General features: G+C 42.9%; 34 protein-coding genes and 2 pseudogenes. 14 read left to right on the forward strand and 22 right to left on the reverse strand.

What is annotated here, in order from left to right; translation table 11 throughout:
- Nucleotides 1-312: 312 nt before the first annotated feature.
- Both yjjG and yddG read left to right on the forward strand, forming a co-directional pair.
- Nucleotides 313-987, forward strand: a complete 675-nt coding sequence (gene yjjG / locus ACED53_RS14465) for a pyrimidine 5'-nucleotidase (protein WP_017101728.1) — start codon at nucleotides 313-315, stop codon at nucleotides 985-987.
- 172 nt (nucleotides 988-1,159) lie between these two features.
- On the forward strand, nucleotides 1,160-2,086 hold the full coding sequence (yddG, locus tag ACED53_RS14470; protein ID WP_017101727.1) for an aromatic amino acid DMT transporter YddG: 927 nt from the start codon (nucleotides 1,160-1,162) through the stop codon (nucleotides 2,084-2,086).
- 18 nt (nucleotides 2,087-2,104) lie between these two features.
- On the opposite strand, the gene ACED53_RS14475 is transcribed toward yddG, so the two are convergent.
- Complete coding sequence (locus ACED53_RS14475) at nucleotides 2,105-3,001, reverse strand: cation diffusion facilitator family transporter (protein ID WP_017101726.1); 897 nt, start codon at nucleotides 2,999-3,001, stop codon at nucleotides 2,105-2,107.
- Nucleotides 3,002-3,361: 360 nt separating this feature from the next.
- On the opposite strand from ACED53_RS14475, the gene ACED53_RS14480 reads away from it, so the two are divergent.
- On the forward strand, nucleotides 3,362-3,712 hold the full coding sequence (locus tag ACED53_RS14480; protein WP_012600401.1) for a hypothetical protein: 351 nt from the start codon (nucleotides 3,362-3,364) through the stop codon (nucleotides 3,710-3,712).
- A 61-nt stretch (nucleotides 3,713-3,773) separates the two neighbouring features.
- Here the strand turns inward: ACED53_RS14480 and ACED53_RS14485 are convergent, their stop codons facing one another.
- On the reverse strand, nucleotides 3,774-4,652 hold the full coding sequence (locus ACED53_RS14485; RefSeq protein ID WP_009845583.1) for a LysR family transcriptional regulator: 879 nt from the start codon (nucleotides 4,650-4,652) through the stop codon (nucleotides 3,774-3,776).
- A 161-nt stretch (nucleotides 4,653-4,813) separates the two neighbouring features.
- Here ACED53_RS14485 and ACED53_RS14490 point away from each other — a divergent pair, with 161 nt between their 5' ends.
- The 3 genes from ACED53_RS14490 to ACED53_RS14500 all read left to right on the forward strand — a co-directional run bounded on the left by ACED53_RS14490 (nucleotide 4,814) and on the right by ACED53_RS14500 (nucleotide 8,391).
- Nucleotides 4,814-5,413, forward strand: a complete 600-nt coding sequence (locus tag ACED53_RS14490) for a class I SAM-dependent methyltransferase (RefSeq protein WP_029225585.1) — start codon at nucleotides 4,814-4,816, stop codon at nucleotides 5,411-5,413.
- A gap of 448 nt (nucleotides 5,414-5,861) precedes the next feature.
- Entirely contained in the window at nucleotides 5,862-7,427 is a 1,566-nt protein-coding gene (locus ACED53_RS14495) for a YjjI family glycine radical enzyme (RefSeq protein WP_017101723.1), read from the forward strand.
- A gap of 49 nt (nucleotides 7,428-7,476) precedes the next feature.
- Nucleotides 7,477-8,391: a YjjW family glycine radical enzyme activase gene (locus tag ACED53_RS14500; RefSeq protein ID WP_017101722.1), complete on the forward strand. Its 915-nt coding sequence runs from the start codon at nucleotides 7,477-7,479 to the stop codon at nucleotides 8,389-8,391.
- Nucleotides 8,392-8,456: 65 nt separating this feature from the next.
- Here ACED53_RS14500 and ACED53_RS14505 read toward each other — a convergent pair whose 3' ends face one another.
- The 5 genes from ACED53_RS14505 to yccS all read right to left on the reverse strand — a co-directional run bounded on the left by ACED53_RS14505 (nucleotide 8,457) and on the right by yccS (nucleotide 13,991).
- On the reverse strand, nucleotides 8,457-9,368 hold the full coding sequence (locus tag ACED53_RS14505; RefSeq protein WP_009845579.1) for a LysR family transcriptional regulator: 912 nt from the start codon (nucleotides 9,366-9,368) through the stop codon (nucleotides 8,457-8,459).
- Nucleotides 9,369-9,421: 53 nt separating this feature from the next.
- Nucleotides 9,422-10,681 (reverse strand): hydroxymethylglutaryl-CoA reductase, encoded by a 1,260-nt coding sequence (locus ACED53_RS14510; protein WP_029225584.1) that lies wholly within the window; start codon nucleotides 10,679-10,681, stop codon nucleotides 9,422-9,424.
- 167 nt (nucleotides 10,682-10,848) lie between these two features.
- Nucleotides 10,849-11,169: a hypothetical protein gene (locus tag ACED53_RS14515; RefSeq protein ID WP_017101720.1), complete on the reverse strand. Its 321-nt coding sequence runs from the start codon at nucleotides 11,167-11,169 to the stop codon at nucleotides 10,849-10,851.
- A 121-nt stretch (nucleotides 11,170-11,290) separates the two neighbouring features.
- A complete protein-coding gene (locus tag ACED53_RS14520; protein ID WP_017101719.1) occupies nucleotides 11,291-11,452 on the reverse strand; it encodes a hypothetical protein in 162 nt (53 codons plus the stop codon).
- 352 nt (nucleotides 11,453-11,804) lie between these two features.
- Nucleotides 11,805-13,991 (reverse strand): YccS family putative transporter, encoded by a 2,187-nt coding sequence (gene yccS / locus ACED53_RS14525; protein WP_017101718.1) that lies wholly within the window; start codon nucleotides 13,989-13,991, stop codon nucleotides 11,805-11,807.
- Between the two features lie 177 nt (nucleotides 13,992-14,168).
- Here yccS and helD point away from each other — a divergent pair, with 177 nt between their 5' ends.
- Together helD and ACED53_RS14535 are read left to right on the forward strand one after the other, a co-directional pair.
- Nucleotides 14,169-16,244, forward strand: coding sequence for a DNA helicase IV (helD, locus tag ACED53_RS14530; protein WP_017101717.1), 2,076 nt, complete (start codon nucleotides 14,169-14,171; stop codon nucleotides 16,242-16,244).
- Nucleotides 16,245-16,331: 87 nt separating this feature from the next.
- The gene (locus ACED53_RS14535; RefSeq protein WP_017101716.1) at nucleotides 16,332-16,682 is read left to right on the forward strand and encodes a VOC family protein; all 351 of its coding nucleotides are present in this window, start codon (nucleotides 16,332-16,334) and stop codon (nucleotides 16,680-16,682) included.
- A 186-nt stretch (nucleotides 16,683-16,868) separates the two neighbouring features.
- Here ACED53_RS14535 and tkt read toward each other — a convergent pair whose 3' ends face one another.
- Together tkt and tal are read right to left on the reverse strand one after the other, a co-directional pair.
- Nucleotides 16,869-18,860 (reverse strand): transketolase, encoded by a 1,992-nt coding sequence (gene tkt, locus ACED53_RS14540; RefSeq protein WP_029225583.1) that lies wholly within the window; start codon nucleotides 18,858-18,860, stop codon nucleotides 16,869-16,871.
- Between the two features lie 90 nt (nucleotides 18,861-18,950).
- On the reverse strand, nucleotides 18,951-19,901 hold the full coding sequence (tal, locus tag ACED53_RS14545; protein ID WP_029223051.1) for a transaldolase: 951 nt from the start codon (nucleotides 19,899-19,901) through the stop codon (nucleotides 18,951-18,953).
- A 459-nt stretch (nucleotides 19,902-20,360) separates the two neighbouring features.
- Here tal and ACED53_RS14550 point away from each other — a divergent pair, with 459 nt between their 5' ends.
- Entirely contained in the window at nucleotides 20,361-21,359 is a 999-nt protein-coding gene (locus tag ACED53_RS14550; protein ID WP_017101714.1) for a sugar-binding transcriptional regulator, read from the forward strand.
- Nucleotides 21,360-21,405: 46 nt separating this feature from the next.
- On the opposite strand, the gene ACED53_RS14555 is transcribed toward ACED53_RS14550, so the two are convergent.
- The 7 genes from ACED53_RS14555 to moeA form a co-directional block, all read right to left on the reverse strand.
- The gene (locus ACED53_RS14555; protein WP_029225582.1) at nucleotides 21,406-23,709 is read right to left on the reverse strand and encodes a bifunctional diguanylate cyclase/phosphodiesterase; all 2,304 of its coding nucleotides are present in this window, start codon (nucleotides 23,707-23,709) and stop codon (nucleotides 21,406-21,408) included.
- 435 nt (nucleotides 23,710-24,144) lie between these two features.
- Entirely contained in the window at nucleotides 24,145-24,993 is an 849-nt protein-coding gene (locus ACED53_RS14560) for a sulfurtransferase (protein WP_032499412.1), read from the reverse strand.
- A 35-nt stretch (nucleotides 24,994-25,028) separates the two neighbouring features.
- On the reverse strand, nucleotides 25,029-25,343 hold the full coding sequence (locus tag ACED53_RS14565) for a hypothetical protein (protein WP_017101711.1): 315 nt from the start codon (nucleotides 25,341-25,343) through the stop codon (nucleotides 25,029-25,031).
- A gap of 227 nt (nucleotides 25,344-25,570) precedes the next feature.
- The gene (locus ACED53_RS14570) at nucleotides 25,571-26,311 is read right to left on the reverse strand and encodes a hypothetical protein (protein ID WP_371715268.1); all 741 of its coding nucleotides are present in this window, start codon (nucleotides 26,309-26,311) and stop codon (nucleotides 25,571-25,573) included.
- 10 nt (nucleotides 26,312-26,321) lie between these two features.
- On the reverse strand, nucleotides 26,322-28,457 hold the full coding sequence (locus tag ACED53_RS14575; RefSeq protein ID WP_017101709.1) for an LruC domain-containing protein: 2,136 nt from the start codon (nucleotides 28,455-28,457) through the stop codon (nucleotides 26,322-26,324).
- A 255-nt stretch (nucleotides 28,458-28,712) separates the two neighbouring features.
- Nucleotides 28,713-29,462 carry a molybdopterin-synthase adenylyltransferase MoeB gene (moeB, locus tag ACED53_RS14580; protein WP_017101708.1) on the reverse strand — a complete coding sequence of 250 codons (750 nt, stop codon included), beginning with the start codon at nucleotides 29,460-29,462 and terminating at the stop codon, nucleotides 28,713-28,715.
- 12 nt (nucleotides 29,463-29,474) lie between these two features.
- Nucleotides 29,475-30,710 (reverse strand): molybdopterin molybdotransferase MoeA, encoded by a 1,236-nt coding sequence (gene moeA, locus ACED53_RS14585; RefSeq protein WP_012600434.1) that lies wholly within the window; start codon nucleotides 30,708-30,710, stop codon nucleotides 29,475-29,477.
- A 216-nt stretch (nucleotides 30,711-30,926) separates the two neighbouring features.
- Between moeA and folE the strand changes: the two genes are divergently transcribed.
- Nucleotides 30,927-31,580, forward strand: coding sequence for a GTP cyclohydrolase I FolE (gene folE / locus ACED53_RS14590; RefSeq protein ID WP_004731548.1), 654 nt, complete (start codon nucleotides 30,927-30,929; stop codon nucleotides 31,578-31,580).
- A 65-nt stretch (nucleotides 31,581-31,645) separates the two neighbouring features.
- Here folE and ACED53_RS14595 read toward each other — a convergent pair whose 3' ends face one another.
- The 3 genes from ACED53_RS14595 to ACED53_RS14605 form a co-directional block, all read right to left on the reverse strand.
- Nucleotides 31,646-33,118, reverse strand: coding sequence for a C69 family dipeptidase (locus tag ACED53_RS14595; RefSeq protein ID WP_029225581.1), 1,473 nt, complete (start codon nucleotides 33,116-33,118; stop codon nucleotides 31,646-31,648).
- Nucleotides 33,119-33,843: 725 nt separating this feature from the next.
- Entirely contained in the window at nucleotides 33,844-34,425 is a 582-nt protein-coding gene (locus ACED53_RS14600; RefSeq protein ID WP_017101706.1) for a hypothetical protein, read from the reverse strand.
- Entirely contained in the window at nucleotides 34,418-34,957 is a 540-nt protein-coding gene (locus tag ACED53_RS14605) for a YaeQ family protein (protein WP_017101705.1), read from the reverse strand. The genes ACED53_RS14600 and ACED53_RS14605 overlap by 8 nt, the downstream gene beginning before the upstream one ends.
- Nucleotides 34,958-35,503: 546 nt before the next feature.
- On the opposite strand from ACED53_RS14605, the pseudogene ACED53_RS14610 reads away from it, so the two are divergent.
- The 4 genes and pseudogenes from ACED53_RS14610 to ACED53_RS14625 form a co-directional block, all read left to right on the forward strand.
- Nucleotides 35,504-35,995, forward strand: a pseudogene (locus tag ACED53_RS14610) (helix-turn-helix transcriptional regulator); the annotation flags it as partial.
- Nucleotides 35,996-36,222: 227 nt separating this feature from the next.
- Nucleotides 36,223-38,307, forward strand: a complete 2,085-nt coding sequence (locus tag ACED53_RS14615; protein ID WP_017100125.1) for a hypothetical protein — start codon at nucleotides 36,223-36,225, stop codon at nucleotides 38,305-38,307.
- Between the two features lie 218 nt (nucleotides 38,308-38,525).
- A complete protein-coding gene (locus tag ACED53_RS14620) occupies nucleotides 38,526-39,356 on the forward strand; it encodes a hypothetical protein (RefSeq protein ID WP_017100124.1) in 831 nt (276 codons plus the stop codon).
- A 109-nt stretch (nucleotides 39,357-39,465) separates the two neighbouring features.
- Nucleotides 39,466-40,896: a hypothetical protein gene (locus ACED53_RS14625; protein ID WP_017100123.1), complete on the forward strand. Its 1,431-nt coding sequence runs from the start codon at nucleotides 39,466-39,468 to the stop codon at nucleotides 40,894-40,896.
- 200 nt (nucleotides 40,897-41,096) lie between these two features.
- Here ACED53_RS14625 and ACED53_RS14630 read toward each other — a convergent pair.
- The 3 genes and pseudogenes from ACED53_RS14630 to ACED53_RS14640 form a co-directional block, all read right to left on the reverse strand.
- Nucleotides 41,097-41,714 (reverse strand): annotated as a pseudogene (locus tag ACED53_RS14630) (site-specific integrase); the annotation flags it as partial.
- Nucleotides 41,715-41,799: 85 nt separating this feature from the next.
- Nucleotides 41,800-42,009 (reverse strand): cold-shock protein, encoded by a 210-nt coding sequence (locus ACED53_RS14635; RefSeq protein WP_004731543.1) that lies wholly within the window; start codon nucleotides 42,007-42,009, stop codon nucleotides 41,800-41,802.
- Nucleotides 42,010-42,429: 420 nt separating this feature from the next.
- Nucleotides 42,430-43,542 carry a PQQ-dependent sugar dehydrogenase gene (locus ACED53_RS14640; protein WP_017101704.1) on the reverse strand — a complete coding sequence of 371 codons (1,113 nt, stop codon included), beginning with the start codon at nucleotides 43,540-43,542 and terminating at the stop codon, nucleotides 42,430-42,432.
- Nucleotides 43,543-43,959: the final 417 nt, after the last annotated feature.

The raw sequence follows: 43,959 nt of genomic DNA on the forward strand, positions 1-43,959 counted from the left end.
CCGCATCTTAACTTTTATTACCAAAATCACTTTGTAAATACGTGGATTCCATATAAGGAATGGGGTGAGCATGACGGATGACGGTAAGAAGTGCTTCATGGTACCTCCCGGTACTTAAGTGTATTTCTTGTATGGTATTGGTTTAATATGTGGCAAAATTTGCGATACATCATGACTTGTTGCTTGTTTTCTATAAATTCTTAGAACTATATTCAGGCTCACAAAAATGATAGTAGAATGCACATCTGGCCTTTGAGGCAATGAGAAAATAAATACAAGCACTGCTCAACCGCGCGAACTATAGGAAATAAAATGAAGTACGATTGGATATTCTTTGATGCAGATGAAACCTTGTTCCACTTTGATGCTTTTCAAGGAATGAAGCTGATGTTCTCCCGTTTTGGCGTGGACTTTAGCGAACAGGATTATTCAGTTTATCAAGAGGTTAATTTGCCGTTATGGGTAGATTACCAAGATGGCCGTATTACGGCGGCACAACTGAAGCACGCGCGTTTTGAAAGCTGGGCAGCAAAATTAGAGACAACAACGGCAGCACTAAACAGTGCCTTTTTAGCCGCAATGGCAGACATCTGTTCTCTGCTTCCTGGTGCAAAAGAGTTGATGGAGTCGTTAAAAGGCAAAGTGAACATGGGTATCATCACTAATGGTTTCACAGAGCTGCAGTCAATCCGTTTGGAACGAACAGGAATGACAGACTACTTTGACCATGTGATCATTTCTGAGGAAGTCGGTGTCGCTAAACCAGACGCGGAAATTTTTGAGCATGCACACAAGCTGATTGGATTGCCATCAAAGCAAAGAGTATTGATGGTCGGGGACAACCCGCACTCTGATATTTTAGGTGGCTTGGATTTTGGTATTGAGACCTGTTGGTTGAACAGCCAAGAGAAAGCGACGCCAGCAGGAATTAACCCTCATTATCAGGTTAAGTCTCTGGCTGACCTGCAAGCACTTTTGTTGGCATAACTGCTAACTGCTAATTGCTTTTAGATTTTTGAGTAAATGATTGATAGCCGAGTACAGTTATGTGCTCGGCTACTTATTTTTACTTACTGCAACTTATCGATAGTGGTGTTTAAGCCTACCTTTGCTTAAGCTCGCTTTGATTACCTAATTACAATAAAAAGAAGGAAGAGGCGTGCTGAAATCTCATCGCCATAGCTGCTACGGCATTGCTGCCATTTTACTTTGGAGCTGCTTAATTGCATTGTCTCGTAGTGTGTCAGAACAACTGGGCCCAATTGGTGGTGCAGCCAGTCTTTATACAGTGAGCTCGCTGTTGTTAGTCTGTGTTATGGGGCTACCTAAACTGTCGCGCTTCTCTAAATCGTATTTGATGATCGGTGGTGCCTTATTCGTTTGCTACGAAATCTTCCTAGCTCTGGCTTTAGGAATGGCAAATAGCCGACATCAAGCGTTGGAAATGGCCGTTATCAACTATCTATGGCCTGCACTAACGGTGTTGTTTGCGGTGCTGTTGAGTGACAAAAAGATCAACTGGTTGGTTTATCCAAGTATCGTCTTAGCGTTCTTTGGCGTGGCTTGGAGTATCAGCGGCGATCAGGGGCTTTCTGTCGATCAAATCGCGGCTAATATTGCAACCAACCCTAAAACCTATTCGATGGCATTCTTCGGCGCGATTATTTGGGCGGTATATTGCAATTACACCCAACGCGTTGCTAAAGGACAGAATGCGATTGTGCTTTTCTTTATCGCTACGGCGATCACTTTGTGGATCAAATACGCATTGAGTGATGAAACCGGCATGGTGATGACTTCAAGTGCTGCGATTGACTTAGTGCTTGCTGGGGCATGTATGGGGGCTGGTTACGCGCTTTGGAACACAGCGATTCTGGGGGGGAATATGGTGTTTCTTGCAACCATGTCTTACTTTACGCCAATCTTCGCGACGTTACTTTCCTCGATGATTTTGGGCTTGTCATTGACCATGACGTTTTGGCAGGGCGTATGTATGGTAACTGTTGGTTCACTGGCTTGCTGGTGGGTAACCAGAGACAAAAAGACGACGGTTAACGCGTCGGCTTCTGAAGAGGTTCAGTCTTGAACTTAAGAGAGAATGCTCTTAGCTCGCGATATTGAGGTTCAATTGAAGCTCATAAGGCATCTTAGATAGGCGTCGCTTAAGTTGGCGGCGTGTTCGTTCAATATCATCAACCGTAATCGCATCTTGGTCGTTAGTATGAATATCAACATTGACTCTTAGTTCCGGGCCAACCTTAGTCACACCCATTAGCTCCAAATCTTGCTCCGCATCTTTGTCCACAGCGACAACATTCTTATCTACCGCGTCACAAATATCTTTGGTTGCCGACATCATTAGCAGTTCACGCATTGCTTCACGTAACATGTCGAACGGCACTTTGATAAAGTAGAAAGACATCAGCAACATCATCATTGGATCGGCATATACCGCGTATTCAGCAAACGGAGAGTAAGCCACCAACCAAGCAACAACGAAACCTGCCGTAACTGCCACACTCAACAGCGTATCCATTTGCCACTGTTTAGACTCAGCTTGAATCAAACCTGAAGAAATACGTTTGCTCTTGTTAGCGATGTACCACCAAGCGTAACCACAACCCAATACGTTGAAAATACCAAACAGAGTTGCGATAGAAGCATCGACTTCACGACCACCTGTCATCAGAGCACCAATCGCAGAATAAAGCGAATAACCGACCACAAGCAGAATCACAATCGCTTTAATCGCGATTACGATCGGCTCAATGATTGCTCGACCGAACGGAAACTCCCTGTCTGATGGGCGATTCATGTATTTCGAAGCAGCTAGTGACAATAAAGTTAACAGTAAACTGATAAGAGAATAGACACCGTCAAATACTATGACTAGAGAGCCAACGAGAAGACCCAACACCAATCCGCCAATTGCGAAGCCTGATGCTAAAAGGGCTGAGAACAAGAGTACTCGGTTTTCGTTTTGGCTTTTCCTGTCACACATAATATTTTCCAGATGTTTTTGATAACTTCATTGTTCTAATATTGAGCTAGCTTTACAAACTTTATCTGATGACGTTTATATGTCGCTAACTCGTTTTACATTCAAGTGGTTATTATTCAATGGCTTAGTGGTGAATTTTGGTGTCAGTAAAGTTGACGATGACTGTTTTTCGGGAAATGTGAAACTGGCGTTAAATGGTTATGATTAGTAAAACACATAGGTTGTGAAGGTCTCATAGCCTAGTTGTGTAAAGGATCAGGCTGTTAGGGTTACAGAAATCGCGCTGAAATCTTATAGCTTAAACTTGGGTTTGAACCTTGGGCGTAGAGCTGAGTTGAACTTGAAAAGGAATGAATGAAGATGAAATTTGATGATCTCAACGATAGTGAGTTGTGGGTGATTGCTAACCCGATCATGGACAATCTGATGGACGGCTCGACCAAGGTTGACCATGCTCAGCACTGCCGAGACTTTACGCAGCGCATGAAGGATATTGTGACGCCTGAGTATCTGGAAAAGGTGTGTCATCATTATCAACACAGCAACGGATTTTTTGCTGAACGTGAGCCTGTGGCGCTATTCAGACGCTCCGATTCCATCGCCTTTGTTTGGAAGCAAGCGTATACCATTGCGAAAGGCGAATTTGTGGCAGAAATGGTGTTAGTTGAAGAAGACGGACGTTATTTAGTGGATCACGTGATGGTCTTCTAAAGAGAGGGCTTTTTATTTGCTAGATGACTTTAAGTGTCGAGATAGAACATTATCTGACACTTTAGAAATCAAACAAGTAATCGCTGATCTGATCCGCTAACCAATTCATACCAGGGTGTTCCGCCATACCTGCCGCGGTAAACATACAGTAGTCTTCTTGAGTCAGGCCATAAGTGTGCTTGATCACCGCCAATTCTTGTTCGCGCAATAAATGGCGTATCAATGGCTCAGGCATTACGCCCCATGCATCTTCTCGTAGAATCGTATCCAACATAAAGTCGAAGCTAGAGAAGCCGATGTATCGGCGTGAGAAGGGCTCAAGCTCAGGGTTATCTTTTTCATTGAGATAAACCATGGTCGCTTGCATCGAATTTCTTAGTACTTCATCCGACACTCTTCGCATCGCACTCAAATCATGCCCTTTCTTACATACCGACATCATTCGGATCTTGCCGAGTGGGTTGTAGATAATTCTTGGGTCGTCGACACGCTCGTAATCGACACCAAACGCAAAATCAACTTGCTGAGTTTCGACAAGATTAGCCAAGTCGCCACTAGACGCGAGAACGAAGTTGAAAGAAGTGGAAGGGTATTTGTTGTTTAGGGCGTGCGATAAACTTTGCCACATTTCATCGGGAAGGGAATCGTCGCGTGCGATCCAAATCTCGGCGTTGAATTCACCCGAAACATGTAAGCAGGTTTGCTTAATGCGTGCTGCCGTTACCAACATGCCTTCACAATCTTTATAGATGGCCTTACCGGCCTCTGACAGTTCGACATGGTTACCGCTGCGAACAAACAGTTCGACATCTAACTCTTTTTCCAAGGCTTTGATCGACATGCTCAGTTTGGTTCGGTTGCATTCTAGCTGTCGAGCAGCTTCAGAGACGGATCCTAAATCAGCAACAGAACAAAAGGCTTGGACTTGAGAAAGGTTCATTTCATTTCCATATTGAGCGGGTGGCGGTGCATATTATCTGAATATTGTGCTGACTATCTTAGAAATAGTCCATCTTTGCATGATAACTCTATGACGAATTGACTAATTTGGTTTATTCTGGGGGCGTTCCGAACCTACAAGAAGTAAAGATGGAGGCCATGATGGCGAAACAATGGGACGAGTACGCACCTGATTGGGATAACGATCCCGCTACTGCTGTATTCGCACAGTCCGCATTTGACCAGTTAACACAGCTCGTTGATTTGAACGGAACCCGTGTCCTTGATTTTGGTTGTGGTACAGGATTACTCAGCCAGAAAATATCTCCTTTTGCAAAAGAGATCATCGCTCTCGATATCTCAGAAGGGATGATTGAAGAGTTAGATAAAAAAGAGCTGTCTAATGTAGAGCCTGTCGTTGATATCTTATCGCGCGGACTTGCAGCCCAGCACCCAGCATTCAGAAATCAGTTTGACTTAGTGGTAGCCTCTTCGGTATGTGGCTTTATTCCGAATCTACAAGATACGGTCAGCCTTATTTATACTCTGTTAGAAAACGATGGGATTTTTGTACACTGGGATTGGTACTTAGAAAACGACAGCGAAGATTTTGGGGTCAGCGAACAGCGCTCCCAGAATGTATTGAGCGCAGCAGGTTTTTCGATTGTTGAAGTCTCAACACCGTTTTCAATCGACACCCCACGAGGTACTTTGAAGGTACTGATGGGTGTAGGCCGTAAACAAGTGGTTCCTCATCTATAGTTCACTTGTCTGTAGTTGACTTATCTGGAGTTGACGTATAGATAGCTGATCAGATAACCGCACTCACGCTTAATTGACTAAACCCACATCAACGATCTTTGCATCCGTTATGTGGGTTTTCTATTTATACGCACTTGCGTTTTAAACTAAACGGTTCAATCAAAGGGCCTAATCTCTTCTGCTCACTCTTTCCCTCCCACCATAAACTTTGTTCTACCGTTAATTTCTCGCTTTCCCAACGACAACCATCGATAAACAACCATCATTAATTTGCAAATGGCCAATTTATAAACTGTCTACTCACAAAATTTACAAACTATCTATTCACAAATTACTAAGTTACAAATGGTGCTTTCCATTTTGGAAATGTAGCCTTGCATACATTTCATTAGTGGAAATGTAAGTGATAGATATAAAATAAGCCCATAAAAATATTAAGGGTTTAATCATGAGCCACCAATCTGTGTCATCTACTTCTTCATCACTTTCAGATCAACAACAACGCTTTAGCAATATCATTTCAGATGCCAACCTGTCCCCAAAACAGAAGTCGAGCTATCTTGCCTTAGAAGCCGAAGCCAGCCTGCCGTATATGCCGGTAAGCAATGAAGTAGAGCAAGCCTTACAACAAGGTGTGCTGTGTGACATGTTTGAAGGTCACGCCCCATTTAAGCCGCGCTATGTGCTTCCTGATTATTCCAAATACTTACATCAAGGCTCAAAGTATTTAGAGCTTAGCGCGGCTACTAATTTCGACGAAGCATTGAACATGCTCACCATCCTTTATCATCACGTTCCATCAGTGACTTCAATTCCGGTTTACTTAGGCCAGTTGGACGATGTGTTGATGCCTTTTGTTGGCGGTTTGACGGATGAGCAGGTATACCAAAAGCTGAAGCTGTTCTGGATCATGCTGGATCGCACGCTGCCAGATGCCTTCATGCACGTTAATATTGGCCCTAGTGACAACATTGTATGTCGCACTATTTTACGTGTGGATGCTGAACTCAAGCAGATCGCACCTAACTTAACCTTTATGTACGACCCTGCAGTCACATCTGATGACCTGCTTCGTCATGCTGCGAGCAATATCTGTGAATGCAGCAAGCCGCACATTGCCAATTATCCTGCACACGCCGCTGCGTACGGAGATAAGCGTTTTGGCATCGTGAGTTGCTACAACTCTTTGCCTCTGGCGGGTGGTTCAAACACGCTAGTACGTATGAACCTCAAGCAAGTGGCTCTGAAATCTGAAGACAGCGTAGACTTCTTACAGCAAGTACTACCTAACTACAGCAGCATCATGATCGAATTGATGAATGCACGTAGCCGCTTCTTACATGAAGAGTCTAACTTCTTCGAAGGCTTCTTAACCAAAGAAGGCTTAATTGAAGAAGATCGCTTTGCGCCAATGTTTGGTATTTATGGCATGGCTGAGGCGGTTAACATCTTAATGGAAAAAGAAGGCAAAGCAGGGCGCTATGGTCACGATGAACAAGCAAATCAGTTAGGCCATCGTATTTCTGAAAAGCTGGCTGAGATTGTTGAAAACTCGGAAGTGAAATATGGGCTGGAAGGTAAGGCTCTGTTACACGCTCAAGGTGGTATCAGCCTAGATGAAGATGTGACGCCGGGTGTACGCATCCCTTACGGAACAGAACCGGATCCAGTGTCTTACGTACGTGCGACGGCGGGTCACCACAAGTTCTACACGTCGGGTATTAGTGACATTCTGACCATTGACGAAACGGTGAAGTCCAATCCAGAAGCGATGTTCAACCTGTGTAAAGGGGCGATTCAAGCGGGTTACCGTGAGTTCACCGCTAACGTAGCATCGAACGATTTGGTTCGTGTGACAGGTTATATGATTAAGCTGTCTGACATTGCCAAATATGACGAGCAAGGTTCACGCACCAATACCACTTTCCTTGGTGCTGAAGCTGCAAAAAATACGGGCATACTAGAGCGTAAACCACGCGTAGCGAGCTTAGAGATGTCGCCGACATACGAATAGCTTTAACGTACGCATGTTATGTGTTTCTCGAATACGAACAATGTGAATTATGAAAATTTCTGATCTAACAACTCAAATGGCTAGGGTTAAAAATAATAAGACAGAAAAACAAGCGAAGGTCAGCCGTGTGCTGACCTTTTCTTGTGTTGATGGACCAGGAAATCGCTTGGTGCTGTTCCTACAGGGGTGTAATTTCGATTGCATTACTTGTCATAATCCACACACCATCAACCACTGTAACCATTGTGGAGACTGCGTGAGTGGCTGCCCGAGCAGTGCTCTGAGTCTTATTGAAGGCAAAGTGAAGTGGGATCCGTTAGCGTGTACCAACTGCGATCAGTGCGTCGATATCTGTGATCATAAGTCTAGCCCCAAAATCACCACGATGACGGTATCAGATGTGCTTGAACTGGTTAGGCACAATCAATTCTTCCTGAGCGGTATTACCGTTTCGGGTGGCGAGGCGACCATGCAATTGCCGTTTATCGTCGAGCTATTTCAGGCGATCAAAAGCGATCCGCAATTGGCACACTTAACGTGTTTTATTGATAGTAATGGCTCGTTGACACAGCAAGGTTGGGATAAGGTATTACCTTACCTTGATGGTGCGATGATCGACCTAAAATCATGGCAATCTGAAACGCATCAATGGTTAGTGGGTAGAGGGAACCATCGAGTGTTTGAAACCATTAACTACTTAGCTGATAAAGGCAAATTACATGAAGTTCGGTTACTGCATATTCCTAATAAAAGTGACCTAGATATCGAGGTAGAGCAGGTCGGGTATTACTTGAAGGGTTTGCCAAGTGATGTTCGAATTCGGTTAAATGCGTTTCAACATCATGGGGTAATTGGCGAAGCTTTAGAGTGGCCTAAATGCACCGAACAACAAATGCAGAGCTTTCACGATAAGCTCTACTCAATTGTTCAAAGAGCAATGCAAACCCCTGAGGTATATACTTAGTCTCTTATCAAATTTCAGTCTTTATAAAACCAGTCTTGTTAGTTCAATCTGCTTCTAACAAAGGTCTAGGCTTCTAAAAACAAGTCACACAACCATTTGATCGCCTGATCATTCATGTTTGGCTTGTTCCATACCAAACTATACGCTACTTTTCCGTAATCAAAAGGAAGCGGCTTACTTACCAAACCTTGTGCTTGTTTGGCATGCTCAGCCCATTGTTTTGAGCAAGTGAACAAGAAAGGTGTGTGGTGACATAACACCGCCGCCGCGCCAAAGTCCGCTACCGATATCGCCATATCTCTAGGCTTATGACATTGCACTAAGTTTTGCTCAAAGTAAGGCTTAGACAGTTCGTTATCTAAGATCCCAATGTGTTTGTAGTCTAAATAGCCTTCAACTGTTAGTTCTTGCTGAGCGAGAGGGTGGTGAGCGCCCATCAAACAAACCATTTCATCAGGAAGAATCGTTTCCCACACCAGCTCTTTATTATCCGTTGGGGGTTGAGAGATATCGTGTGGCAACAGGATCAAGTTGACCTTACCACTGAGCAAAGCATCGAATCCAAGCTCCTGTTTCGAATAGATATTAAGTTTGGCTTTTGGTGCAAGTTCCGTGGTGATTTTGCTGATCTTGGAGGCAAACACTTCGAAGGTACTTTCACGCATCGAAAGTGAAAAGCTGCCTTGATACTCCTGAGGAGTAAAACTCTTTTGGTGAAGTAACCCGTTCATGCTGGAAAGAATCGCGTGAACAGTGGGCGCTATTTTCAGGGCAAAGGGAGTCGGGATCAGCTTGGTGCCGTCTCGATAGAAAAGTTCGTCATTAAGGATGTCACGCAGCTGAGACAATGTCTTACTCACACTCGAAGGGCTGACAAAGAGTTGCTCTGACGTTTGAGTGACGCTGTGGGTGTTCAGCATAATATGAAGCGCAGTGAGGTGTTTAAGGCTCACTCGCGATAAATGTAAGTAATCCATACACAACTCACTCAATGCGTGACAACGGTCGGTTTAAGGTTTTATAACAGAAACTAGCGCGCTAACTTGTGATGAGCGCGCGAAAAGTGACCCGCACAGAATGCGCCTACAATCGATAGCTCACCCGCCAAACATAAAGCCGCACAAACCTCAGCTAAGGCTTGTGATTTACCGTTGCCGTGTAGCCCTAGTAAATCGAGACACGCTTTTTGGCTTGGTAGGCCAGTACCGCCACCGACTGTTCCTAACATCAAGTTAGGCAGCGTTACACTCGCGTACAAACCACCTTCTTTGTTGAGCTCCATACGAGTCATACCAATCGCAGACTCAGCAACACACGCCGCGTCTTGACCGCAAGCAATGTAGAGTGCAGCAAGTGCATTGGCATAATGAGCATTGATACCAATCGTACCGCTTAGAGCGCCACCGACTGTGGTCATTTGTCCGAACTGCACCATCTTCTCTGGTGTGGTGTGGAGGTACTTAGCGACAAGTTCAGCAGAGATATTGACCTCGGCTGTGACTTTTTTACCACGAACGCTGCGCAAGGTTTGTGTATTGGCTTTCTTATCGCCCGATAAGTTGCCATCAAGGAAAGCATGATCGGGCTTAACCGGCGTATTTTCTATGATGTACTCAAATACAGCGTTGGTCGCGATAGTTACCATATTCTGACCAGAAGCGTCTCCGGTTAGAAATTCAAACACCAAGTAAACATGGTTACCTTCGATGTTGACATTGATGTCGGTAAGTTTGCCGTGCGACGTTGTTGATTCAGCTAAGGTTTTAAATTGGTCATACTGGGTCACTGCCCATGCCACAAACTGTCCTGCTTCAACTAATCCTTGGAATGCGAAACCAGGAGTGCGTGTTACGCCTTCATTGAGCAACATTGCACTTGCACCACCACAAGCTGTGATCAGCTTTGAACCACGGTTATACGACGCGACAAGCGCCGCTTCAGTGGTTGCAAGTGGGACTAGGTAGTCGCCTTTAGCAAACAGGCCATTGACTCTTAAAGGGCCAGATATACCAACAGGGACTTTTACCGTGCCAATAAAGTGCTCTATGTTTTTCTCATAAGCCTGAATCTGGCTTTGAGTATGAGGGTCGAGCAGTTCTTGCTGCGAGTCTGCATTATCGAGAGCCGCCCAGCGACGTGTAAGGTTTTTTTCAGTCAGGTAAGGGCTCGGAGTCAGTTTATTCACTGGCTTATCAAAATGAGGCTGGAGCTTCTTTTCTAATTCGTCTGCGGAGATGTCGCCTCCTAAAATAGAAACATAGTCACGGCGATGCAGATTTAGTTTTGGCATAAATAGTATGAAGTAAAGTTTGTGCAGCAAAATTGATTTGCGCTGATTCTACCGAGTAATAAACCAGAAACAAGTGCCTGATATAATGAGTTACAGTTTGTATGGATTTAGAGCCATTTGTTAGTCAAAAAGAGGGTAACCATCAAATCGATAAATAGTAGCTCGAATCAGATATGGATATCGAGAAGGCTACCAATGGCTTCGTTTTGACGATCAACCACACTCGCACCAACACGGTTGTAATTTGCGCTCTGTGTCAGCTTTAATAACGCTTCAGTAGAGGAAGAAGCTGGTTCAGGCTCTTTCTCTTTAAACGAAATGGGTTGTTCAGGTTCTATTTGATTGAAGCTCAAATCGCTAGTTTGGAAAGTGTCGTCGGTTTTTGGAGAGTGTTTAGAGTTTTGGTTAAGCTCGATAGCGGCTTCTTCAGCCATGTTGGTTGACTGCTGAATGATGGCGTAACCAGATTGAATACCAGATATCGACATAGCAGAACCTTTTATTGACGTATGAAATGAGTCTAGGCGGACGATATTTTGAGTGCAATGGAGAACGGCTACAAATTACTAAGATCAGGTGGATTTAAGCTAAAATAGTGACTTTAGTCTATTAATTGAACAACTCATTCAGTACGTTTAACTCTTCATCTGTCAAAAGAGAAGGTTGATCTGTTTCAAGGTTTTCGCCTATTTCACCTTGAAGTGCTTTCAATTGCTGCGGGTTAAGGAGCTGTATTTTCTGCTTAAATGCTTCAAATTGCTGTGTATTCATAATGAGACCTTAGTTCAAATCCATATGCTCAATAGAGCATAGCTTACTGATTCAATAAATCAAACAAGATTAAGTGAATATTAAATGAAGTTTGAAGTTTCCTAAAACTAAGACAACTATAGATCCCTTTGGTTGTTTTTTGTCCGAGGAATGTTAGGCAAAGTTATGAATGAGTCAATCAAAGTCAGCAAGTTTGCATGCGTGTAAGATTTGAACAGCCCTTGTAGAGAAAGGGTAGGCAAGTGGTTGCTCTACCTAGGTGAGCCTTTTGGTAGAGCAATGTATAAATATACGCAGCGTTCAAAAAGTGAGCAATTTCGTTATCTTTTTGTTTTTACTGTTGTTTTGTTTTTTATCTTGAAACTTCTTTTTCAAGCGGCTTTTCAATCTTAACTTTAACTGCGAATTTTGTGGCTAAGGTATGCAGTTCTGGAAGCATTCGATAAATCAAATGTAGCTGTTGTAGAACCATTCTAACAGAGCTCTCATCCTCTTCTCGCCACTCACTTAAACGTTTATCAAGCTCAGGATCGTAAGCATTTTTGACTTCGCATTGCTCGCAATGAGAATACAGCTGGTCGTTGAGCGCATCCAAGTGCTCGTGTATCACTCTATGGGCGTCCAACACCAGTTTGTGTGTCGCTTCATCATCAATACGCGTTCTGTGAGCGCCAAGTGCAGAGATATAGCTAAGCAAAGCGTGGTTTAGAGTAAGAAAGCGGAAACTTTCGTCTTCAGACGTTCGATACTTGCCGGGTTCAACTAGCATACTACTGATCGCGACGGTTAGATTGGCGTCGTTATTATGTGCGCTTCGACGAGCAATACGGTAGTTGAGGTTGTCTTTTTTGCCCACACGGTATTGGCCAATGATCTGAGCCAGATATTTCTTATTGGAATCGAGTGCATCCGCCATTACTTTATGCAATCGTTTTGATTGCCAATCTGGTAATACGTAGATCACGGCAAGTACTGCGAGAGCACACCCAATAAAGGTATCAGCGAGCCTTGGCAATACAACTGCGTAGCCTTCCCCTAATTGATTGAAGCAAAAGAGCACAAGCAGTGTGATAAAGGCGGTCGCGAAGCCGTAGTTATTGATACGGAAAGCGAAGAACATCACGCCACTGACCACAATGAATACCAGCTGACTCTCTTGAGATGGGAAAAAGGTCAACAACGGTACTCCAATCAACAAGCCTGCGACGGTGCCAATGACACGAGCCGTCAGCTTTTGTCGCGTTGCACTATAGTTTGGTTGGCACACAAACAGTGTTGTTAGCAAAATCCAATAACCTCTTTCAATCTCAAAACCTTGGATGATGCCGTAACCGATCGTCAAAGTGATCGCCATACGAATTGCATGACGAAATAGCATCGAGTCGGTGTTCAAGTTGGCTTTGATCTTATGCCACATCGCCGTCAAAGTATGAGGGTTGGTATCGTCCAGTACGCCTTCTTCTAGTTTTTCTGCATCTGGGTTACTTATATTTGATAGCTGTTTTTCTACGGTAGCTAGGTTATTAAATAAGTAATCTAATTGGTTGAGCAATGACTTCCATTCTGGTTTGTTCTGTTGATGCAGGTGATTAAGTGAAGACATCAGTTCATCCAGTGCCAGAACAGATTTTTCGCCATGTTGGTATTCAGCGCCAACCTTCAGTGAGCTTGCCACTTCTTTACAAGCTTTAGCTTGGGCTTCGAGCAGGTACTTGAATCGAAATAAAACGTCTGATCGCTCAAAGTGTTTTGCCAGTTCTTGATAACGGTAGTGGCTGGAGCTCACGCGTTCATGAATATCTTGCGCGATGAAGTAGGTGTTTAGGAATCGGTCACTCGGTCCGTCAATGTGTCCGCGCTTAGAGCGGTTGAGTAGCGTCGCTTTGCACATGTTGAGCGCGTTAACAGTGCTAGCATTGAGTTTGGCTTCAATAATGCGATGTGGTTGGGGAATCAAATCTGAAACTGGATAGAAGAGCTCTGCTTTAGAGCCGATGTAATTGCCGATTTGATCGAATACTGTTGCTAGGTTTTGCTGCACTGGTTGCATTGGCCATACGATCTGCCAAATCATCGACATGAAGTAGTACCAAGCGGCGCCCGTTAACAGTAATAGAGGTTGAAACCAAAGGTTAGTGCTCTCGTGAGCCCCAAGCATGGCGTAGATAGCCACAAGTAATGATCCAAATGCGATACTGGCATATTTAGGACCAATTGCCCCAAGTATAATAAAAGAGAAGGTTGAAACGAAAAGCCCTATCGCGAACAGCCAAGGGGTGTCGAAGAGAATTTCAATAGAGAAGGCTGCAACGGCAAAACAGATAAAGGTTAGCGTGAGTGCTTTCAAACGTCCGGTAAAGCTATCATCACTTTCAGCAAGAGCCGCAGCAATAACCCCTAAAATTAATGGTGTGATCAGTGTGTTTTGACCATAATACCAAGCAGGTACTACAACACCGAGCAGAGTGATGAGAATTAATACGCTGTAATTTATGGTTTTATTCGCCCAATAAAGGCGTAGTTTTGCTGAGAAGTCCACAGTCGCTCACTTGACACACTAAAACCATAATCCTAACAGAAATCAAGCACAAGAATTTGATACTTATCCATAATTGCCCCTAGGTGGTCATGAAAGCGTCGATAAGCAGTGAGACATTATTAATTCTCACTGCATCATGATATAAATTCAATATTCCCAATTAAAGAGCACGCTCCAATGCAGCTAAGCGCTAATAAGACTGCACAGTTTTTTATTCAAAATGAATATCATCAAGTTGAGCTTGATGGTCCACGCCTGCTGTTATCTTCAGTAGGCAGTGAAGAACGTATCCCTTTCACTATTTGGAGTGGCAAGATCGCGATAAAGCGCGGATTGTTTTGGGGATCGTTGCAGTTTTTTGCTAATCAACAAGATGGCAAACAGCGAAGCTGGTTAGTCCAAGGCCTTCCATGGGAACAATGTCGTCAATTTGCGCGCGCATCGGTTGCTGCTTATCAGAAGTGGCATGACAGACAATGTGAACAGTTGGCAGAGCACGTTCCTCAATGGGAAGCTGAATTGACACGTCTTGAGCAACTTCCTGCTTTCCTACCGCATTCTAAAGTGAAGACTTGGGTCGACATGGTCAACGCAGGTCTGGGAAATATGACGATGACTCTAGAGGAAGCGGCACAGCGCATGCCAAACCGCATCGCTCGAATGCAGCCATGGTTGTCTGAAACGGAAATTAAGCAAGCCGAGAGGAATCAACAGTGGTTAGAGACAGAAAGACAAAACTGGGAAGTATTGTTTGCTCAATGTGAGTCGTCACCCCTGAACTTATCGCAACAATATGCGGTCTTGATGAATGATGATCACAACCTTATTTTAGCGGGCGCAGGCTCAGGTAAAACCAGTGTTCTCACCGCTCGCGTCGCGTATTTATTGCAAAGCCACCAAGCTCAAGCTGAAGAGTTGTTACTGCTCGCCTTTGGTCGTGAAGCCGCGGAAGAGATGAAGCAGCGCCTTAACAGCAAAATTGGCATAGCAGCCGAGAAGGTGCAAGTCAGTACTTTCCACCAGTTGGGTCTAAAGATACTGAATCAAGTTGAACCCGAACGCGTGGTTATTTCTCCGCTCGCACTCGATGACAACCAACGCCAAGCATGGTGCATTGATTGGTTGAAGAAGCACTGGATGACGCCGACCAACTTTAAACGTTGGCAAAAGCACTTGTCTAAATGGCCAATTGCTTATTTAACCGGTGATGATGAGCTAGGTAGTCATGTTTCAAATCTTAAATTGATTGGTTGGCTTGAAAAGCAACTTGAACAGTTGAATGCATCGGGTTTAACGAAAAAAGAAGTACAGCAACAACTGATTGATCACCGTGACTATACGCGCCTCAATAGCGAGCTTTCACTGTGTTGGCCATGCGTAACTGCTTGGCAAAAGGAATTGAAAGAACAGAATCATATCGACTTCTCAATCATGATCAGCCGAGCGACACAGTATGTCGAGAAGGGGAAATTCATTTCGCCTTGGAAGTTCATCATGATCGATGAATATCAAGATATCTCACCAGATCGTTTAGCCTTGGTTGAAGCCTTGTGCAATCAATCGAAAGCGCAGCACCAAGCTTCTATTTTTGCCGTAGGTGATGACTGGCAGTCAATTTACCAGTTCGCGGGTGCAGATGTTGATCTAACGACGGGCTTTAAAGATCGTTTTGAGAGCTCGACAATTCATCATCTAGATACGACTTATCGATTTAACAATCAGTTAGGTTCGGTTGCCAATCGCTTTGTGCAGGAAAACCCGATTCAACTACCAAAAGAGCTCAACAGCTTCAAACAACAGAAGCATAAGTCGGTTTATAGTGCGCCAAGCAAAGAAGTTGAGAAGATCCTCGATCAGATAAACAGGCAAGCAAAAGGTAAAGCGAATAAATCAGTTATGTTGCTTGGGCGAAATCATTACCACAAACCAGAGCTGTTGGAAGACTGGAAAAAGATCTATAACTCAATTGATATCAGCTTCATGACTTGTCACGCGAGTAAGGGTAAAGAAGCGGATTTCGTGATTATTCTTTGCGTTGATGAAGGACAGTTCCCCGCGAAGAAGAAACAATTGCACATTGATGGCGCGTTGACTGAATCTTCGGATGTGTTCCCTTATGCGGAAGAGCGTCGTTTGTTTTACGTGGCAATGACGCGAGCAAAAGAAAAAGTATGGATCACGCACAGTGGCGATGGTTCTGGCTTTGTGCAAGAACTGCATGGCTCTGATTACCCTGTCGTTCGTAAAAAGTGATGTCACTTGGCGTAATTGTCTAAGATTAGATCTTCAAGCCCTGCCTTAATATCACAAGGCAAACGTATAAAGCAGAAGGAATCCGCTATGGAACACGGCTCTATTAACTACATTGAATTTGCTGCGAAAGACATCGCCGCAACTAAGGCGTTTTTCAGCCAAGTGTTTGGTTGGAGCTTCGAAGACTATGGCCCTGAGTATTCTGCTTTTGAAGGTAAAGGCTTAATGGGTGGCTTCTATTTAGCGGATCTGGCGTCGAATGCTGAAAGTGGCGCAGCGTTGATGGTTTTCTATAGCGAAGATCTTGAGCAAACCAAGCGTGATGTGACTGATGCTGGTGGAGAGATAAACCGTGAGATATTCAGTTTTCCCGGCGGCAGACGTTTCCATTTCAGAGAGCCAAGTGGCAACGAGATGGCAGTGTGGAGTGATAAGTAGAGAGTTAAGATTCTGGTAAACAAAAAGCCAGCTATGTGCAATGATCCTGTAACGTTGGACATTTCTGTTAAGCGGTGATCAAGGCCTGACTATCGAAGTCAGGCCTTTTAGTTTCACTTTATACGTTTGTTATTGTAGAACTAATTATGCATCACCCCATTTAAGGGCGAGGCAATTTAATCAAGACTAAGCAAGAATCTCTTTCGCTGTGTTTACTACGTTTTCTGTAGTGAAACCAAACATCTTGAATAGTTCGCCTGCTGGTGCAGATTCGCCGAACGTTGTCATACCGATGATCTTGCCACCGAAACCAACGTACTTGTACCAGAAGTCAGCGATGCCAGCTTCTACAGCGATACGTGCTGTAACGTCAGATGGAAGTACAGACTCACGGTATTCAGCATCTTGCTTATCAAACGCGTCAGTTGCAGGCATAGATACTACGCGTACCGCTTTGCCTTCAGCTGTTAGTTCAGCAGCAGCGCTAACCGCTAGCTCAACTTCAGAACCAGTTGCGATAATGATTAGCTCTGGCTTGCCAGCGCAATCTTTCAGGATGTAACCACCCTTAGCGATGTTTGCTACTTGCTCAGCGTCACGATCTTGTTGTGTAAGGTTTTGACGAGAGAAGATAAGTGCAGAAGGGCCATCTTTGCGTTCGATTGCCAGTTTCCAAGCGACAGCAGACTCAACTTGGTCACATGGGCGCCATGTGCTCATGTTTGGAGTTAGACGTAGAGACGCGATCTGCTCAACTGGTTGGTGAGTTGGACCATCTTCGCCAAGACCTATAGAGTCATGCGTGTAAACTTGGATGTTCTGAGTTTTCATCAGAGCAGCCATACGCATCGCGTTACGAGCGTATTCCATGAACATTAGGAACGTTGCGCCGTATGGTACGAAACCACCGTGCAGAGCGATACCGTTCATGATAGCCGTCATACCGAATTCACGCACACCGTAGTGGATGTAGTTACCAGAGAAGTCATTTGCTTCAAGAGACTTAGAACCAGACCACATAGTCAGGTTAGAAGGCGCAAGGTCAGCAGAGCCGCCCATGAATTCAGGTAGCATAGCACCGAACGCTTCTAGTGCATTTTGAGATGCTTTACGTGATGCGATGTTTGCAGGGTTAGCTTGAAGATCAGCGATGATTGCCGATGCTTTCTCTTCCCATTCAGCAGGAAGATCACCGTTTACGCGGCGTTTGAATTCAGCTGCCAGCTCAGGGTATGCTGCTTCATAAGCTGCAAGTTTCTCGTTCCACGCTGCTTCCTTAGCTGCGCCTGCTTCTTTCGCATCCCACTCTGAGTAAACTTCCGACGGAATTTCAAAAGGACCGTGCTCCCAACCTAGTTGTTTACGAGTTGCTGCGATTTCGTCAGCGCCTAATGGTGCACCGTGACAGTCGTGCGTGCCTGCTTTGTTTGGAGAACCAAAGCCGATTACTGTTTTAGTACAAATTAGAGTCGGACGAGGATCCGCTTTAGCTGCTTCAATAGCCGCGTTGATAGCGTCAGCATCGTGACCATCAACTGCTGGAATTACGTGCCAGCCGTAAGCTTCGAAACGCTTAGGAGTATCGTCAGAGAACCAACCTTCAACTTCGCCATCAATAGAGATACCGTTGTCATCCCAGAAAGCAACCAGCTTACCAAGACCTAGCGTACCCGCTAGAGAGCATGCTTCGTGAGATATACCTTCCATCAGACAGCCATCACCCATGAATGCATAAGTGTAGTGGTCTACGATGTCGTGGCCTTCTTTGTTGAACTGTGCTGCTAGCGCTTTCTCTGCCATAGCCATACCAACAGCGTTGGTGATGCCTTGACCTAGAGGACCTGTAGTTGTCTCGATACCGGGTGCGTAGCCGTACTCTGGGTGACCTGGAGTCTTAGAGTGCAGTTGACGGAAGTTCTTAAGATCTTCAATTGAAAGCTCGTAACCTGCTAGGTGAAGCAGAGAGTAGATCAGCATTGAGCCGTGGCCGTTAGACAGGATAAAACGGTCGCGGTCAGCCCATTCTGGGTTTGACGGGTTGTGGTTTAGGTGAGAGCGCCAAAGTACTTCAGCGATGTCAGCCATACCCATAGGTGCGCCAGGGTGACCAGAGTTTGCTTGTTGTACGCCGTCCATGCTTAGAGCACGAATAGCGTTAGCTAGATGTTTGCGGTTCATAATTGCTTCCAAAATTGATTCGAAATTAAAAATTCGTGGATAGATGTAAAAGAGGAACGAAATTCGTTCCTCTTATTTATTCGGTAGTGATTACAGCTTAGCTGCGATCATGTCTTCTAGTTTGCCTTGGTCTACGGCGAAGTTGCGGATGCCTTCAGCTAGCTTCTCTACAGCCATTGGGTCTTGGTTGTGATCCCATAGGAACTCAGCGTGAGTCATTGCAGCAGGACGCTCTTTAGTACCGTTAGAGTCGATTAGCTTCTCTACTACTTCGCCTTCAGCTGCTTCTAGGTCAGCTAGAAGTTGAGGAGCGATAGTTAGACGGTCACAGCCAGCAAGTTCAAGGATCTCGCCGATGTTACGGAAGCTTGCGCCCATAACAACAGTCTTGTAACCGTGCTCTTTGTAGTAGTTGTAGATGTCTGAAACTGAGATTACGCCTGGATCTTCTGAAGCTTCGAAATCACGACCTTCTTTCGCTTTGTACCAGTCCATGATGCGACCAACGAAAGGAGAGATTAGGAATACGCCAGCTTCAGCACAAGCACGAGCTTGAGCGAAAGAGAATAGAAGCGTTAGGTTACAGTTGATGCCTTCTTTCTCTAGGATTTCAGCAGCACGGATGCCTTCCCAAGTAGAAGCCAGTTTGATAAGGATGCGGTCGTTAGTGATGCCAGCGTCGTTGTACATTTTGATAAGTTGACGAGCTTTAGCAACGCTGCCTTCCATGTCGTAAGAAAGACGAGCATCTACTTCAGTAGAGATGCGGCCAGGTACAACGTTAAGGATTTCTTTACCGATGTTCACGTTAAGCATGTCACAAGTGTCTTGAACTTGTTGTGCTTTGTCGCCACTTTGCGCTTTAGCGTATTCGATAGAAGCATCGATTAGAGGTGCGTACTCAGCAATTTGAGCGGCTTTAAGAATTAGAGATGGGTTAGTTGTTGCATCTTCAGGAGTGTACTTGCTGATAGCTTCGATATCGCCAGTGTCAGCTACAACAGTTGTTAGTTTACGAAGTTGCTCTAATTTATTGCTCATTTTGATCATCCTATGTATCGCAGAACACCCCTTTAATGGGAGAGGTGTGGGCATTTGCAAGCGAACTAATGAAGTTCCTCATGGTTGTACCAGTGAGTCAAACTTACATTAATTTAAATTTTTCTTCGAACGAACATTTGCACAGAACATTTGATCGCTCGATGAGTAAATGATGTAGCCATATTTATCCGATCTAGCCCCAAAGTCAACGGTAAATAGTGCTGTATGGTGACTTCAGTCAAATATATTTCGCTCTAGTAATCATGGGGTATGCAAGCAAACGTTTAACGAACAAAGTGAGGTGAATTAATCAACACCAAAACTATGGTTATGATACTGAGCAAATGCTCCTTGATGTTACATATGTTCGGGGTGTAAGCTTGTGTATCACTTACTGAGCTCTCCTTTATTAGGAAGTGCAGCAGGTAAAATAATTGTTAAATATTGGTTGAGTGGTATATGAGTAACAATATCCAAGATGTTTCCGAAGAAAACACTGATCTCCTAACCGAAGTCGCCGTTGCCTACTATCAAGATGGTGCGACTCAAGAAGAGATCTCTAAAAAATTCTCTATCTCTCGTGCAAAGGTTGGTCGAATGCTCAAACAAGCCCGCGATGAAGGGATTGTCGAGATCACCGTGAAATACCACCCAGTATTCAGCGCGAAGATCGAACAACGTTTGATCGAACGATTTGGTGTTAAGCGTGCACTGGTTGCATTAGACCGACCGAATGAAGAGAAGCAGCGGTTACAGGTTGCGGGCTTGGTGTCGAACTACTTAACGAGCACCCTAAAAAACGGCATGGTAGTCACGGTTGGCCAAGGTCGAAACGTATCGTCGGTTGCTCACCATACTGGCGTAATTACCCCACGTGACTGTAAATTCGTATGTGGTATCGGCGGCATTCACCCAAGAGGCGGTATGTTTAATGCCGACCATATATGTAGACAACTCGCCAAGAAATACGGTGGATCTTCTGAAACCTTGTATGCGCCTGCTTATGCAGAGAACAAAGCACAAAAATCCGCGTTCATGGAAAACAGTACTGTTAAGCAAACACTCGATCTAGCTCGTAAGGCAGATGTTGCATTAGTGGGTATTGGTGACATGAGTGAAAACAGCTATATGGTCGACCTAGGTTGGTTTACGGCGGGAGAGGTCGTTCAATCTCGTTTACTACAAGGCGTGGTGGGTGACTTTGCGGGTTATGACTTTTTCGACGTGCATGGTAAAGCGGCAAACACAGTAATGAGTGACCGAGTCATCGGCTTAGGTTTGGAAGAGTTCCGTCCTATCGCTGAAGTAATCGCCATTGCTGCCGAGAACAGTAAGCCATTAGCTCTGTTAGGTGCATTAAGAACCGGCGTAGTAGACGTGATTGCAACCAGCGTAAGTAATGCTTTGACGGTACTTAACTTGGATGAGCAGTTGAAACATGCTGAGTTAGATGATTAGCAAAATATAAACCAGGGGAGCCCGTTTTGGCTCCCTTTTGCTCTCGCTAAAGAATAGGTTTTGACTCTTTACTCGTGATTTTAGGGATTGAAGAGAGGTACGTGCACAGTTCACCATAAGGAATAGGACGAGAGAAGTAGTAACCTTGCATTAAGTCACATCCACATGCTTTTAGAATCGCGAAGTGTTCGTTTGATTCTACGCCTTCTGCCAGCACCACCATACCGAAGTTTTTACCGATAGCGATGATGTTCTGGACCATTGTTAGTGACTGTTGATCGACTGCTATGTTTTCAATGAAACTCTTATCAATCTTAAGTTCGTCGATAGGGAGTGCTTTTAACATGCTCAATGACGAGTAGCCCGTACCGAAGTCATCTAGAGAGATCTTAATATCGTTTTCTTTGAGGGCTTCAAACAGTGGTTTCACTATAGCCACATCTTCAATGAACAAGCTTTCAGTAATCTCGAGCGTTAAACAGCTTGGTGAGAACTGATATTTCTCAAGCGTAGCGAATAGGTGTTCTGAGAACGACTTATGTGAAAACTGACGTACGGATATATTGATCGAAAGACCGATCTTTTGTTCTATCGTTCGGTGTAAATGAGCGATCTGCATAACGCTGGATTCAATAATAAAGGTGCCGAGTTTTTGCATTAAACCTGTACTTTCAGCAATAGGAATAAATACGTCTGGCGGGACAAAACCCAGTTCATCATCTACCCAACGCACAAGCGCTTCTACACCGTGAGTACTTTCATCGGCACGAACCAATGGTTGAAAAACCATAAATAAAGCTTGTTTATCGATAGCGATACGAAGCCTTTGTTCTACTCTCATTTTGTAGAGGTGGGCGTCTTGCATCTCAGTCGTAAAAATACTGTATGAGTTTTGCTGCTGTTTCGCTTTGTACATCGAAATATCGGCAGAGCGTAACAGGCTATCTAAATCTCTTCCGTGGTCTGGGAAGCGGGCAATACCTACACTGCAACTCAACAAAAATTGAGCGCTTTCAACTTCATAAGGTTGAGAAAGTACTTCAATAATTCGTTCTGATAGTCGCTTAATTTCAGATTCACTATTCAGCGTTGTTAAAAACAAGAACTCATCACTGGATTCTCGTACCAATAGGCTGACTCTGGAGCGAAACCGCATCAAACGTAATGCAATTTGTTTGAGCACCTTGTCTCCGAAGTCATGTCCATGGGTATCATTAACACATTTGAAGTTATCGATGTCGATAAACAGCAGTGAGAATGGCTCTGACTCATCTTCAATCCACTTGCCAATGTTTTTACGCATATAGGAGCGGTTGGGGAGAGAGGTTAATGGATCGTGATTGGCTTGGTAAATCAATTGGCTGCGAGTTCGTTGCTCGTTCTTCGCAATCGATTTTACTAAAAAATAGAAACCAAACTGAAGAACAACAAAAACAAAGAAAAGAGTACCGAACTCTTTTGCGAATATACCATCAACGTGTTCTAGGTCTGTACGGCCGACAACCCAAAGCTTGTAGCCTGGAATGTATTTAGCGCTAACGAGCGATGGGAAAGCGCTATCATCGATACAGAAAGAATATGTGTATTTTCCTGTTTTCGCTTCTTTGACGCTGACAGTCACTTGCTCAGAAAAGCTTTTGGTAATGCGATCCATTAGATCGTTATCAACTGGTTTTAAATAAGCGTCTAGCGACTCGATATCGCTAGAAAAAAACTGACGATAGTTGTCGGTTCTAAGTAGAGTTAACGTGTTGTAATTGCCTGCGTGCGCATTGTTTTCAAACAATATTGTGCTGTCTAAGCGTAAACCTGCGGTCATGACTGCATCAACGTTCTTGCCATCGAGAGAAATGGATTTTCTCATTGGGATCACGAGGCTGTTAAGAGAATCATGGAAATAAGTGCGCCCCAAAACCATTTTATTACTAGATACAGCCTCTAGAAATGAGTCTTTGGTGTATAGGAGATCCAGTAAGTTAAATTGGTCAGACAGCTGTAGGTTTGAGCTGATTGACAGGTAATCCCCTTGAGGATTTAGTAACCCGAAAGCGGCTATTGCAGGATGACTATCAAGCAGTTTATCTAATATTGGTCGAATTTGAATCGAAGCCGTTCGGGTAAAGTCGGACTGCTGAGCAAGTTGATGCCCAACCACTTCAAGCAGTGCTTCTTGGCTAGTTAATAGAGAGTTTACTGAGCTAGAGAAGATCTCGACTTGGATATGTTGTTGCTTGGTAAAGTCATCTCTGTTTGATTGCCACTTGGTTATGCCAAAGGCGCTGAAAAGTATCAGGGTAAGCAGCACGATCAGAGCGTACAGCGACCAGATATTTTTCTTAAATAGAGCCATGAGATGCCTTTTGTTGGTGACTACTTTTAACAGACTGCAAGTGACAACGTTTATATCGCCAGTGTGATTAATACAACGAGGCATAAAACATCAGAGATGAATATATCAATGATTAAATAGTGTAACGGCTACGAACAGAGATTCTTGAATGAAATATTAACACTCATAAACGTGCTGACAATTAACTCATGATTAATCACAGTTTTTGTTAGAAACCGGATGGCTCTACACATAGGTAGTGTTAACTCTGTCACTACCTAGGTGTCTTCAAGTGACTACGTCTTCAAGTTACAACCGTGTTAAACGCTTGAGTTAATAAGTGCCTAGCTGATTGAGCAATAAGATGCTTAAGTGTCATGGGCTTCAGCCATAACCTTTAGTAAGCTCCGTATGCATGCGCAGTATATTCTAACAGTATCATTAAGCGAAGCTGAATTACTTTTTAGTTACGGCAATAGGTAGTTTTTCATTTGCGCCCCATTCAGTCCATGAGCCATCGTAAACGCCCATATCACTTGAATAACCAGCCAGTTTAGCGGCTAATAAAATGATGCAAGCCGTCACACCAGAGCCACAGCTAAAGAACATAGGTTGAGAGGGGGTTAAGTTCAGAGTCGAGAAAATGTCAACTAACTCTTCTTGAGGTTTCAATTTACCTGCATTTAAGACTTGTGCGAACGGCAAGCAAACTGAGTTTGGGATGTGGCCACTACGTAAGCCTTCACGTGGTTCTGGAACTTCTGAATCGAAGCGAGCTTGAGAACGTGCATCCAGAATGTTTGCACTTTTGTCATCGGAGTAGTTTTGGATTTGCTGAGCATTTACAAAGTGGTTGTCTTGAATTTGGCCTTCAAAATTGCCCGCTTTGACTTCGGTGCGATAGTCAGTCTCTGTCGCGTAACCGGCTTTTATCCAAGCAGGTAAACCGCCATCTAAGATGTATACGTTGTTATGTCCCATTGCCATAAACATCCACCATGCGCGAGGCGAGGCAAAAGTTCCTGAGTTATCGTAAACCACTATCGTACTGTCTTGATTGATACCAATTTCTTGTGCGCGTGTATTGAAGTGTTTTTCGGTCGGGAACATGTGAGGGAGTAGAGTGTGCTTGTTACAAAAGTTTTTGTCGTAGTCGAAACGAATCGCACTAGGTATCATTTGTCCTTTGATCTTTTCTGACTCACTTGGGATCTGAAATTCGATACTGGCGTCGAGGATTACAATGTTGTCTTCTTCTAGCAAACGTTGTTGAAGTTGTTCTGGTGAAATGAGTGGCTGATTCATTCTTCTTATATCCATTCTTGTTGTTATATCGGCGACTAAGGCGCAGCCCAGCAGTGGATGAACTGATAGCTGCTTTGTCCGGTTATTTGATTGTTTAATGTATCAAGCACGACCACAGAATCAAGAGGGCAGTCTGTTGTTGGTGGAATGGAAACGCGAAATATTTCGTTGTCTTGAGTTTCAACCGTGAGGTAGCGCCTATGTCCGTCTAGGGATTGAGTGAGCGTATTGGAGATGACTCTGGCTTCAATGCGTTCTCCGGTAGAAGATGTCATCGGGAAATAGGTGAGAAATAAAAGTAGCCCAATACCAATCGATAATATAACGAATCCCATTTTCAACTGTTTCATAAAGTAAGCCTTTGAAAGTCATCTTTAAAAGATAAGACAGGCTTTCGATAAAGTGAACATAACCAGTACTGAAAATTGAAATAGCGCCCAAATAAAAAGGTGAGCCTCATTGCTCACCTTTATGCATTGTTATTCGACTTTCGACTTTCGACTTCGAGACTGCTGTCTAACTCCAACTAAATTTAGCTATTGTTAAACTGAACTCAGCGCTTTTCATTCCTTTAAGTTTACCAAGTGATTTGTGATCCGTCACTTGCAACGACTTGTTGCAGCGGCGCTTGACCATCATAAAACCAGATCTCAATTAACAGAATATCTTCGCTTAGCGGCGCCGAAAAGTTGGACGTAAATGTACCGTTGTCTAAAGGGCCTCCAATGACCTTACTTGAATAATCAGGCTTGTAAGTTAAGTCTGTCCTTGTGGTAAATCGACTATATACGGATACGAACGAACGATCGGTTGAGATGTGGCTGATATCAATATTGAGGTCGAATTGATCTACAGAGTTATAATCGAAACCATCAGGTATTACGAGCTCATCCATTTTGTACGCTTGCGGGCCGTTGGAGATAACCGCATTAACTGGTGTCGGTGCCGGATTTATAGCGACGGTGGCTGGTGATGAGACCACTGATGGTGATGTAACTGGCGCTGACGCCACTGGTGTTGACGTCGCTGGTGTTGACGTCGCTGGTGTTGACGTCGCTGGTGTTGACGTCGCTGGTGTTGACGTCACTGGTGTTGACGTCACTGGTGTTGAAGGCGATGGGTTAGGAGTTGATGCTCCTCCATCGCCGCCTCCGCCACCACACCCTACCAACGTTAGTGATGCGATTAGTAATGGAATACGTATTGACTGCGACTGAGCCGTATTTTTCTTAAGTGCAGCATTCGACAGACTAGATAAGATAGCATTGTTAAAGTTCCGGCGACCGTTTGTTACTGTCTGTTTAATTGGCATATTCATAATCATTCTCCTAAGGCAAGTAACATTGGTCAGCGGCAGGTGTTTGGAACCAATCGGTGGATTGAGTACCGCCGGATTCAGCAAAGTTCGCAAAGTTTGGATAGGCGGTGACGATATCTACATATTCCAGTGGCCATTGCCATTCCGTGTCTGAAGTAATCAGCAGTGCCCACGGGTGGTTGTCTGCAGTTTTGAAATATTTGCCTGTTGATGGATTGCTGTCATCAACGCCTAGTCCTGCTTCAAAGAGATTAGCGGTATCAAACGCCTCGGTTGGAGCTTGGTCTGGCAAGTGCACCTCCCAGCTGCGCCCTGGATGTAGAGGTAGGTTTTCACCATGATAATACCCAGGCGTCGCGAAAATAAATGGGTCGTAAGGCATGTCAGTCCAACTGCCAGTACTCACTCCATCGCCAGCTAAAGTAATCCCGATTTGGAAAGCGAATTGCTCATCTTCTTTACAAGAGCTGATGGTGCGGTAGAAGGTACAACTAGTACTGATTTTCTCTGTAAGGTCGTTAGCAATAACAAAGATTGCCTCGCTACGTCCTTGCTCCAAGTCTAAATCAGTGAACACACCATTGTGCTTCATGTAAGAGCTTCCGCTACTCACTAAGCTTGGGTCTAGATTAGGAAGTCGAACCGCAAAACCATTTCTGTACGAAGCACCTACTGCAGCAAGACGTCCATCGATGGTTGATTTAACGACTTTTCCATCTTTAAGGATCTCGGTAATGCGATACATAATCACAGCATCATTCATGTCGTAATCAGCTTTATAAGGCCAGTTATCTTCATACGCCAAGGTTGCGTAACCAGAAGCACTTGGGAAGTAACGGGCTGTAGCGCCGTCGTTAAGAACATCAACTTGAATATCAACTACCTCACCAGATGTCGAACCACCAAAGTAGCTCAGGTTGGTTTGTTGGCTGAATCTGAAGCGAGCCCAAGTAGTCCCCGTTAGTGCGTTGATATCGACATTTAGGAACAGATCGTTTTCACCAGCATCCAGTTGGTAGTCGGTAAATACTTGCTCGTTAGCACCATCGAAGCTGCCATCTTGGTTCCAGTCAATCCACGCCGAAAGGTAACCGGTTGTTGAAGCTTCAATCACCACTTTTGAATCAAGCCCGGCTTCAAGCGCCGTAACAAAACCGATACCACCGTTTGCCCACTCGTCATCAATGCCAACACTTTCATCCGATTGTGGAGTTACGTAGCCATCAAGGTCGGCATCGGGTGCATCAGTGCCTAACCAAGTCACACCATCAAGTTCATGTCGAGGACCATTGCTGGCGAGTAGGGTTAGGTAGCTGTCTGGCGCATCACCAAAGTCGATGTTGGAATCTTCATCCACAACTGGCGCATTCGCACAACGAGCGCCATCATTTTGATTAGAAGAAGGCCCATTCGATACAAATTCAACGGCTGGAACAATTCCTGCTGCGATATTGCTCGCGTTGTCTGGAGACAGATTGATACGGTAGATTTTCCCGTCTTGATTTCGAGATACGTAGTAATAGCCGTTTACATCAAAATAACCCGCTCCGAATGTACCTAACTCACCAGTATCACCGATGTAAGTTTCGGCACCGGTTGTAGGATTGAAGCTGTATAAGCCTCCGGAGTTATTATCGATACCATATAAAGAACCATCACTTGGGTGGAAAGCGAAATCAGTCAGTTTTACGGTTGCCGGGCTACCAGCTACTTTGTTAACTGTAACAGTCGCGTTTGGGTCGGCGTCTAACGGCGATAGATCAACGGTGAACAAGCCTTTTCCTGTACGGTAAAGGTAATACACATGGTCATAGACATCGCCGACATAGAAAGTGTGATCGGTTGGTAATCCACTGGTATTGATCACTTCTGCTTGGAAATCCTGTCCAAGGCGCACCAAGCGTTTGTTGGTAGTGTCATAGCCATAAATATATCTGTCTTGAAAGTCGAAACCAACACCATTGATATTGGCGTTCATGCCCGTATCGTCTTCTAACAGGGTGGTTGAGCCTGTCACTAGGTTCACGCCCCAAACTTGTACGGGTGTCGATTGGAATAGGTAAGCCTGGCTCGGACAGGTATCGAATGGCGCTGCGTTGGCGACCAAAGGCGCACTTAATAGCAAACTTAACGTTGTAATTCTCATATCTACATCCTTGTCATAGAAGGTCTAGATACTTTTACAAGTTACGTGCCAATTTTAAGTTGTTGATTTTTATTGTTTATATTCTAAATTGCTGAGATGTGCAATATATTCTCAAAATGAGAATTCAAATGAAACTAATCTTTTATAGATCATTTCAAATTGATAAATCGATTTGAGAAGCTGATGTTGAGACCTAAAAAAGCCCTGACTTTTAGTCAAGGCTTAGGTTGTCGATTAGAGGGGGATATGCTTAGTCTACCCGCACACCGAGCAATTAGGCATCTTCATTAAATTCATTTCACGCCAGCTGTGAGACATGGCATCGAGAATTAAAAGTTTGCCTTGCTTTGGTTGTCCAAACTGAGCAATAACCTTGATAGCTTCCAAAGCTTGAGCTGCGCCCACCATGCCAACTACCGGTGCCATCACACCCGCTTCAACACAGCTTAGTGCAGCGTTGCCGAATAGAGCACTCAAGCATTGATAACACGGTGCGTCAGTATCTTGATAAGTGAATACGCTGATCTGGCCTTCCATACGAATAGCAGCACCAGAAACTAATGGTGTTTTCGATGCGTAGCACAAGCGGTTCAACTGATTACGTGTTTCTACGTTGTCACTTGCGTCGAGAATAAGCGAGTGAGTTTCAATCAACTTGCCAAGAGCTTGGTCATCAAGCCTGTGGTCGACAGTTTCAATTGTCAGATGAGGGTTCAATACCTGCAGCGACTCAGCGGCAGAATTGACTTTCTTCTTACCAATGTCAGCATCGGTGTGAAGGACTTGTCGTTGCAAGTTAGAAAGCTCGACAATATCATCATCGATCAGTGTTAGCTTACCAATGCCCGCAGTCGCAAGGTATTGAGCGGAGGCACAACCTAAGCCTCCAGCCCCTAATACTAAGATTGAGCTCTGCTTTAGTGCTTCTTGGCCTTCAAAATCAAACTGCTTAAGAATGATTTGACGGTTGTAGCGAAGCATCTCTACGTCAGACAGTATTTCCATCAGTAAGCCTCGTTAGTAAAGCGTCGAGTTAAACAGTTGGATCTGAACCGTTTCACCGACTTCAACACGGCCGCGTTCGCGCTCTAGTACCACAAAGCAGTTTGCTAAACTCATTGAGCGGAAAGCGCCAGAGCTTTGGTTACCCGTTGTTTCTACCACAAATTGACCGTTTTCAATCGAGTAAATGCCACGCTGGTAATCAGTACGGCCTGGGCCTTTTTTGAATGCAGACTTGGTGATAGCAGGAATAGATTCCGGAGCTGTCCACGCTGTGTGACCAGCCAATTTAGCAAGCATAGGTTGAACCAAAACATACATGGTCATCATCGCCGATACTGGGTTACCCGGTAGGCCGCAGAACCACGCGTTATCCAACTCACCAAATGCGAACGGTTTACCGGGTTTGATAGCTAGCTTCCAAAAACCGATTTGCCCCAGTTCTTCAAGAATGTCTTTCGTGTAATCAGCTTCGCCAACGCTTACGCCGCCAGAAGTCACAACCACGTCTGCTATTTGCTGTGCTTTCTCGAACGTCTCTTTAAGCGTTGCAGTGCAATCTGGGATGATGCCTAGGTCTATAGCTTCACAACCAAACGCTTCAATTAGTGGTTTAATGCCGTAGCGGTTGCTGTCGTAGATCTGACCGTCTTCAAGAGGTTGACCTAGTGGCTTTAGCTCATCGCCGGTAGAAAAGAACGCGACTTTAGGCTTCTGTAACACTGTCACGTGGCTCACACCTAGCGAAGCAATCATTGGAATGTCACGAGGTGTTAAACGTTCACCGCGGCTAAGAACGATATCACCTTGTTTGATGTCATCACCAGTAGGGCGAATGTTATTGTTCAGCTTGATGTCGTCTTGTTGAATCTCAATACCAGCCTCAGTTTCGGCCGTATTTTCTTGCATGATTACGGCGTCACAACCCTCAGGGATCTTTGCGCCAGTCATAATGCGAATACAGGTGTTGCTTGGCCATTCACCTTCGAACGGTTGGCCTGCAAAAGATTTGCCTGCTAATGGTAGTACTTTACCGTTCTCTAGGTCTGCTAAGCGCAGTGCATAGCCATCCATTGCTGAGTTATCAAAAGGAGGTACGAAAATAGGGGAAAGAATATCTTCAGCAAGGACATAACCTAATGCTTCAGCAAGAGGTAGAGATAAAGTCGTTTGGATTGGTTTGATTGGTGATAGCAGCTTATCTAGTGCTTCTTCAATTGGCATTAAGCCCGGAGCGTCGCAACAGCCCATAATTGAAATCCTTTGGTCGTTATTATTTTGATTTAGTGGTTGGCAATAGTGGCTCCATAATTATCAAATCACAGATGTTCGCCAACGAAATTGCAGCCACTTTAGCATAGTTTAAGCCCCGTAAATAATGACCTCCCTTAAAATATGGGTGTATTTAATCAAAATTCCGAGTATCCTTGTTTGCCATCCAGAAGGGGTATTAAAAGAGGAAGTTCAATGTCAGGTCTTAGCGAATCAGCGAAGTTGGTTAAAGATGCGCTAGCAAGCCGCGGATTAGAGACACCAATGCGTCCTAACCAGGTTAGCCGAGAAGAGAAAAAGGAACGAATCGAACACCATATGCGTGAGATTCTAACTCTCCTTGAACTTGATCTTGCAGATGACAGTCTGGAAGAAACGCCGCAACGTATTGCAAAAATGTATGTGGATGAGATTTTCTCTGGTTTGGATTACGCCAATTTCCCTAAAATCACCGTGATCGAAAACAAGATGGGTGTTCGTGAAATGGTTCGTGTAAAAGACATTACCGTCACCAGCACATGTGAGCATCACTTAGTCACCATTGATGGTAAAACCGCAGTCGCTTACATTCCTCAAGGTAAGATCATTGGTCTTTCGAAGATCAACCGAATCGTTCGTTTCTTTGCTCAACGTCCTCAAGTTCAAGAACGTATGACGCAGCAAATCCTTGTAGCATTACAAACGCTGCTAGAAACGGATGATGTTGCTGTAACCATGGATGCGGTTCACTACTGCGTGAAATCTCGTGGTGTAATGGACGCAACCAGCGAAACAACAACAACAGCTCTGGGGGGTATTTTTAGATCAAACCCAGCAACGCGCCATGAGTTCTTACACGGCCTGCGTTAGAACTAAACCTATTCAGATAAAAAAACGGAGCATTATGCTCCGTTTTTATTGGTTGCTTCATAAGCCTACAGATTTACTATTTTCTTAAACTCTTCCTCTGAGTATTTCTTCTCTGTGCTTTTAGTCAAATCTGTAATCATTTTGTATCTAAGCTCAGTTGCCATATCTAAGGTACGCTTAAGCTGTCCGTATGAGTAGTCGGCAGCCATGTTCAGAGCCGCTTGTTTATCTACTTTATACATGTCTGTTAACGTTTTATCTAAGTGTGCGACCTGCTTGTATAGTTGAGTTTCTTCTTTGTCCCAAGTTGCTTTTAGTACTGGTAAATACTTATCTGGGTTTGTAGAAGCGAGGGCGGTTAGGCTACGGAACTGCCAATAAGCTGAATCATCACTGTAGTTATCATCGCCTACTTGGTACGCTTTTGGGTAATCTTGTAGGGTTGAGTATAACGGCACTAAAACAGATTCTGGTAACACGCCGAAGCTTTGCCAAATAATACCTTGAAGCTCTTCTGGCATCTCAGGGCGAAGCTGAATAATATGCGACTCTAGTTGACGCTCAACTCTAATTGGTCGTTTCGATTTTCCTTCCAAAACCGTGTCTTTATAAGTCGCGCTAAGTACCTCTGCCACATTTTCAACTGAGATTTTTGTATCAGGTTTCATAAACAAAGGGTATTGCGTCATGCGACTTTGTTGATGCAGCGAAGGTGTCAGTATTTTTTGGCCTAACCATTCACGATCGATATTATACTCATCACCAATAACCCCGAATGCTTTTGCAAAATTGAAAGATTTTTTATCTGCGTTATCAAGCAGTTTGTGTTGTTCTACAAACTCGAATATGTCTTTTGAATGCAGTACCTCTTTGTTTGCCAAGTTCACACCATGTACACGCAAGCCATTTGCAATCATGGCGTAACTGTCATCAGGCACTTTTACAGCAATCCAATGGTGACCTGAACCAATTTCAAATAACCACGCCTCATTGGTGTCTGCAATATAGAGACTGTTTCCTTCACCAGCACCATAGGTTTCGATGTAATGACCGAGTAACTCTACGGCTTGTTTTGCGTTTTCTGCCTGAGGAAGGATTAACGTAGGTATAATGGCTTCGATTACGCCATTGTCGATTAAAGGATCGACCTTGGCGACTTTGTCGTTTATTTCTGCGCTGGTTGTTGCTGAAATGGCAACGTTGTGTTCATTAATCCCACGTTCTTCATAGAATTTTCCGTCGCGATTAACGGTATCCGCATCCCAGTCTGGTATCGCAGAGTAAGCAAAGAAGTGCTTTGGCATCGGAACAATTAACCCGTTACCTAACTGCCAGTCACCTTCTTGGTTATCTTGCGCAGGTCGATACTTTAGGTATTTGTTCCAGTTGTTAATGCTAAAATCTTCATTACGAGCAATCATAATGCTACCGTCGTTCGACGCTTCTTTGCCAACAATAAGCCCAGTACAAGCTATCGCATTACTGCTTAGAGCGACAGCTACTGCAGTTGCAAGAAAGGATACAGACCATATTTTCATTTTAATTCTCCGCTTATAAAACAAGATAATTTAAAGTTAACGTTAGTTGTATTTGCAGGTTTTTTATTATCATTTTATAAAATTAAGTGTACTTATCATCACAAGAGATAATGCTTCTGCTCGTCACATAACTGATATTTCCATTTGAGAATAATTATCTGAAAAATATGCACTTTTTGAATAAATTGATAAGTTATAGTTGTAAAGTAACCTTGCCATATACGTAGCTTTAATTCGTCGTGTTATGAGAAGTATCATTATCACAACAAGACTTTGTTCGTTTCTAACGTATGGTTTTTGGGTTGCAATCGGATAAACAACAGTGCTGAAGCGCGGTATCTTGTGGGGGCTTTTTTGTGCTTGCAATGAAGTAAACTGCAATGACTGAGAATGTCGTCATTCTCTAAAGCGAGGAACGAGTGTAATAGGGAATCTGTTTGTCTGTGTAGTTTCTGACTTGGTATGAGATCCTCAACTCAGTCGTTCCTCCTTCTCGAGGATGACGGCGAGTGAGGTAAAATACGAGGGTGGGGGTTCAGAGTGTATTCTACGCCAGCCTCTGATCTTGCAGAATGGGCGACTTAGTCACTTTTGTCATTCCCTAAAGTGAGGAACGAGCGTAATAGGGAATCTGCATGTTCGATGGGGGTTGGTTGGACCGGAAATTAGATGCGCTCTACAGAATCTATAAAGCGCAAATTTGGGTACAGCGGCTGGTGGAATGCTTAAGAAAGATTAAATAAACGCTTAAAGTAATGAACAAAACCGGACGGCTTATTCTCAGCTTGATAGATATTCAAGCCATCATAAAAACTTGCCATGAACTCTACGCGAATCTCATCATCACTGCTTCTCGATATACGAGACAACAGCGTAGCGGCTACAGCAGCATGATCATTAGCAAGGCTGTAATCCATTCCTAGTCGTCCCTGAACGAACAACCACAAATGAGTGATTAACTTTAACTGCTGAGCGTTAGAGTTTTGAAACTTGTCGCTGTGCTCAGTGCCCACTGTAGTATCGAATACATTTTGCATTGCCTCATTCGCTTCTTTATTGCTTTCAAAGCGATAGCTTGCATCGACATGCACCTTGGTTAACAGGCCGAGCAACGTCTGACGTGCAGAGTTGTCCGGCTTGTTCTCGCAAGCGTGTCTAAACAGAGCATGGTTTTCATCAATAAATGACTTTAACTCTTTTTCATAGCCAGTCGTCAGCGCTTTGACTGAATCGAGACCTGCGAGCTGCAAACACGCTTCGAGCTTAGTTTGGCGCTGAGGTTCTGTCTGAGTTTGGATCTCAGTCATTACTCTGTAGCTCTTCCCACGTTACTTCTGCAGATTGCGTGTCGCTGTTTACGAACGCAGAGTTACCCGACAGCATTACTGAAAGGTCCATAGTACGTTGTGTCATCGCTGCTAGCTGCTCAATACCATCGTTGTCTAGACGAACGATCTGAGCTTTCAGGTAACCAAATTTACCTTTGTTCTGCTCCCACCAAACGTTCGACTTAGTGTTGAAGCTGAACACGCTCACAGACTTAGATAAGCGAGTCGCCTTCTTAACGCGTTCTGGATCGGGTTCGCCAACATCAATCCACTCTAAGATTTGGTCATCTAACGACTTCTGCCATAAATCGGGTTCTTCAATGCTAGACAACCCTTTAGTGAACTCAAGTTCAGGAGATGCATTGATACAGAAAGCAATGATACGAGCCATCATGCGCTGTTCTGTTTCAGAAGGGTGTTGTGCAACCGTTAGATTAAAAGAGTCGTAATAGTCGCGATTCATATCGGTTAAAGAGATGCGAAACTTAAAGATTGTTGGTTTGAGAGCCATTGATAGGGTGTCTTAGATAGAAATAGTGGGGGGATGTTACCTTAAATCTCTGAATAGCGGGTAAAAAAATAGCCAGCAGAGGCTGGCTATTTTTAGAAAGATGTTTACCACTCTGTTCGCTTCTGTTTTTTACGAATCGAAACAGTGTTCAGTGTGCTTTTAGCGGCATTTATTCTGGCTGTGATTGCTGTGAGCTTAATTCTCAAATATTGCTTAGAGAGCTAAAATATTGAAAATTAAATGCAGCGTCTAACACATGTCTAATATTCAAAGGCTTAGCATCATATCCACCACAGTAATGGCGTGTTATAGTTCTTAGCGGTTTGCAGTTTATCGCAGGTAGTCATATACAATACCGATCTTAAACTGCGGCTATAGTTTGTTATGCGATGACTTCGTTACTAGGGTAATACGCTTTAATGTGCGCTTTAGTCTCTTTAAGGAGACTGGGTTGTGAGTTTGTGGAGACAGGCTATTGCTAAGTCCATTTTCTGTTGGAATGATAAAACCATGAGAAACAATTGGTTAAGTAAATCTCATCACATCACCGATGACAATGTCACAGAAATTTCGAATGTTAAGTCTGTGAAAGCCACTTCTCAAATAGGCGATATGTGCGCTGTGCCCGTGTACAACGTTTATGCATCTTGTGGGTTTGGTGCTCAAAACGATACCGAGTACCAACTTAGAACTGAATTCCTACCTTGCTTATGGTTAAAACGTTTCGGCCTGACAGAAGAAGATGCTCGTATCATCATTTGCCACGGTGACTCAATGGAAGATACTTTGAGCGACGGCGATGAAGTATTAGTCGATACCCGAGAACTCGATCACCCCGTAAAGCACGGCGTTTATGTTGTTCGCATTGGTAAGCACGTTTACATAAAACGCCTGAAGTACGACATCATGGCCGAGGGCTATAACGTCATCTCAGACAACAAAGAAGAATATGATTCGTTTATCGTGAATGAGGAGAAACTCGACGAGTTCGCGGTAATCGGGAAAGTTGTTACCACCGTCATGAAGGCGGTGATTTAGAAAAGCGAAGGCGACCTCAGGGTCGCCTTTTTTATTGTTGAAATTGATAATAGTGAATATCACAACGTTGGCTTGCAATGATTCAGATAGTTATTTTTCAGATACCTATCTGAAGCTCGCTAATGGCGTTCAAGTTGTCAATTCTTATAGTATTGCTGGTAGTTAACCTCGTTAGATATTTCGGGGATAAATTCCACCAAAATACTCTTGGAAAGTGAGATTACTAAATGAAAGGTTTGACCAAAGATTTTTATCAGTTGTTCCTAGAAGCCAAAGGCAGTTTCGTTGAATCAGAAGTAATCAAAGAGTTCGATGGTGATATATCGGGCCATAAAGATATATACGAAAAAATATCATTACTGCTTCAAGATCCCTCAGGTATAGGGATAGACTCCTTGCCAATAAGAAAGCAACTAATTATTGAAGCTAAGTTAACTCCCGAACTCGCCGAAAGCATTAACCAATCACTTGACTCGTTCATGGCCATAAGAGAAGCCACAAGAGATAAAGTCACGAAGTTCAGCAATCAAACAGCATGGATAAAAGCTATACACTTTTCGTTTATTTATTTCTTACATAGAAAAGTGCCCGTTAACTTTGGCTATCCTGACGAGTACGATTTTATCGCGAATTCATTAAGTTATCTAAAAATGAAGGGATTCAATATAGAATGCAAAGACGGATTGATAAGGTCAGATGATTCTGAGTTTGTTCGCCTTTCTCAAGCTATTGATATCAGAGCAAAAAAACTTGGAAAGGTCGGCTTTAGAGCCGTTACATTAGTATTAAATAACCATTTTTCAAAAGATGAACAACGATTCTTTTTTTATAGAGAAAGACCAACATTACCTAAAGCACAGAAGCCTCATCCACCTCATGGATATATATATAATTTGGTTTGTAAGTACATAGATTTACCTTGTAAACTGAAAAAAAATCAACAAGCTAAATTACTCAATGAAATTCAGGAATTATCAACTCATTTAGCCACTATTCTCGATATAGATAAAATGTCTCCTTGGTCGAGCATAAATACAAGCTCTGAAAACATTTTAGAGAAGCTTCAAGAGTGGGTGTTATATCCAGAAATTTTTTATATCCCTCAAATATCACCTATTCATGGTAAGGATATTTTTCCGAGACTTTTTGAATTAATTGATAACAATACTACTGACACATTGTCTGAAATTGGTAAAGCGTCGAAAGTAATGAGTCGAATAGAAGACGCAATACTCAAAGGTGGTTATATATGTGGAGATTTTGAAGAAAAAGACATTTATCGATTATGTGCTGATATCGACTCGCCTGAAAACATTAAAAGAATCGTCGAATCCTTATCAAAGCCATCATGTGAAATCAATAAACGCTATATAACACCTCTTCATGCTGTAAAGTCAAACCTTAGAGAGTTTCCATTTATCAGAACAAAAACTGGCTATGTAGTAGCTAACATAGCTACCTATAATGTTGCAAAATATTGGGCTTTATTAAGAATTGCAGAGAAACATAATTCAAAAGCTGAACAAAGACTCGGGTATGCATTAGAGGATTTTGTTAAAGAGAGTTTTGACAACGCAACCATTATGTATCATCACAGTTTTAAATTTCTATCTCCAGACTATATTAAACAAATAGCCAAGACGAACAGAGATAATGGAGAATGTGATTTCATCATCGAGTCCAAAGATTATATCTACCTAATTGAGGTGAAAAAGAAAGGTTTAACGAAAGAATCTCAAGCAGGAAGCAGTCTTCACATGCTTTTCGATGCGTCATTAAGCTTCTTCAAATCAATAAATCAATTAACTGTTGCTGAATTGATACTGCTTAACGATGGTGAAATTTGCAATTCTGAGAATGGCGAGAAAATAGAATTAAAAGATAGAGCGATCTATAAATTGGTCATTTCACTTGAAGATATGGCGTCTCTACAATGTGACAATATAAAAAACGCTCTCTTGCAAAGCCTCTATGGCACACAAATTAATGTACCAGATAGCACTTACAGCAATATCACGAATAAAATAAATAAGACGCTTGAAGAATTTACGTTTTTACACGAAGAATTGATAACTAAAGGAGAACGATATCAACATGTACCTTTTCATTGTATTTCTTACTTAAGTACTCCTCAATTGCTAACCCTTTTAGACGATGTGAACAGTAATGATGATTTTAGTAACCATATAAAACGCTCAAACACTATAGTTTATAGTCTTATGGATTGGTACGCATCTTATAAAGCGTCTAAGAGAAACAAACTAATAAAAGAGAATCAAGAATTTTTTAAAAACAAGGTCCTTATCAACTGAATATATCAATTAATATGTTATGTACTAATTGACCAGTTCATTTATCGCAACGGTTTAGATTAGCCATCTCTAAACCGTTTGGATCCTTTATTAATTCTGGGAGATTGAGCTCTAACTTCACGAAAATACCATTAGACTTATTTTTTGTAATACTAGTAATATCTTGATAGAAGCAAGACAGCTTCACCAGAATCCATCGATTAGCAATAGAGATTAGAATGTTAGAAAAAAATAAAGGATTGATTGTCGGCATTGTTGTTATTACTTACTTGATAATAATGATAACTCTACACCGTTATCCTGATATGAGCTTCGCTGATTTAGCTAGCATTTTTGCAATGCTAACTTCAACAGCAGCCGTTGCGTTCACTGTTCTTTCTGCGAGTAATCAGAAAAAACAATGGCTTAACGACAGCTTTTTAAAGTATGAAGCTGAACAACTACTTACTTTTCGTAAGATGTTAGTTGAAGCTGAACAGTCAATAAATTTTTTTCTCAACACATATCTGCGACCTGATATGAAGTATGGGGAAACATCACCAAAACAAGACCCTCAGATAAAGTATTTAGAATTGTCGAATCACTTCAACCAACTGGTAGAACTGAATGACTACTATAATATGAATCAACATATTTTTCGAAAGCATGGCTTAGAGCGAAAGCTTGAGTGTGTCGCCTTGTTGTTGGAATCTGCTAGATACGTTCCTAGACGAGATATCAAGTACCAATTTATTGGACAAGAAAAGGCGATTTGGACTTATAGGGTTGAAACAGAAGTCCTTGAAAAGATTTTTAATTTTAACTTTTTAGCACATAGTCATTTTGACGTTAGTCCTAATAAACCTGAATCAATCGATGAAATGAATGCCTACTTGAAAAAAGACCGCTTTGAGGAACTAGAAAGGTTGCGAGATCTTACGGGACAATCTTTGTTCTCATTGGTGTTTGACATCAACAAACTTACCACTTTTTCAGATAACGTTTTATCACCCTCATTCAATAGTAATAGAAAAAGGTTTTTTGCTAAAAAGAACAATAACGATAGCTAAGTTGATTAAGCGCGGAACCTTTCTGTCCAACGTTTATCTTTTTACTTATGGAATTTAGGCGATGACGCGGATCGCACTTTAACTTGGCGTTTAATTATCCGGAGATATTATGACTAATCAATATATAAATTTATTAGATACAGGCGCGGAATTTTCGTGCCAATACGATTGTTATGGGGAAGTGTCAAATTATTTAATCAATACCGATAATAGACATACTTGTATACCGAAAGGTAACAGTAATTTTAATGATATTACTGAATACATTATAGATAATAAGTTAAAAATTGAGCCGAAGCTAGAATGGGTACAGCTTGTAACAAATACCGACGGTGAACTACTCCACTACAAAACAAATATAGGTATGTTTACAGATGAACATGAAAATCCAATTTCAATGCAAATTAGAGATTTAATAGAAAGAGAATTAATTAAGATTATAAAAACAGAAAATGAACCATGGGTGAAAAGTATTGAATTTTCAGTTTTTTTACCAAGAAATCATCAACTAAAAGACTCTAATTATAAGGCTACAGAGAGTTGTGCGATTGATAGTTCAGTGCTTGATCTTGATTTCGATATTAAAGCACGGTTAATCCAATCAATAGAAGATAATTACTTTAGTGAAAACACCCATATGCAAGAGAGCTTAGATTATACCAAAGGTGTAGTCTTTAAATTCGAAGCAAACCTGAAAAATATAAAAAAAATCTTTAACTGGTCACTTAATGCTATAGAGCATGAAAAACCCTCATTGGATGCTTCAATGTCACGAGAACTTGCTTTAAGCAAGAGGAGTAGATCTAGTGGTCCAAGAACTCAGTGGTATTTTGATTGGTTAACATTGCAGGATTATATATGGGTTCCGATCCTTCACTACAGTAATCGAGTTATTGGCATGATCAATATGCAAGCTCATAGAAAAGATATTCCTTTAATGTCTAGAGATCGTATAGGTGATATGTGTTGTATGAAAATTAGATACTCAGATGGTACCGAGAGTTTGCAACCAATTTCTAAATTGGATGATTCGCAAATATCTATATTTCCAAGCGAATTGAATTGGGACTACCAACCAGTAGATGTTGCATTTAACAGGATTAGATTTCTATTTAACCAAGGCCTTTACCTCGAATCTCTGATAGTAACACAGGCTATTTTAGAGTCTATAGTCGGCGGAATGTTCGATGTCCAAGTCGTTCGAGACACGTTTGAACGTGAAGAGCTTAGATGGGAGCAAAAATATAAATATTTGAGATCTTTTATTGGCTCTGATCTTACTCCTGAATCCCATCTCAAAAAATTACTCGATGATGGGTTAAGGGAAATATATGATTATCGAAACTCTTGCGCACATGATTTCCTTGAGCATCTACCATCGTATGATTTTGATATTGATACGTATAAACATATACAGAAGTTAGTTAAACCATTCATCGAACACCACGAAAGGTCGATCTTTATAAGGGATGTTGCATTTATGTACCAAAAAAGAAACGACTTTCTTACTTATCTTGCGACTCAAAAGAAGGAGGAATAGTTTCACAAACGTTTAAAGGTCAAAATACCTTATCTAATCTCACAGAAACGGTTTAGTAACAGCAACCTAAATCGTTTTTGTCCAAGACTTCGATAGGTTAAATAGCTTTTGTTCACCATCGAGAAGGCGTTCTATTTGTGAGCACAAACAGATCCCTTCGAGTCAATATTTTTATATTCACTACAAACCACTAATCGCTTTTATATTTTACGGTCATGCAATTTATGCGGAAACAGCTGGGTATAAACCTGCCACAAGGTATTTAGGTTCCTATGACCAGTTACTTGAGCAACCTCCTCAATGGTAAAGCCTTTTTCGAACAAGCGGCTTGCACGTTCACGGCGTAGGTCATGATAGCGTAGGTTATCAATCCCAACCTTTTGACACACTTCAACAAAGCCTCGACCAACTGAGCGTGGGTTGTAAGGAAAAATTAATTCTCCATTACGCTCTTGCTTCATCACAATATCAAACGCTTCACCAAGTAGAGGAACGACCATGTGGTTGCCTTCTTTCTTACGTGGGTCTTTTCGGTCACGTACGATCACTGTTCTAAGTTCTTCGTTTAAGTCTTCCCAGCGAATACCACAGACTTCGCTGACTCTCATACAGCTCAGGATGCTGAAGTCTAGAAGCACGGAGTAGGGGATTTTGTTTTCTCTGCGTTGCTCACGTTCTTCTAGTGCTTCTTTTAACAGGTCTATTTCATCGGTTGTAGGGCGTCTTGTTCGTTTCTCTGATTTACCGATGAGCTTCATCTCATACAGAATGGGTGTTGCTTCTAAGAATGTGTTCACGTTCGCGAAAACGTTGAATAGAACTAACTACCTTAAATCTTTGAATAGCGGGTAAAAAAATAGCCAGCAGAGGCTGGCTATTTTTAGAAAGCTTTAAAATACTAAATTAAAGTACTTTGATGCTGTCAGCTTGTGGGCCTTTTTGACCTTGAGATACAGTGAACTCAACTTGTTGGCCTTCAGCAAGAGTTTTGAAACCGTCGCCTGTGATTGCAGAGAAGTGTGCAAATACGTCTGGGCCGTTTTCTTGCTCGATGAAGCCGAAGCCTTTAGTTTCGTTGAACCATTTTACTTTACCAGTAACTGTGTTAGACATGATGATATCCTAAAATTAAATTTTTATTTTGAGCCAATTGTGGCACTGATAGCGCGGAAAAGTTTATTGCTATTGCGTACAACACAACGGGGTTACTAGTAATCCAACGAAATGTTTATATACAAAGAACTTTCTTTCTAGCCGAGATGAAGTCTAAATCAAATTAGGGGATAGTCAATCGAATCCATAGTGGAAGGTTGCAGAAACTTGGGGGTAGTCAAACTTTGCATTCCTTAAATATCATGGAGTTACAGTTGTATGGTGATTTGTTGTAGTTTTTGTGAAAAAGGTGGTCGAAATTGATGACGAATTTGGAGTAATTGCACTGTTTTGGCACATTTATTTTCCAAATTATTAAGCCGCTAATTGGTGCCTGGCCTCAATTTTAACGGCTTATATTTATAAATCTCACGGTAAGCATCATGTGTCTATTGGAGCGAGCTTTTGACTACTTTTCAAGCGATACAGGTTGCCATTATCGGTACTGAAAAAGATGTCGCCGCTTGGTGAAGTTTCAATGTCTCTTATCCTCTCGCCTAAATCTTCTAAAATACGTTCCTCTTTAATTGTTTCACCTTGTCCATTGACTGTCACAATATTGATGTGGGTAAGTTTAAGCGCGCCGGCCAGCAGCTTTCCTTTCAACTCTGGGTATTTGTCACCTTGGTAAACAATCAAGCTGCCCGGAGCGATTGAAGGGACATAGACTTTTTTCGGCGCTTCAATGCCATCCTTAGTTTCAGACTCGCCTACGCTAATTGGGCCCCAATACTCTTTTCCGTGTGATGTGACAGGCCACCCGTAGTTGGCACCTGCTTTTATTAAGTTGATTTCGTCACCGCCTCGCGGACCATGTTCAATCGACCACAGCTTCTGGGTCGGGAAGTCGTAATACAAGCCTTGTGGGTTACGATGGCCATAGCTCCAAATCTCATTGAGCACCTTGCTGTTATCCGAGAATGGGTTATCGCTTGGTGTGCTTCCATCAGCATCCAATCGTAATATTGATCCGGCGTGAGTCATGGTGTCTTGGCCGTTGTCTCGATCACCACGGTCGCCGATTGAAAAATACAGGTGGCTATCATCAAAGGTGATACGGCTACCAAAGTGACGTCCGGTGTTCGTTCTGGATTTAGATACAAACACGTCTGTCCAATTGGTAACTTCATTATTGCTGTAATTAGCAGAAGCCAGTGTCGTTACGCCTTCACCATCGACGTCTTTACTGTAAGTGACGTAGAACTTTTCGTTTTCAAAAGGGGAGAGCGCGATATCCAACAGACCACCTTGGCCTTTCGCCCAAACATTGGGCAGCCTGAACAGTGTGCTTTGCTCACCCGTCTTTAAATTAACGTGTTTAATGACGCCTGCTTTTTCTGTGAGAAGCATAGTACTGTCATCGACATAAGCGAGCCCCCATGGAATCTCGAGTCCGTTGGTGATCTTCTCTACTTGCCATGCAAAAGCAGAGGATATTGGACTCGATGCGATGAGTGCCAAAGCACAGGAAATAAGACAATGATGATTGTTCATGGGAGTCCTTTGTTTTCATGACGTGGTATTAGTTTAGCTTGTGGTCGACAGGTGCAAAGGTTGGGTTACTGAAAAGTGACTATTCATTTATTTAGTTCAACCAGTGTTGTATGAGTAAGCAAGCTCACGTATGTTTAGCCTGCCATTCTCTATTCGATTCCTTCGGAGCATAATGAATACTACCCTTGCAACATCTTCGCTGTTTTCTCTGTCTGTATGTTGTCAGGTTGATACTCAAGCTATCTATTCTCAAACCACCCGATCTCAAAACAGCTGTTATATTGGATACTTTACATCATGAGTCGTCGATTTGACTTTAAATCGATCCTACTTGCGTGTTTGGTCATCAGCATCGGCCAACTTGATGTATGGAATCCACTCCCTCTCTGCCAGTCTACACTTAGCAGAGTGCCATTA

Origin of the sequence: Vibrio sp. 1F169, assembly GCF_041439605.1 — a bacterium.
GTDB classification, from domain to species: domain Bacteria; phylum Pseudomonadota; class Gammaproteobacteria; order Enterobacterales; family Vibrionaceae; genus Vibrio; species Vibrio tasmaniensis_A.

Coding starts and splice junctions, on each gene's coding strand:
- yjjG (WP_017101728.1), top strand. CDS start 313: ATGAAGTACGATTGGATATTCTTTGATGCAGATGAAACCTTGTTCCAC.
- ACED53_RS14475 (WP_017101726.1), bottom strand. CDS start 3,001: ATGTGTGACAGGAAAAGCCAAAACGAAAACCGAGTACTCTTGTTCTCA.
- ACED53_RS14480 (WP_012600401.1), top strand. CDS start 3,362: ATGAAATTTGATGATCTCAACGATAGTGAGTTGTGGGTGATTGCTAAC.
- ACED53_RS14485 (WP_009845583.1), bottom strand. CDS start 4,652: ATGAACCTTTCTCAAGTCCAAGCCTTTTGTTCTGTTGCTGATTTAGGA.
- ACED53_RS14490 (WP_029225585.1), top strand. CDS start 4,814: ATGGCGAAACAATGGGACGAGTACGCACCTGATTGGGATAACGATCCC.
- ACED53_RS14495 (WP_017101723.1), top strand. CDS start 5,862: ATGAGCCACCAATCTGTGTCATCTACTTCTTCATCACTTTCAGATCAA.
- ACED53_RS14500 (WP_017101722.1), top strand. CDS start 7,477: ATGAAAATTTCTGATCTAACAACTCAAATGGCTAGGGTTAAAAATAAT.
- ACED53_RS14505 (WP_009845579.1), bottom strand. CDS start 9,368: ATGGATTACTTACATTTATCGCGAGTGAGCCTTAAACACCTCACTGCG.
- ACED53_RS14510 (WP_029225584.1), bottom strand. CDS start 10,681: ATGCCAAAACTAAATCTGCATCGCCGTGACTATGTTTCTATTTTAGGA.
- ACED53_RS14515 (WP_017101720.1), bottom strand. CDS start 11,169: ATGTCGATATCTGGTATTCAATCTGGTTACGCCATCATTCAGCAGTCA.
- ACED53_RS14520 (WP_017101719.1), bottom strand. CDS start 11,452: ATGAATACACAGCAATTTGAAGCATTTAAGCAGAAAATACAGCTCCTT.
- helD (WP_017101717.1), top strand. CDS start 14,169: ATGCAGCTAAGCGCTAATAAGACTGCACAGTTTTTTATTCAAAATGAA.
- ACED53_RS14535 (WP_017101716.1), top strand. CDS start 16,332: ATGGAACACGGCTCTATTAACTACATTGAATTTGCTGCGAAAGACATC.
- tkt (WP_029225583.1), bottom strand. CDS start 18,860: ATGAACCGCAAACATCTAGCTAACGCTATTCGTGCTCTAAGCATGGAC.
- tal (WP_029223051.1), bottom strand. CDS start 19,901: ATGAGCAATAAATTAGAGCAACTTCGTAAACTAACAACTGTTGTAGCT.
- ACED53_RS14550 (WP_017101714.1), top strand. CDS start 20,361: ATGAGTAACAATATCCAAGATGTTTCCGAAGAAAACACTGATCTCCTA.
- ACED53_RS14555 (WP_029225582.1), bottom strand. CDS start 23,709: ATGGCTCTATTTAAGAAAAATATCTGGTCGCTGTACGCTCTGATCGTG.
- ACED53_RS14560 (WP_032499412.1), bottom strand. CDS start 24,993: ATGAATCAGCCACTCATTTCACCAGAACAACTTCAACAACGTTTGCTA.
- ACED53_RS14565 (WP_017101711.1), bottom strand. CDS start 25,343: ATGAAACAGTTGAAAATGGGATTCGTTATATTATCGATTGGTATTGGG.
- ACED53_RS14570 (WP_371715268.1), bottom strand. CDS start 26,311: ATGAATATGCCAATTAAACAGACAGTAACAAACGGTCGCCGGAACTTT.
- ACED53_RS14575 (WP_017101709.1), bottom strand. CDS start 28,457: ATGAGAATTACAACGTTAAGTTTGCTATTAAGTGCGCCTTTGGTCGCC.
- moeB (WP_017101708.1), bottom strand. CDS start 29,462: ATGGAAATACTGTCTGACGTAGAGATGCTTCGCTACAACCGTCAAATC.
- moeA (WP_012600434.1), bottom strand. CDS start 30,710: ATGGGCTGTTGCGACGCTCCGGGCTTAATGCCAATTGAAGAAGCACTA.
- folE (WP_004731548.1), top strand. CDS start 30,927: ATGTCAGGTCTTAGCGAATCAGCGAAGTTGGTTAAAGATGCGCTAGCA.
- ACED53_RS14595 (WP_029225581.1), bottom strand. CDS start 33,118: ATGAAAATATGGTCTGTATCCTTTCTTGCAACTGCAGTAGCTGTCGCT.
- ACED53_RS14600 (WP_017101706.1), bottom strand. CDS start 34,425: ATGACTGAGATCCAAACTCAGACAGAACCTCAGCGCCAAACTAAGCTC.
- ACED53_RS14605 (WP_017101705.1), bottom strand. CDS start 34,957: ATGGCTCTCAAACCAACAATCTTTAAGTTTCGCATCTCTTTAACCGAT.
- ACED53_RS14615 (WP_017100125.1), top strand. CDS start 36,223: ATGAAAGGTTTGACCAAAGATTTTTATCAGTTGTTCCTAGAAGCCAAA.
- ACED53_RS14620 (WP_017100124.1), top strand. CDS start 38,526: ATGTTAGAAAAAAATAAAGGATTGATTGTCGGCATTGTTGTTATTACT.
- ACED53_RS14625 (WP_017100123.1), top strand. CDS start 39,466: ATGACTAATCAATATATAAATTTATTAGATACAGGCGCGGAATTTTCG.
- ACED53_RS14635 (WP_004731543.1), bottom strand. CDS start 42,009: ATGTCTAACACAGTTACTGGTAAAGTAAAATGGTTCAACGAAACTAAA.
- ACED53_RS14640 (WP_017101704.1), bottom strand. CDS start 43,542: ATGAACAATCATCATTGTCTTATTTCCTGTGCTTTGGCACTCATCGCA.